This window comes from Nocardioides sp. P5_E3 (assembly GCF_054049275.1).
This window is the reverse complement of the sequence record NZ_JBFUMR010000026.1, coordinates 55,872-113,210: the sequence shown is the minus strand read 5'-3', so window position 1 is coordinate 113,210 and position 57,339 is coordinate 55,872. Positions and strand designations below refer to the sequence as shown.

General features: G+C 71.7%; 45 protein-coding genes (1 of these 45 cut by a window edge). 25 read left to right on the top strand and 20 right to left on the bottom strand.

Features of this window, described 5'->3' with window-relative positions:
• Positions 1-148: 148 nt before the first annotated feature.
• Entirely contained in the window at positions 149-559 is a 411-nt protein-coding gene (locus tag ACXJKB_RS16820; protein WP_457190346.1) for an NUDIX hydrolase, read from the top strand.
• Between the two features lie 8 nt (positions 560-567).
• Here the strand turns inward: ACXJKB_RS16820 and ACXJKB_RS16815 are convergent, their stop codons facing one another.
• On the bottom strand, positions 568-1,371 hold the full coding sequence (locus ACXJKB_RS16815) for a nucleotidyltransferase domain-containing protein (protein ID WP_457190344.1): 804 nt from the start codon (positions 1,369-1,371) through the stop codon (positions 568-570).
• Positions 1,368-1,700, bottom strand: coding sequence for a TfoX/Sxy family protein (locus ACXJKB_RS16810; RefSeq protein WP_457190342.1), 333 nt, complete (start codon positions 1,698-1,700; stop codon positions 1,368-1,370). The genes ACXJKB_RS16815 and ACXJKB_RS16810 overlap by 4 nt, the downstream gene beginning before the upstream one ends.
• Before the next feature lie 82 nt (positions 1,701-1,782).
• Here ACXJKB_RS16810 and dapA point away from each other — a divergent pair, with 82 nt between their 5' ends.
• The 3 genes from dapA to ACXJKB_RS16795 all read left to right on the top strand — a co-directional run bounded on the left by dapA (position 1,783) and on the right by ACXJKB_RS16795 (position 6,246).
• Positions 1,783-2,673: a 4-hydroxy-tetrahydrodipicolinate synthase gene (gene dapA, locus ACXJKB_RS16805; RefSeq protein WP_457190340.1), complete on the top strand. Its 891-nt coding sequence runs from the start codon at positions 1,783-1,785 to the stop codon at positions 2,671-2,673.
• 28 nt (positions 2,674-2,701) lie between these two features.
• Positions 2,702-4,387 (top strand): ribonuclease J, encoded by a 1,686-nt coding sequence (locus tag ACXJKB_RS16800; protein WP_457190338.1) that lies wholly within the window; start codon positions 2,702-2,704, stop codon positions 4,385-4,387.
• A 77-nt stretch (positions 4,388-4,464) separates the two neighbouring features.
• Complete coding sequence (locus ACXJKB_RS16795; RefSeq protein WP_457190336.1) at positions 4,465-6,246, top strand: ATP-binding protein; 1,782 nt, start codon at positions 4,465-4,467, stop codon at positions 6,244-6,246.
• On the opposite strand, the gene cydD is transcribed toward ACXJKB_RS16795, so the two are convergent.
• From cydD to ACXJKB_RS16780, 3 genes are read right to left on the bottom strand one after another with little or no spacing between them, the layout of a single operon-like run.
• On the bottom strand, positions 6,206-9,556 hold the full coding sequence (gene cydD, locus ACXJKB_RS16790; protein WP_457190334.1) for a thiol reductant ABC exporter subunit CydD: 3,351 nt from the start codon (positions 9,554-9,556) through the stop codon (positions 6,206-6,208). The two genes, ACXJKB_RS16795 and cydD, sit on opposite strands and share 41 nt — an antisense overlap.
• Entirely contained in the window at positions 9,553-10,572 is a 1,020-nt protein-coding gene (cydB, locus tag ACXJKB_RS16785) for a cytochrome d ubiquinol oxidase subunit II (protein WP_457190332.1), read from the bottom strand. Before cydB ends, cydD begins: the two co-directional genes overlap by 4 nt.
• Positions 10,573-10,611: 39 nt before the next feature.
• Positions 10,612-12,060, bottom strand: a complete 1,449-nt coding sequence (locus ACXJKB_RS16780; RefSeq protein ID WP_457190330.1) for a cytochrome ubiquinol oxidase subunit I — start codon at positions 12,058-12,060, stop codon at positions 10,612-10,614.
• A gap of 91 nt (positions 12,061-12,151) precedes the next feature.
• Between ACXJKB_RS16780 and ACXJKB_RS16775 the strand changes: the two genes are divergently transcribed.
• Positions 12,152-12,541, top strand: a complete 390-nt coding sequence (locus ACXJKB_RS16775; RefSeq protein WP_300052650.1) for a BlaI/MecI/CopY family transcriptional regulator — start codon at positions 12,152-12,154, stop codon at positions 12,539-12,541.
• Positions 12,542-12,555: 14 nt separating this feature from the next.
• Positions 12,556-13,422 (top strand): M56 family metallopeptidase, encoded by an 867-nt coding sequence (locus ACXJKB_RS16770; protein ID WP_457190328.1) that lies wholly within the window; start codon positions 12,556-12,558, stop codon positions 13,420-13,422.
• Between the two features lie 83 nt (positions 13,423-13,505).
• Here ACXJKB_RS16770 and ACXJKB_RS16765 read toward each other — a convergent pair whose 3' ends face one another.
• Positions 13,506-16,895, bottom strand: a complete 3,390-nt coding sequence (locus ACXJKB_RS16765; protein ID WP_457190326.1) for a M4 family metallopeptidase — start codon at positions 16,893-16,895, stop codon at positions 13,506-13,508.
• A 222-nt stretch (positions 16,896-17,117) separates the two neighbouring features.
• On the opposite strand from ACXJKB_RS16765, the gene ACXJKB_RS16760 reads away from it, so the two are divergent.
• The 6 genes from ACXJKB_RS16760 (at position 17,118) to ACXJKB_RS16735 (ending at position 31,751) form a co-directional block, all read left to right on the top strand.
• Entirely contained in the window at positions 17,118-19,757 is a 2,640-nt protein-coding gene (locus ACXJKB_RS16760; protein WP_457190324.1) for a DNA translocase FtsK 4TM domain-containing protein, read from the top strand.
• Positions 19,757-21,457, top strand: coding sequence for a helix-turn-helix domain-containing protein (locus tag ACXJKB_RS16755; protein WP_457190322.1), 1,701 nt, complete (start codon positions 19,757-19,759; stop codon positions 21,455-21,457). The genes ACXJKB_RS16760 and ACXJKB_RS16755 overlap by 1 nt, the downstream gene beginning before the upstream one ends.
• A 190-nt stretch (positions 21,458-21,647) precedes the next feature.
• On the top strand, positions 21,648-23,108 hold the full coding sequence (rimO, locus tag ACXJKB_RS16750; protein ID WP_457190373.1) for a 30S ribosomal protein S12 methylthiotransferase RimO: 1,461 nt from the start codon (positions 21,648-21,650) through the stop codon (positions 23,106-23,108).
• On the top strand, positions 23,105-23,719 hold the full coding sequence (pgsA, locus tag ACXJKB_RS16745) for a CDP-diacylglycerol--glycerol-3-phosphate 3-phosphatidyltransferase (RefSeq protein WP_457190320.1): 615 nt from the start codon (positions 23,105-23,107) through the stop codon (positions 23,717-23,719). The genes rimO and pgsA overlap by 4 nt, the downstream gene beginning before the upstream one ends.
• A 144-nt stretch (positions 23,720-23,863) precedes the next feature.
• Positions 23,864-29,272: an ExeM/NucH family extracellular endonuclease gene (locus tag ACXJKB_RS16740; protein WP_457190318.1), complete on the top strand. Its 5,409-nt coding sequence runs from the start codon at positions 23,864-23,866 to the stop codon at positions 29,270-29,272.
• 145 nt (positions 29,273-29,417) lie between these two features.
• Positions 29,418-31,751 (top strand): bifunctional metallophosphatase/5'-nucleotidase, encoded by a 2,334-nt coding sequence (locus ACXJKB_RS16735; RefSeq protein ID WP_457190317.1) that lies wholly within the window; start codon positions 29,418-29,420, stop codon positions 31,749-31,751.
• Between the two features lie 34 nt (positions 31,752-31,785).
• Here ACXJKB_RS16735 and ACXJKB_RS16730 read toward each other — a convergent pair whose 3' ends face one another.
• On the bottom strand, positions 31,786-33,552 hold the full coding sequence (locus tag ACXJKB_RS16730; RefSeq protein WP_457190315.1) for a glycoside hydrolase family 15 protein: 1,767 nt from the start codon (positions 33,550-33,552) through the stop codon (positions 31,786-31,788).
• An 18-nt stretch (positions 33,553-33,570) separates the two neighbouring features.
• Between ACXJKB_RS16730 and ACXJKB_RS16725 the strand changes: the two genes are divergently transcribed.
• Positions 33,571-34,059, top strand: coding sequence for a CinA family protein (locus tag ACXJKB_RS16725; RefSeq protein ID WP_457190313.1), 489 nt, complete (start codon positions 33,571-33,573; stop codon positions 34,057-34,059).
• A 121-nt stretch (positions 34,060-34,180) separates the two neighbouring features.
• Positions 34,181-34,492, top strand: a complete 312-nt coding sequence (locus ACXJKB_RS16720; protein ID WP_457190311.1) for a helix-turn-helix domain-containing protein — start codon at positions 34,181-34,183, stop codon at positions 34,490-34,492.
• Between the two features lie 19 nt (positions 34,493-34,511).
• On the opposite strand, the gene ACXJKB_RS16715 is transcribed toward ACXJKB_RS16720, so the two are convergent.
• Together ACXJKB_RS16715 and ACXJKB_RS16710 are read right to left on the bottom strand one after the other, a co-directional pair.
• Positions 34,512-35,303 carry a DNA-formamidopyrimidine glycosylase family protein gene (locus tag ACXJKB_RS16715; RefSeq protein WP_457190309.1) on the bottom strand — a complete coding sequence of 264 codons (792 nt, stop codon included), beginning with the start codon at positions 35,301-35,303 and terminating at the stop codon, positions 34,512-34,514.
• Entirely contained in the window at positions 35,296-39,843 is a 4,548-nt protein-coding gene (locus ACXJKB_RS16710; RefSeq protein ID WP_457190307.1) for an ATP-dependent helicase, read from the bottom strand. Before ACXJKB_RS16710 ends, ACXJKB_RS16715 begins: the two co-directional genes overlap by 8 nt.
• 155 nt (positions 39,844-39,998) lie before the next feature.
• Here ACXJKB_RS16710 and ACXJKB_RS16705 point away from each other — a divergent pair, with 155 nt between their 5' ends.
• Entirely contained in the window at positions 39,999-40,223 is a 225-nt protein-coding gene (locus ACXJKB_RS16705; protein WP_457190305.1) for a hypothetical protein, read from the top strand.
• Positions 40,224-40,284: 61 nt separating this feature from the next.
• On the opposite strand, the gene ACXJKB_RS16700 is transcribed toward ACXJKB_RS16705, so the two are convergent.
• On the bottom strand, positions 40,285-40,638 hold the full coding sequence (locus ACXJKB_RS16700) for a YciI family protein (RefSeq protein WP_457190303.1): 354 nt from the start codon (positions 40,636-40,638) through the stop codon (positions 40,285-40,287).
• Between the two features lie 90 nt (positions 40,639-40,728).
• Positions 40,729-41,400: a 2'-5' RNA ligase family protein gene (locus ACXJKB_RS16695; RefSeq protein WP_457190301.1), complete on the bottom strand. Its 672-nt coding sequence runs from the start codon at positions 41,398-41,400 to the stop codon at positions 40,729-40,731.
• Positions 41,401-41,579: 179 nt separating this feature from the next.
• Here ACXJKB_RS16695 and ACXJKB_RS16690 point away from each other — a divergent pair, with 179 nt between their 5' ends.
• Entirely contained in the window at positions 41,580-41,855 is a 276-nt protein-coding gene (locus tag ACXJKB_RS16690; RefSeq protein ID WP_457190299.1) for a Fe-S cluster assembly protein HesB, read from the top strand.
• Between the two features lie 107 nt (positions 41,856-41,962).
• Complete coding sequence (locus tag ACXJKB_RS16685; RefSeq protein ID WP_457190297.1) at positions 41,963-42,760, top strand: aldo/keto reductase; 798 nt, start codon at positions 41,963-41,965, stop codon at positions 42,758-42,760.
• A 3-nt stretch (positions 42,761-42,763) separates the two neighbouring features.
• On the opposite strand, the gene ACXJKB_RS16680 is transcribed toward ACXJKB_RS16685, so the two are convergent.
• The 3 genes from ACXJKB_RS16680 to ACXJKB_RS16670 all read right to left on the bottom strand — a co-directional run bounded on the left by ACXJKB_RS16680 (position 42,764) and on the right by ACXJKB_RS16670 (position 45,524).
• Positions 42,764-43,651 (bottom strand): NAD-dependent epimerase/dehydratase family protein, encoded by an 888-nt coding sequence (locus ACXJKB_RS16680; protein ID WP_457190295.1) that lies wholly within the window; start codon positions 43,649-43,651, stop codon positions 42,764-42,766.
• A 194-nt stretch (positions 43,652-43,845) separates the two neighbouring features.
• Entirely contained in the window at positions 43,846-45,138 is a 1,293-nt protein-coding gene (locus ACXJKB_RS16675) for an RNA polymerase sigma factor (protein WP_457190293.1), read from the bottom strand.
• Positions 45,139-45,161: 23 nt separating this feature from the next.
• Positions 45,162-45,524 carry a YciI family protein gene (locus ACXJKB_RS16670; protein ID WP_300052708.1) on the bottom strand — a complete coding sequence of 121 codons (363 nt, stop codon included), beginning with the start codon at positions 45,522-45,524 and terminating at the stop codon, positions 45,162-45,164.
• A gap of 170 nt (positions 45,525-45,694) precedes the next feature.
• Here ACXJKB_RS16670 and ACXJKB_RS16665 point away from each other — a divergent pair, with 170 nt between their 5' ends.
• From ACXJKB_RS16665 to ACXJKB_RS16640, 6 genes are all read left to right on the top strand, one after another.
• Positions 45,695-46,855: a PQQ-dependent sugar dehydrogenase gene (locus ACXJKB_RS16665; RefSeq protein ID WP_457190291.1), complete on the top strand. Its 1,161-nt coding sequence runs from the start codon at positions 45,695-45,697 to the stop codon at positions 46,853-46,855.
• A gap of 109 nt (positions 46,856-46,964) precedes the next feature.
• Complete coding sequence (locus ACXJKB_RS16660) at positions 46,965-47,390, top strand: SdpI family protein (RefSeq protein ID WP_457190289.1); 426 nt, start codon at positions 46,965-46,967, stop codon at positions 47,388-47,390.
• Between the two features lie 16 nt (positions 47,391-47,406).
• The gene (locus ACXJKB_RS16655; RefSeq protein ID WP_457190287.1) at positions 47,407-48,333 is read left to right on the top strand and encodes an ABC transporter ATP-binding protein; all 927 of its coding nucleotides are present in this window, start codon (positions 47,407-47,409) and stop codon (positions 48,331-48,333) included.
• 11 nt (positions 48,334-48,344) lie between these two features.
• Positions 48,345-49,187, top strand: a complete 843-nt coding sequence (locus tag ACXJKB_RS16650; RefSeq protein WP_457190285.1) for an ABC transporter permease — start codon at positions 48,345-48,347, stop codon at positions 49,185-49,187.
• A 1-nt stretch (position 49,188) separates the two neighbouring features.
• A complete protein-coding gene (locus ACXJKB_RS16645) occupies positions 49,189-49,989 on the top strand; it encodes an ABC transporter permease (protein ID WP_457190283.1) in 801 nt (266 codons plus the stop codon).
• A 27-nt stretch (positions 49,990-50,016) separates the two neighbouring features.
• The gene (locus tag ACXJKB_RS16640; protein WP_457190281.1) at positions 50,017-51,645 is read left to right on the top strand and encodes an AMP-binding protein; all 1,629 of its coding nucleotides are present in this window, start codon (positions 50,017-50,019) and stop codon (positions 51,643-51,645) included.
• A 9-nt stretch (positions 51,646-51,654) separates the two neighbouring features.
• Here ACXJKB_RS16640 and ACXJKB_RS16635 read toward each other — a convergent pair whose 3' ends face one another.
• From ACXJKB_RS16635 to ACXJKB_RS16610, 6 genes are read right to left on the bottom strand one after another with little or no spacing between them, the layout of a single operon-like run.
• Positions 51,655-52,632: a nucleoside hydrolase gene (locus tag ACXJKB_RS16635; protein ID WP_457190279.1), complete on the bottom strand. Its 978-nt coding sequence runs from the start codon at positions 52,630-52,632 to the stop codon at positions 51,655-51,657.
• Positions 52,629-53,531, bottom strand: coding sequence for a hypothetical protein (locus tag ACXJKB_RS16630; RefSeq protein ID WP_457190277.1), 903 nt, complete (start codon positions 53,529-53,531; stop codon positions 52,629-52,631). The genes ACXJKB_RS16635 and ACXJKB_RS16630 overlap by 4 nt, the downstream gene beginning before the upstream one ends.
• Positions 53,528-54,076, bottom strand: coding sequence for a hypothetical protein (locus ACXJKB_RS16625; RefSeq protein ID WP_457190275.1), 549 nt, complete (start codon positions 54,074-54,076; stop codon positions 53,528-53,530). Before ACXJKB_RS16625 ends, ACXJKB_RS16630 begins: the two co-directional genes overlap by 4 nt.
• A complete protein-coding gene (locus ACXJKB_RS16620; RefSeq protein WP_457190273.1) occupies positions 54,073-54,951 on the bottom strand; it encodes an ABC transporter ATP-binding protein in 879 nt (292 codons plus the stop codon). The genes ACXJKB_RS16625 and ACXJKB_RS16620 overlap by 4 nt, the downstream gene beginning before the upstream one ends.
• Complete coding sequence (locus tag ACXJKB_RS16615) at positions 54,948-55,754, bottom strand: hypothetical protein (protein ID WP_457190271.1); 807 nt, start codon at positions 55,752-55,754, stop codon at positions 54,948-54,950. The genes ACXJKB_RS16620 and ACXJKB_RS16615 overlap by 4 nt, the downstream gene beginning before the upstream one ends.
• Positions 55,751-56,317: an RNA polymerase sigma factor gene (locus ACXJKB_RS16610; RefSeq protein WP_457190269.1), complete on the bottom strand. Its 567-nt coding sequence runs from the start codon at positions 56,315-56,317 to the stop codon at positions 55,751-55,753. Before ACXJKB_RS16610 ends, ACXJKB_RS16615 begins: the two co-directional genes overlap by 4 nt.
• A gap of 161 nt (positions 56,318-56,478) precedes the next feature.
• Here ACXJKB_RS16610 and ACXJKB_RS16605 point away from each other — a divergent pair, with 161 nt between their 5' ends.
• On the top strand, positions 56,479-56,976 hold the full coding sequence (locus ACXJKB_RS16605; protein ID WP_457190267.1) for a superoxide dismutase family protein: 498 nt from the start codon (positions 56,479-56,481) through the stop codon (positions 56,974-56,976).
• Positions 56,977-57,004: 28 nt separating this feature from the next.
• Positions 57,005-57,339, top strand: the 5' portion of a protein-coding gene (locus ACXJKB_RS16600) for a DinB family protein (RefSeq protein ID WP_457190265.1). The gene runs 205 nt beyond the window's last position; 335 of the gene's 540 nt are visible here — the first part of the coding sequence; the start codon lies at positions 57,005-57,007; its stop codon lies off the right edge, out of view.

The following is a 57,339-nucleotide window of genomic DNA, read 5'->3' as shown; positions in this document are numbered from 1 at the left end:
CCCCCGGGCCTCACCACTTGCCGCTACGAGCGGCCCTTCGCCGAGAGGCGGCTGACGGACCAGCGAGCAGCATCACTCAGCCACCCGCCGGGTAAGCCCCGGTCAGGGTGGCTGCGTGCTGTCCGGGCGCACCTGCGATCCTCGGCCCATGGAGGTCGACCGGGACAGGCACATCGTCGTCGCGGCCGTCGCGCTCGTGCGCGACGGGCACGTGCTGACGGTCCGCAAGCGGGGGACCGAGCGGTTCATGCTGGTCGGCGGCAAGCTCGAGCCCGGCGAGTCGGCCCGGGAGGCCGCGCTGCGGGAGACCTACGAAGAGGTCGGCCTGGAGATCGAGTCGGCCACCCTGCTCGGCGAGTTCCTCTCCGAGGCGGCCAACGAGCCCGGACACTCGCTGCACTCGACGGTGTTCTGGGTGGAGTCCGACGCCGACCCGGTGGCGTCCGCCGAGATCGCGGAGGTGCGTTGGACCCCGCTGCACGACCACCCCGACGACCTCGCGCCGATGCTCGAGCACCACGTGCTGCCCGTCATCCGGGCGACCGCCGACAAGGCCTGAGCGGGCCCTCAGCCGGCGCGCACCTCGAACAGCCGCAGCTCCTCGCCCCAGCCCTCGACCATGTCGGTCGTGAGGGTGTGGCCGCGGGCGGCGTCGTAGGACGAACAGGCCGGGCGAACCCGGGCGAAGGTCTCGCGGATCGCGTCCACGTCGCCCTCCAGCGTGCGCTCGACCAGCCCGAGCAGGTCGTCGGCCGGCCACCCGGTGAGCGGGTGGGTGCGGAGCTCCCAGGGGAGGTACTTGTTGTAGGGGCGCACCCGGCCGGCCATCGCGAAGACGACGTCGAGCAGCCACGGCACCGACTCGGCCGCGTCGAGGCGCGTCTCGAGCGGGCGGCCGTCGCGGTCGTCCTTGAGGGCGCGGTAGGCGAAGTTGAGCCAGCCGTCGAGCCGGTCGTGGTCGATCAGCACGCCGTCGGCCTCCTCCAGTGACAGCGTCGCCTGGCGGCGTACGGCATCGACCAACGCACCGTCCGTGCGGTCGAGGAGCACGGGCGCCCAGGCGTAGGACCAGCGCTGCCACCAGTCCTCGGTGCCGAACATCGGGACGTCCTGCAGCTCGGACCAGGAGTCCACCGCCTCGTCGACCTCGCGGGACTTGGCGGTCGAGCGTCCGGCGGCGGCCTCGTCGGTCAGCACGACGATCACGTCGAGGTCGGAGCGCTCGGTGGCGAGGTCACGGGCCGCCGACCCGCTCAGCACGAGCCCGAGCAGGTCGTCGCCGTGCGCCGCCTCGTTGCGCTCGGCGAGGGACACGATGGTGGCCCGCTGGGCCGGGGTGAGCCACCCAGGGAGGACGAGGTCGGCGCTCACTTGGGCGGCAGCGTCCGGACGAAGGCGACGCCACGGTCGACCCACAGCTGGAGCTGGTCGTCGTCGGCCAGCCCCTCGGAGGCAACCAGCAGCCACCCGGCCATCGGCCGGCCACGCATCTCCATCGGCGTCACCGACGAGCCGTCGACCCACTCCTCGCCGTCGGCCGGGTCGGCCCGCACCATGAGGGAGCCCTGGCTCCCGGCCGCGACCGCCATGTGCCCGTCGACCATGAAGCCGAGCCCGCCGAACATCTTCTTCGACGTCACGCCGGGCTCCCCGTCGAGCAGGTCGTGGATGCGCTGCGCCAGCTCCTCGTCGTACGCCATGTCGCGAGCGTAGGGCAGACCTCCGACAGGCACCCGGCTCGGCGCTGGAGGTCATCCCGGACCGGGGCGATAACCTTCGACCATGAGCTCCTCCGTCCCGTTCGGCCGCCTCCTCACCGCGATGGCCACCGCGTTCCACGAGGACGGCAGTGTCGACCTCGAGGGCACCGCGCGGATCGCGACGCACCTCGTCGACCACGGCAACGACGGGGTCGTCGTCAGCGGGACGACGGGGGAGAGCCCCACCACCTCGGTGGCCGAGGACGGCGAGATCCTCCGAGCCGTCCAGGACGCGGTCGGCGACCGCGCCAGCGTCATCGCGGGCGTCGGCACCAACGCCACCGCCCACTCGGTCGAGCTGGCCCGCCAGGCGGAGAAGATCGGCGTCGACGGGGTGCTGCTCGTCAGCCCCTACTACAACAAGCCCGGCCAGGTCGGCCTGCAGCACCACTTCACCTCCGTGGCCGAGGCGACCGACCTCCCGGTCATGCTCTACGACGTGCCGGGCCGCACGGCGAGCCTCATCGAGCTCGAGACCTACGAGGCGATGCGCCGCTACGACCACGTCACCTCGGTCAAGGAGGCCTCCGGCCTGCTGCCGCGCACGGCCCAGCTGGTGGAGATGGGCTACTCCGTCTACTCCGGCGACGACGTCGCCACCCTGGGCTACCTCGCCTACGGCGGCGTGGGCCTGGTCTCGGTCGTCGCGCACGCCGCGGGCGACCAGCTGGCGTCGATGATCGACGCCTGGGTCAGCGGCGACCACGCCGAGGCCCTCCGCATCCACACGTCGCTCCTCCCGGCCTTCGACGCCGTGATGGGCGTCCCCAACTACGGCGCCACCACCGCCAAGGCAGCCCTCGAGCTGCTCGGCGTGCTCGACAACCGCCGCGTCCGCGGCCCGCTCGTCGCGCTCGACGACCACGAGGTCGTGGCGCTCCGCACGGGCCTGGCTGCCGCCGGCCTCATCTGAACCACTGACAACGAACCCGAGGAATACCTTGAGCCATCCCCACCCCGACCTGAGCGCGCCCGCCCCCCTCCCGGCAGGAGGCCTCCGGGTCATCCCGCTCGGTGGGCTGGGCGAGGTGGGCCGCAACATGACCGCCTTCGAGTACGACGGTCGACTGCTGCTCGTCGACTGCGGCGTGCTGTTCCCCGAGGACCACCACCCCGGCGTGGACCTGATCCTCCCCGACTTCGAGCCCATCAGGGACCGCCTCGACGCCGTCGAGGCGCTGGTGCTGACCCACGGCCACGAGGACCACATCGGCGCCACGCCGTACCTCCTGCGCGAGCGCGGCGACATCCCGCTCGTCGGCTCCAAGCTGACCCTGGCCCTGCTCGGCTCGAAGCTGCGCGAGCACCGCCTCAAGGAGACGGCGCAGTACGAGGTCGCCGAGGGCCAGACGATCACCTTCGGCCCGTTCGTGCTGGAGTTCGTCGCGGTCAACCACTCGATCCCCGACGCGCTCGCGGTCGTCATCCGCACCGGTGCCGGCGTCGTGCTCCACACCGGCGACTTCAAGATGGACCAGCTCCCGCTCGACGGTCGGATCACCGACCTCAACGAGTTCGCGCGCCTCGGCGACGAGGGCGTCGACCTGTTCCTCACCGACTCCACCAACGCCGAGGTGCCGGGGTTCACCACCTCCGAGAAGGACATCGCGCCGGTGCTCGACCGCGTCTTCGCCAAGAGCGAGAAGCGCATCATCGTGGCCTGCTTCGCGTCGCACGTGCACCGCGTGCAGCAGGTGCTGGACGCGGCCGTGGCGCACGGCCGCAAGGTCGGCTACGTCGGCCGCTCGATGGTGCGCAACATGGCCATCGCGCAGGAGCTCGGCTACCTGACCGTCCCGCCCGGCGTGATGGTCGAGGCCAAGGAGCTCGCCGACCTCCCGCCCCACAAGCAGGTCCTCATCTCGACAGGCTCGCAGGGCGAGCCGCTGGCGGCGCTGAGCCGGATGTCCCAGAGCAACCACCACTTCGTGCACCTCGAGCCGGGCGACACGGTGGTCCTCGCCAGCTCGCTCATCCCGGGCAACGAGAACGCGGTCTACCGCGTGATCAATGGCCTGTCCCGACTGGGCGCCAACGTCGTGCACAAGGGCAACTCGCTCGTGCACGTCTCCGGCCACGCCAGCGCCGGCGAGCTGCTCTACTGCTACAACATCGTCAAGCCGCGCAACGTGATGCCGGTCCACGGCGAGGTCCGCCACATGCGCGCCAACGCCGACCTCGCCCGGGCGACCGGTGTGGAGAACGTCGTGCTGGCCGAGGACGGCGTGGTCGTCGACCTGGTCGACGGTGTCGCCAAGATCTCCGGCAAGGTCGAGGTCGGCTACGTCTTCGTCGACGGCACGACCATCGGTGACGTCTCCGAGGCCTCGATGAAGGACCGCCGGATCCTCGGCGAGGAGGGCTTCCTGTCGGTCATCGTCGTCGTCGACTCCGTGACCGGCAAGGTGGTCTCCGGCCCGGAGATCCACGCCCGCGGGTTCGCCGAGGACGAGACCACGTTCGACGAGATCCGGCAGCCGATCATCGACGCGATCGCCGCGGCGGTGCAGGAGGGCGTCACCGACTCCCACCAGCTCCAGCAGACCATCCGCCGCGTGGTCGGTCGCTGGGTCAACCGCGCGCACCGCCGGCGTCCGATGATCATTCCTGTGGTGATCGAGGCCTGACGGCCCTAGCATCGACGCGGGAGCGTACGGCGGTACCAGCAGCTGCGGGCCGTCGGACCTGGGTGGGGAGGTGGGGCATGCCGCGCAGCCAGGGTGCGTTGAGCCGGTTGGCGGAGCTGATGCGGCGCGTCAACTCCTCCACCGACACCGAGGTGATCCTCGAGGAGATCGCCCACGGGGTCGTCGACGTGCTGGGCTACGGCGTCGCCGCCATCGCCCGGCTCGAGGGCGACGTGCTGGTGATGACCAACGTCGCCGGCCCGTCCGAGGTGGTCGCGCAGATCCTCTACCGCCGCACCCCGGCCGAGCAGATCCTCGACGAGTTCCGCGAGGCCGACAAGTGGGGCATCCTCCGCTTCGTCCCGGCCGGGCGGATGTCGGCGGCGCGGCTGCAGGCGGCGTGGGTCCCCGAGTTCCAGCCGACCGGTGACCCGGACGCGTGGCACCCAGAGCACGCCCTCTACGCACCGCTCTACTCGGCGGGCGGCGAGCTGCTCGGCAACATGGCGGTCGACCTCCCGGCCGACGGCCGGGTGCCCGACGAGGCCGACCGCGAGCTCCTCGAGATGTTCGCCGTGCAGGCGGGCGTCGCACTGTCCAACGCACGCGAGCGCGAGCGCCTCACCGACCGGGTGCGCCTGGACCGGATGCTGACCACGGTGGCCGGCGCCTCGACCGCCCAGAACCTGTCCCAGGCGCTCGGCGCAGCCGTGGTGGCCGTCGCCGAGTCCCTCGGCACGGTGCAGACCGTGGTCCGCACCTTCCCCTCCGACGCGCAGGGCAGCCAGCTCGGCGTCGGGACGCCGTACGCCTTCACCTCCGAGCACGACGTGCCCGAGATCCGCGAGGACCTCACCCGCCTCGAGGACCTCCCCGTGCTCATCGAGCTCGGCGTCGACGACCCGTCGTCACCTCAGCTGCCCCGCAGCGCGGCCCGGATGCAAGAGCTGATGCGGGGCATGCGCGTCGACCGTGCGCTCGTGTCGCCGCTCGTGTCGCAGGACGACCTGGTCGGCTACCTCGTGCTCGGCTTCGCCCGCCACGCCCGCGCCGTGACCGCCAACGAGGCCGACGCCGTGCTCGAGGTGGGCCGCCTCCTCGCCCAGACCGTCCGCGCCTCCCGCGTCCTGGAGACCGAGCAGCGCCTCGTCCAGGAGCTGCGCGAGCTCGCCCGCTACCGCAGCGAGCTGATCGCGACGATCTCCCACGAGCTCAAGACGCCGCTCACCGCGATCCTCGGCCACGCCGAGCTCCTCGCCGACCGGCACCCCGAGCTCTCCTCGATCGACGCGATCATCCGCAACGCCGGCCGGCTCAACAACCTCGTCGCCAACCTGCTCCACTACTCGCGGATCCAGGGCAGGCGCGAGACGGTGCGCCGGGCCGTCGACATCGCCGAGCTGTGCGAGGCCAGCGTCGACCTGCTCAGCATCCGCGCCAAGCAGGCCGGCGTCGGGCTCCACTTCGACCGACCGGGGACGACACCGGTGGTGGTCTTCGGCGACCCCGAGGAGCTGGCCAGGGTGATCGACAACATGGTCGACAACGCCGTGAAGTACACGCCCGAGGACGGGTCGGTGTCAGTCGCGATGACGGTCGGCGACGACCAGGTGAGCGTCGACGTCACCGACACCGGCCTGGGCATCTCGATGGCCGACCAGCAGCACGTGTTCTCCGCGTTCCACCGCTCCACCAACCCCAACGCGCTCTCCGTGCCGGGCACCGGGCTCGGGCTCCCGATCGCGCAGCGGATCGCGGAGTCGCACGGCGGGACCCTGTCGGTCTCCTCCGAGCTGGGTCAGGGGAGCACGTTCACCTTCACGCTCCCGTTGCGCTCGCCGCGAGAGCAGGCCGACTGACCGAGGCGTCCGTCCCCGCCTCGAGGTGCACCACCCGGTCCATCGCGTCCAGCCCGACCGTGCCGTGGGTGATCCACAGGATCGACCGTCCGACCCGGGCCGCCGAGTCGAGCATCTCCTCGGCGACGGCCCGCGCGGTGGGCCCGTCGAGGTGGGCGGTCGGCTCGTCGAGCACGAGGACTGGCGGGTCCGCCAGCAGCGAGCGTGCCAGCGCCAGGCGCGCGCGCTCGCCTCCGGACACCTCGCGTCGGCCCGCACCGACGTGGGTGTGGATGCCGGCGGGCAGGCCGTCCACCCACGGGCCGAGGCACGCCCGGTCCAGCGCCGCGCGGACCTCGTCGTCGTCGGCGTCCGGTCGGGCGAGCCGGACGTTCTCGGCGACCGTCGAGGCGAAGACGTGGGGGTCGTCGTCGACCAGCCCGACCCGGCGGCGTACGTCGTCGAGGGCCAGCCGCCGCAGGTCGGTCCCCTCGAGCAGCACCTCACCTCTGACCGGGTCGATGAAGCGGACGAGGGTGGCGGCGAGGGTGGACTTCCCGCACCCGGAAGGCCCGGTGATCCCGAGGTGCTCACCCGGACGGAGGACGAGGTGGTCGAGCGCCAGTGCCGGACGGTCGGTCCACCCCAGCTCGGCACCGTGCACCACGACGCCGTGGCCGTCGGGCAGGGGCAGGGGAGCGGCGGGGTCGCTGACCGCTGGCGCGGTGACGGCGAGCCGGTCGAGGCGCTCGCGGGCCGCAGGTGCACGCACCGAGAGCGCGCCTGCGTCGGCCAGCCCGCCGACGGCATCTGCCAGGGCGAGGGGCACGAGCAGCAGCAGGGCCAGGCGGGCGGGGGAGGTGGCCGCCGGGTCGACGAGGGCGGCCACGGCGACCACGCCCAGCCCGGCTGCCGCGCTGGTGAGGGCCGTGCCGGTCGCGACGGCGCGGGAGGAGCGTCGTACGGCCCGGGCGACCCCCGCCGCCTCCTGGCGGACGGCGTCGAGGGCCCGGTCCGTCGCGCCCCACTGCTCGAGCTCGCGCAGTCCGTGCGCGAGCTCCTCGACCCGGGTCCCGAGCAGTGCGCGGTGCGAGACCACGAGCGGCTCCGCGGCGGCGGTTCCGCGGCGGGCGAGCACGAACGCGAGCGCCCCCGATCCGGCGACCAGCAGCACGACCGCGCCCGCCGCCGGGGCGACGAGGGCGGTGAGCACGGCGGCGCCGACGCCGACCAGCGCCGCGGTGACGAGCGGCTGGCGCACCCGCAGCCGGTCGTCGAGCAGGGCGTCGACGTCGTCGACGACACCGGTGAGCAGGTCACCGCGGCGCGGGCCGAGGCGACCGGGGACCAGCGGGACGAGGTCGGCGAAGACCCTGGCTCGGCGCTCGGCCAGCTCGCGGAGGACGACGTCGTGGCTGAGCACGCGCTCGGCGTGACGGAGCACCGGGCGGGCGAGCCCGAAGAGGCGGACCCCGACGATCGCCACCATCAGGTAGAGCACTGGCGGCTGCTCGCTGGCGCGGGTGATGAGCCAGCCCGCGGTCGCAGTGAGCGCGACGCCGGACGCGGTGGACAGGGCACCGAGCAGCGTGGCCGTCCGGATGCCCCACCGCGGCTGACGCTCGTCGTCCTCGTCCGGGACCACCGCAGGGGCCGCCGGACGGCGAGGGCGTACGACGTCCGCAGCGGCCGGTCGGGTGTCGCGGGCGGCCACCGTGGCGGTCGCCGGCACCAGCTCGACCACCCGGTCGGCGGCCGCGAGCACGGCCGGCCGGTGGGCCACCACGACCACCAGGCTGCGCTGCGCGAGGAGGGCGAGGGTCTCGAGGAGGACCTGCTCGGTCTCCTCGTCGAGGTGGGCGCTCGGCTCGTCGAGGAGCACGACCGGGCGTCCGGCGAGCACGACGCGGGCGAGCGCGACGCGGGCCCGCTGGCCGGCGGACAGGCCGGCACCGTCCTCACCGAGCGGCGTCTCCAGGCCGTGGGGGAGGGCGCGTACGACGTCGGCGAGGCCGACGCTGCGCAGGGCCTCCCAGACCTCGTCGTCGCCGGCCGAGGGGCGGCCGATCCGCACGTTGGCGCCGACGGTGTCGGCCAGCAGCCACGGTCGCTGCGGTGCCCACCCGACCAGGCTGCGCCACCAGCCCGGGTCGAGGTCCGCGAGAGGGGTGCCGCCGAGCCGGACGTCGCCGGCCACGGGCGCCAGCTCGCCGCGGATCGTCGCCAGGAGCGTCGACTTGCCGCAGCCGGACGGCCCGGCGATGGCGACCAGGCCCCGTTCGGGCAGCTCGAGGTCGAGCGGACGGGTCAGGGCAGCGCCGGGGGAGTAGCCGATCTCGAGGTCGCGCAGCACGAGCCCGGTCGCGGTGGGCAGCGCCGTGCCGGTCTCGACCAGGCCGGCCCGCGCCAGGAGGCCGTCGGCGTCGGCGAGGGCGGCGGTGCCCTCGGCTGCCGCGTGGAACTCCGCGCCCACGCGGCGCAGCGGCCAGTAGGCCTCGGGGGCGAGCAGCAGGACGGTGAGGGCGACCTGGAAACCGACGCTCCCCGACGCGAGCCGCAGGCCCACCGTCACCGCCACCAGCGCGACGGACAGGGTGGCGATCAGCTCCAGCACCGACGAGGAGGCGAAGGCGACCTTGAGGGTGTCGACGGTCGCGCGGCGGTAGCGGTGCGTGACGGACCGGATCGTGGCGACCTGCGCCTCGGCGCGGCGGTGGGCGACGAGGGTCGGCAGCCCGCGCACCACGTCGAGGAAGTGCCCCGAGAGCGCCTCGAGCGCGCGCCACTGCGTGCGGGCGCGGTCGCGGGTCGTGAGCCCGACCAGCACGGCGAAGACCGGGACCAGCGGCAGCGTCAGCGCGACCACCAGGCCCGAGAGCGGGTCGAGCCAGGTGATCGCGGCGAGCGCGACGAGGGGGAGGACGACGGCCGGCACGAGCGCGGGGAGGTAGCGCGTGACGTAGGGCTCGACGCCGGCGACGCCGCGGGTGGCCAGCACGACGAGGCGGGCGGGCGACAGGTCGTCGCTGCGGCGTGCGGCGTCCAGGAGCCGTTGCCGCAGCGCCCCGGAGACCTCGCCCGCCGCACGGGCCGCCGCCCGCTGGCCGACGTACGCCGCACCGGTCCGCAGCAGCACCAGACCGGTGAACGCCCACGCGGCACCCGTCCAGCCGCCGGCCGGCGGGGTGACGGCTGCGACCACGAGCGCACCCAGCGCGAAGGCCTGCGCCACCGTGGCCAGCCCCCCGACGACCCCGCTCGCGACGACCAGCGCCAGGGCGCCGCGGGCCGGACGGAGGTGGCGGAGGACCGCCGGGCCGACCGGCTTCACTTCGCGGCGTCCGCGAGGACCGGCGTGGGGATGTGGTGCACGGCGATCCGCTTGCGGAACACCCAGTAGGTCCACGCCTGGTAGCCGAGGACGATCGGGGTGAAGACGACCGCGACCCACGTCATCACCTTCAGCGTGTACGCCGTCGCCGCCGCGTTGGTGGTGGTGAGCGAGAAGGCGGGATCGGTCGTCGACGGCATCACGTCGGGGAACAGCGCCACGAACAGGCCGGCGACGGCGAGGCCGATCGTGAGGAAGGTGCCGACGAACGCCCAGCCCTCCCGGCCGCGCACCGCCGCGAGCAGGCCGCCGACGAGCGACAGCGCGGCGACCACGAAGACGACCGCCGAGACGCCGGTGCCCGTCTTCAGCTGCGTCCACGTCAGGAAGACCACGGCCAGCACGGCGGYGACCGCGCCGATCCGTACCGCCAGGTCGCGGGCGCGGTGGCGGATGTCGCCGTCGGTCTTGAGCGCGACGAACATCGCGCCGTGCGTGGCGAAGAGCGTCAGCGTGACGAGCCCGCCCAGCAGGCCGAAGGGGTTGAGCAGGGTGAGGAGCGTGCCGGTGAACTCCTTGTCGGCGTCGATCGGCACGCCCGCGACGATGTTGGCGAAGGCGACGCCCCACAGCACGGCCGGCACGAGCGACCCCCAGATGATGGCGAGGTCCCAGCGGCCCTTCCAGCTGTCGGCCTCACGCTTGTGGCGGTACTCGAAGGAGAGCCCGCGCACGATGAGTGCGACCAGGATGATCAGCAGCGGCAGGTAGAACCCGCTGAAGAGGGTGGCGTACCACTCGGGGAAGGCGGCGAAGGTCGCGCCGCCCGCCACGAGCACCCAGACCTCGTTGCCGTCCCACACCGGCCCGATGGTGTTGATCATGACGCGTCGCTCGGTCTCGTTGCGGGACAGCACGGGCAGCAGCATCCCCACTCCGAAGTCGAAGCCCTCGAGGCAGAAGTACCCGACCCACAGGACGGCGATCAGGGCGAACCAGACGGTGGTCAGTTCCATGGTGTCTCTCTGGTGTCTCTCTCGTGGTCCGGCGGGCGGTCAGTAGGCGAAGGTGAGCGGGGCGTCCTCGTCGTCGGAGCCGCCGATCTTGACGCGGGGTGGTTCCAGATAGGGATCCGCGCCCTTGTTGACGTAGGTGACGAGGAGCTTGACCTCGATCACCGCGAGCACGGCGTAGAGCGAGGTGAGCACGACGAGCGACGTGGCGGCCTCGAAGACCGAGACGCCGGGCGAGACGCCGGACTCGGTGGTCATCAGCCCGAAGACGACCCACGGCTGGCGGCCCATCTCGGTGAAGATCCATCCCCACGACGACGCGAGCGTGGTCGCGATCGGCAGGCTGAGCCCGAGCACGCCGAGCCAGCGGACGCCAGGCGTACGCCCCTTGCGCGTCAGCCACAGGATGAGTGCCGCGCCGGCCGCGGCGAACATGCCGAGGCCCATCATGAAGCGGAACGACCAGTAGGTCACCGGGATCACCGGGGTGTAGTCACCCTCGGTGAAGGCCGTCGAGGACGGGTCCGAGCCGTAGGTCTCGGCGTACTGCTCGCGCAGCGGGTTGATGCCCTCGACCTTCCCGTCGAAGGATCCGGTGCCGAGGAAGGACAACAGGCAGGGGACCGTGACGGCGAACTTCTCCTCCTTCCCGTCGGGGGTGCCGAGGGTGAAGACGGAGAACGGCGCGCAGCTCTCGCTGGTCTCGTAGAGGCCCTCCGCGGCCGCCATCTTCATCGGCTGCACCTCGGTCATCACCTTGCCCTGCAGGTCGCCGGTGACGGCCACGCCGATGCCGGCGAGCAGCGTGATGACCGCGCCGATGCGGATGGCGCGGTGGTACATCGGACGGTCGGCCTCGTGCTTCTTCTTCATGTAGAGGTAGGCCGAGACCCCGAGCAGGAAGGCGCCCGCGGTCATGTACGCCGCGAAGATCACGTGCGGGAACGTCACGACCTGGACCTTGTTGAACATCACCGCCCAGAAGTCGGTCAGCTCGGCGCGGCCGGCCTCGGCGTTGTAGCGGTAGCCCACCGGGTGCTGCATCCAGGAGTTGGCGGCGAGGATGAACCACGACGAGGCGAGGGTGCCGAGGTGCACCAGCCACATGCAGGCGGCGTGCAGGCCGCGGGGGAGCTTGTCCCAGCCGAAGATCCAGAGGCCGAGGAAGGTCGACTCGAGGAAGAAGGCCAGCAGTCCCTCGATCGCGAGCGGCGCCCCGAAGACGTCGCCGACGAAGCGCGAGTAGTCCGACCAGTTCATCCCGAACTGGAACTCCTGGACGATCCCGGTCACGACGCCGATGGCGAAGTTGATGAGGAAGAGCTTGGCGAAGAACTTCGTCAGCCGGAGGTAGTCCTCCTTGCCGGTGCGCAGCCACGCGGTCTCCAGCCCCGCGATGACCGCGGTGAGTCCGATCGTCAACGGTACGAACAGGAAGTGGTAGACGGTGATGATCCCGAACTGCCACCGGGCGATGTCGAGGACGTCCATGGGACCCTTTCGGCGAAGGAGTTACTACAAAGTGTAGTAGATACTACGCCGTGTCGTAATTCGCGGGTCAGGGCCCCTAGACTCCTGTTCCATGAGTCCAAGGTCCCGGATGGGAGAGCTCGAGCAGGCCGTCCTCGAGACGCTGTGGGACCTCGACGGCACCGATGCCGAGCGCCCGGGGGCCAGTGGTCGCGCCGTGCACGACCGGCTCCAGGGGCGTGACGGCCGCGACCTGGCCTACACGACCGTGATGACCGTGCTCGACCGCCTGGCCCGCAAGGACGTCGTGGTCCGCGAGCGCGACGGACGAGCGTTCCGCTACGCACCACGACTCACCCGGGCCGCGATGACCGCCGAGGTCATGCACGAGGCGCTCGAGGGCACGCGCGACGACCGCGAGCAGGCCCTGGTGTCGTTCGTGGGGGAGGCCAGCGCCGAGGACCTCGCGGCCCTGCGACGCGCCCTCGACGACCTGGCCTGACCGGGGTGCCGGCGATGCCGACCCCTGTCGTGCTCGGCGTGCTCGCCGTGCTCCTGGCCGGCCCACTGCCGTGGGTGCTCTCCCGCTGGGCCGGGCTCCGTCGTACGCCGGCCGCCGCGATGCTGCTCTGGCAGAGCGCCGCGCTGGCCGCCGTCCTCGCCGCGCTCGGTGCAGGGCTGTCGCTGGTGACCGCGCACCTCTGGGAGGACCCGGTCGGCCCCGCCGACGTCGTCGTGGCCGGTCTCGCGGGAGCGGTCACCGTGGTCGTGCTGGCGCGGCTCCTGCTGAGCGGGCACCGCACCGGCACCTCGCTGCGCCGGATGCGACGTCTGCACCGCGAGCGGGTCGACCTGGTCGCCCGGGTGGACGGGGGAGTCTCGGTCCTCGACCACGACGTGCCGGTGGCCTACTGCGTGCCCGGCATGAGCCGCTCGCGCATCGTCGTGTCCCGCTCGACCCTGACCCGCCTCGCGCCGGCCGAGCTCGGCGCCGTCCTCGAGCACGAGCGCTCGCACCTGCGGTCGCGCCACGACCTGGTGCTGGAGGCCTTCACGGTCCTGCACCTGGCGTTCCCGCGATGGGTCGCCAGCGCGTCGGCCCGCCGCGAGGTCGAGGTGCTCGTCGAGGTGCTCGCCGACCGTGCGGCGTGCCGGACGGGCGGTCGCCGGGACCTGGTCTCCGCGCTGGTCACCCTGGCGGGGTCGCCGGCGCCCGCCGGGTCGCTCGGGTCGGCCGGGTCGAGCCTCGCCGCCCGGGTCGAGGTGCTGCGCGACACCCGCCCGCACCCGTGGCAGTCGGCAGCGGTGTCCGTGCTCGCGGCGGCCATCCTGGCCCTGCCTACGCTCCTGGTGGTGCTGCCCTGGCTGGACCGCCTGGTCTGAGCCGGGCCGGACAGCACCGAGGGCCCCGGCGGAGATCCGCCGAGGCCCTCGGGTGTGTCAGGTGGTGCGGTCGGTGACCGGGGTCAGCGACGCTTGATGCGGAAGGTCAGCTTGTCCTTGCTGCCCTCGACCAGCTTGGAGCCCTTGTAGATGACCACGAGCGTGTGCTTGCCGGGCCGGTAGTTCTTGCGGACCGTCATCACCGCCCGTCCGTCATCGAGCTTCCGGGTGCCGACCTTCTTGCCGTCGATCCGGAAGACGACCTTGCTCCTGGGGACGAGGTCGCCCTTGGTCCGGACCTTGCCGATCACCGTGAAGTCGCTCTTGAAGCGCGGCTTCTTCGGCGACACCTTGGCGATCGTGCGCGAGGACTCCGTGCCCGGCGTGGAGTCCGCGACGACCGTGGCGGTGAACGCCGCGGTGGAGGTCGCCAGCGAGTCGCTGCCGCTGTAGGTGGCAGTGAGCTTGTTGGCACCCACCGGCAGGTCGGCCGGCAGTGCGACCGAGGCCTTGCCACCCGCGAGGGTGGCCGAGCCCAGCTCCTTGCCCTTGGCGTCGGTGATGCTCACCGTGCCCTCGGGCGAGCCGCCGACGGAACCGACCCGGCCCACGGTGACCTCGGCGGTCGAGGCGGTGCCGTAGGTGGACGGCTCGGGACGGTGCACGGCCTTGGTCTCGCTGATCAGCTTGCAGTCGACGATCTGGACGTTGTCGACGTACCAGCCCTCGTTGCCACCACAGCCGTCGCGCCCGATGTCGAAGCGCAGCTGCACGGTGTCGCCCGGCTCGGCGCCGGCCGCGGCGATGTCGACCTGCGACTCGCCCCAGCTGCCCTTGGTCTGGCCACCATCGGTGCCCGTGAAGCCGGGCTGGCCCGCGAGCGGGTTGGTGTTGGTGGCCGGGCCGGTGAGCGTGGTCGGCTCGTTGTAGAGGTAGGCCGCGGCGGGGATGGCCGTGAACGCGCCACCGTTGATGCTCATCTTGACGTTGCCGCCGTCGTAGCCGATCTCCGTGGCGACGTAGTGCTCGAAGGTGAGCTTGGCCGAGCGCAGGCTGTCGGGCAGCTGCACGACCGGGCTCGCGATCGAGTCACGGCTGGAGAAGTCGCCGGCGCCGTTGGTGCACTGACCCTCGTCCGGGGCGGGACCGAAGGCCACCTTGCTGGCGTGCGGGTCACCGGTGCCGGCCGGGGCCGAGGCCACCGACTGCCACGGCTCGTGGATGCCGCCATCGAAGACCACCTCGTTGCTGGTGGTCCAGCCGGCCAGGCCGTCCTCGAAGTCCTCGCTCCACAGCACGTCCTCGGTGAAGCCCTCACCGCAGGTGGCGGGGGCGTCCTTGTCGAGCAGCGCGGTGAAGTTGCACTTCACCGGCTCGGTGCGCATCTCGGTCGCGGCCGTGGCGGCCTGGACCGACGCGCAGTCGCCCGCGGCGATCGGCGTCGCCGCGACCGGGGTGGCGTTGGGCGCGGTCGTGAGCTTGTTGATCGGCTGTCCGACCAGGTCGGCGCAGGACTGCTCGAACGCGGTGGCCGCGTCCATGAAGTTGGACTGCGGCGTCAGGTAGGCGGTCTGGGCGCGCCACCAGATGGCGGCGGCCTTGTCGAGACCGAGCCCGGTCACGGCCTGGCCGTTGAACTCGCCGCCGTCGACGACGAGCGCGTAGGCGTGGTTGGGCACACCCGAGTTGCTGTGCACGCCGCCGGCGTCGGCACCGGTCGGGTCGCACTTGTACTCGGCGTCGGTCACCTTGCCCGGGTCTCCGTAGCACGTGGGGTTCCACATGTCGCGGATCGCGCCGCCGAAGGCCGTGGACTTCTCGCCCATGAGCCAGCGGGTGGTGTCGGGTCGCGTCGTGACGTCGTCGGCCGTGACGGAGACGGTCTTGGCGCCCGCGCCCGTCTTGAAGCGCGAGCCGTCCGCCTGCGAGACCATCACGCCGTAGAGCGCGGGGTCCCCGGTGAAGCCGGCCGGCGGGTCGACGTTGTTGTTGCCGATCACGATGCCGGTGGCGCCGGCGGCCTTGGCGGTGGCCACCTTCGTGGCGAAGGGGCACGTGCCGCGGTCGACGTAGGCCCACTTGCCGGCGACGGCGCTCGCGTTGGTGAACGCCGAGCAGCCGTCGGTGGTGGTGGGGCCGGCGGCGTTGGCGGCGTCGGTGCCGACGAGGACGTCAGCCGTCACGGCGGTGGTGGTGAAGGGCTTCGCACCCGTGGCTGCCACCGCCACGCACGGTCCGGCGAGGTTGGCCGGGGCCGTGATGCGCATGTCGAGGCCGGGAGGCGCCGTCTTGTCGCAGTCGCCCACGGCGCGCTTGGCGGCGAAGTTCTCACCCTCGTCCTCGCGACCGTTGACCATGTCGAGCGTCTCGCCCCACACGTCGGAGTAGGACTCGTTGAGGGCACCGGACTGGTACTGGTAGATCAGGCCGGAGGTGTACTCGGTGTAGGCGTGGCCCCACTCGTGCGAGACGACGTCGTCGGACGTGACGCCGTCGCAGTAGTTCGTCGTCACGCCGTTCCAGTTGGCGTTGGGGCAGCTGATGCGCGGGTCGTTGTTGACCGTGCGCATGATGGCGCCGTTGCCGTCGTAGGAGTCGCGACCGAACGCGTTCTCGTAGAGCCAGTAGGACTCACCGGCGGAGTTGACGAGGTTCTGCTGGTCGGCGTTGAGGGTGCCCGGGAACGGGTCGCCCTCCTTCCACACCCGGTTGGCCGGCGCGGGGCTCTTCTCGTAGAGCTCGCGGCTGAGGGCGTCGTGCACCATCGACCAGCGGTTGAGCGACTTGCCGGTCTGCGCGTCGATGAAGACGGCGTCGCGGACGTTGTCGTCGTTGGTGACCTCGACCTGGTAGGCGAGCACGGCCGTGCCGGCCTCGCCCCGGGTCGCGCCCATGCGGTAGACGACGAGCTCGCTGTTCTTCGGCGCGATGCCGGTGAGGTCGGCCGTCTCGCCGTCGTGGGCGGGCGGGTCCTCGCGGACCAGGCCGACCGCGCGCTTGCCGGCGTCGTCCGCGCTGATGCGCGGGTCGACGGACAGCGACAGGTCAGGCGCGGCGTAGCCGTTGACCGCGGTCAGGTCGCCCTCGTGGTCGACCTGCACCCGCAGCATGGAGCCGAAGACGTCGACGCCCTTGTAGGACTGGGTGTAGGTGGCGGTCCAGCCGGCCGCGGACTCCGCGACGCCGGTCCGGACCAGCTCGTCCGGTCGCGCGCCGAAGTTGGCGGCGTACTGGTCGAGGTAGGCGTCGGCCTTGTCCCTCGCCGCGTCGAGGGAGTTGCCCTCGACGGACGGGAGTAGGTCTCCGTCGCCCTTGACGCGGATGAAGCCGACCTTCTTGGTCGCCTCCTCCCGCGTGACGGCGACCTCGCCACTGGCCCGGTCGGCCATGGCTGCGACGCCGTTGGGGTCGGCCTGTGCGGCCGGTGCTGCTTGCACGCCGATCGTCGGGAGCGCGGCAAGGCCAGCCCCCATGACGGCGAGTGCAAGTCCTCTGTTGAGGAGCTTCACTCTGGTTCCTCCGATTTCCGAGTAGCACCCGGAAGCAGAGTCGCCCGAGTGACCGGGATCACCATAGGTAGGACGTCCGACAATGGGAAGGGAGGGTGCTCGATCCGCCCCCCCAAGGGGTGCGGTCGCACGACACGCACTCGTGTGGTCCGTGTGACGGGTGTGACGTGGCCGTAGGGTCTGACCATGGCGACCCGTACGTCTTCCCCGCCGGGGTCGCGGAGCTCGAGCACGTCTGGATCCAAGCGCACCACCAAGGGTTCGAGCACCCGATCACGGAGTACCAGCAAGCGCCCCGCCCCTCGCTCTTCAGCGAAGGGCCGGAGCGGCTCGAGCGCGCGCCCGGCACCTCGTGCCGTCAGGAGCGGACCCGGTCCGGTAGCGCGCAGCTTCGGCATGCTCGGGCGAGGTGTCGCAGCGGTGTGGCTCGGCATCGCCCACGCCGTCGGCTCGGTCGCGCGGTCGATCGGGCAGTCCGCCCGCGACCTCGACCCCGAGCACCGCCGCGACGGCGTCGGCCTGTTCCTCTTCGGCCTCGCCATGGTCGTGGCCGCAGCCGTGTGGTGGCAGCTGCCCGGCGGAGTGATGGACTTCGCCCGGTCGGTGACGTCGGGCGCGGTCGGCAAGGTCGGCTGGTTCGTGCCGCTGTTCCTCGTCTACGCCGGCTGGCGCACCCTGCGCGACCCCGAGCGCAACGGTCCCGCCGGTCGACAGGTCATCGGGTGGGCCGCCTTCACGCTCGGGCTGCTCGGCATCGTGCACATCGCCAACGGCAACCCGCAGCCGGTGCTCGGCGACGCCACCAACCTCCAGGAGGCCGGCGGCGCCGTCGGCTACGTCACCTCGAGCCTGCTGCTCGACCTGATGCAGACGACGTACGTCGTCGTGCCGCTGCTGACGCTGCTGGCCGTCTTCGGCGTCCTGATCATCACCGCGACGCCCGTCTACCAGGTGCCGGTCCGGCTCGCCGAGCTGCGCGACAAGGCCCTCGGCCGCACCCCGGCCGTCGAGGCCGAGGGCGACGAGCCCACCAAGCCGGTGCGCACGCGCCGCCGCTCGATGCTGGACGACGACATCGACCCCGAGATGGGCGACCCCGCCTACGACAGCCCGGTCCTCAGCGACCGCGAGCTGCGCAAGCGTCGCAAGAAGAAGGAGGTCGAGCCCCAGGAGGACTACGGGATCGACCTGTTCGCCGACCCGATCGACTCGGGTGACTCCTCGGCCGACGCCCCCACCGCGGTCACCCCGGCCGTGGCCCCCGCCGCAGCGGGCGGCAAGGACGACACGGGTCCGGTCGAGCCGCCGCCGCACACACCGCTGCCGGCCCGCGTGGAGCAGCTCGCGCTGTCGGGCGACATCACTTACTCGCTGCCCGACAACTCCTCGCTCAAGCCCGGCTCGCCGCACAAGGCGCGCTCCAAGGCCAGCGACGCGGTCGTCGAGCGGCTGATGCAGGTGATGGACGAGTTCGGGATCGACGCCACCGTCACCGGCTACACCCGCGGTCCGACGGTCACCCGCTACGAGGTCGAGCTCGGCCCCGCGGTGAAGGTCGAGAAGGTCACCGCGCTGTCGAAGAACATCGCCTACGCCGTGGCCTCCGCCGACGTGCGGATCCTGAGCCCGATCCCCGGCAAGTCGGCGATCGGCATCGAGATCCCCAACGTCGACAAGGAGATCGTCTCCCTCGGCGACGTGCTGCGGTCCACCACGGCCCGCTCGGACCACCACCCGATGGTGGCCGGGCTCGGCAAGGACGTCGAGGGCGGCTTCGTGGTGGCCAACATGGCCAAGATGCCGCACCTGCTGGTCGCCGGTGCGACGGGCTCCGGAAAGTCGAGCTTCATCAACTCGCTGATCACCTCGATCCTGATGCGGTCGACGCCCGACGAGGTGCGGATGATCATGGTCGACCCGAAGCGGGTGGAGCTCAACGCCTACGAGGGCGTGCCACACCTGATCACCCCGATCATCACGAACCCCAAGAAGGCCGCCGAGGCGCTGGCGTGGGTCGTGCGCGAGATGGACATGCGCTACGACGACCTGGCCAACTTCGGCTTCCGTCACATCGACGACTTCAACAAGGCAGTGCGGGCCGGCAAGGTCGAGGTGCCCGCGGGCAGCGAGCGCACGCTGACGCCGTACCCCTACCTCCTCGTCATCGTCGACGAGCTGGCCGACCTGATGATGGTCTCGCCGCGCGACGTCGAGGACTCGGTCGTCCGCATCACCCAGCTGGCCCGCGCGGCCGGCATCCACCTGGTGCTCGCCACGCAGCGGCCCTCGGTCGACGTGGTGACCGGCCTGATCAAGGCCAACGTGCCGTCCCGACTCGCGTTCGCGACGAGCTCGCTCGGCGACAGCCGCGTGATCCTCGACCAGCCGGGCGCGGAGAAGCTGGTCGGCCAGGGTGACGGTCTCTTCCTGCCGATGGGCGCGTCCAAGCCGGTGCGTGTCCAGGGCGCGTGGGTCACCGAGGCGGAGATCCACCAGGTCGTCAAGCACTGCAAGGACCAGCTCGAGCCGACCTACGTCGAGGAGGTGACGGCGCCGAAGGAGTCCAAGCGCGAGCTCGACGACGACATCGGCGACGACATGGAGCTCGTGGTGCAGGCCATCGAGCTGATCGTCTCCACGCAGTTCGGCTCGACCTCGATGCTCCAGCGCAAGCTGCGCGTCGGCTTCGCCAAGGCGGGCCGGCTGATGGACATCCTCGAGAGCCGCGGGGTCGTCGGCCCCAGTGAGGGCTCCAAGGCCCGTGACGTCCTGGTCAAGCCGGACGAGCTCGATTCCGTGATCGCCACGTTGGAGGGGGGAGCCTGATGGGCGCCGCAGCAGTGCACGAGGACGACACCACCTGGAACGAGACCGGGGAGCACGAGTCGCTCACCGTCGCTCCCGACGCGGTGGAGGTACGCCGCAGCGCCGCCGTCGCGGGCGGCGTCGGGCTGACCGCCTCCGCGGTCGCCATCGCCTACCTCGGTCGCGCCACCCAGACCGGGTCGGTGCTCGACTGGGCCTTCGTGCTCGCGATGGGCCTCCTGGGCGCCTACTGGCTCGTCAGCCTCGTCGACGCCCGCACCCCGCTGCTCGTCGCCGACGCGCAGGGGATCCGGATCCGGCTGGGCCGGACCTGGCGTGGGCTGCCCTGGACGGCGGTGCACCACGTGGAGCACACGCCGCGGCAGGGCCTGCTGCGCGACGGCCGTCTGGTCGTCGTACCCCACAACCTCGAGCTGATCGAGGCCGAGCTCACCGGCGCCGGCAAGCGCCACACGAGCATCTCCCGCCTGTTGCACGGCGCCCCGTTCGCCGTCCCGCTCGGGCTCTCGACGCGCGTCATCGGCGCCGACGGCGACCTGACGGAGGCCCTCGGCCGCGTGGCTCGTGACGCCAGCCAGATCGTCGTCCTCGAGCCGGCCGCCGCGGAGGTCGAGGACTCCGAGAACGTCGAGGCTCCCGTCGAGGACGCAGGGTCCGTCGACGCTCCCGAGGCCACAGAGGCGTCCGAGGCGCTCGCAGTCCCCGCGGCATCCGTGTCCGCGGAGCCCGAGGTCGTCGTGCCGGTCGTCGTCGCCAGCCCGACGCCGGCCGCGCTCCGCGAGACCGGCGCTGCCCGACGCTCCGAGGTGCGGCGCGACGTCGTCGTCGACGAGGACGAGCCGGAGGGTCGCGAGCTGCGCCGCCCCGGTCGGGTCAGCCTCGTGGAGGAGACCCAGTCCTGGGGCGACCGCGTCCGCGCGATCGCCCGGCCGGGGGAGCCGGTGGAGCCGCTGGTGCTCGACGACTTCGAGGTCGAGCCTGCCGAGGACCCGGTCATCGGTCCCGAGCTCGCCGCGGCCCGCACCCGCCTCGGCCTGACCGTCGACCAGCTGGCCGACCGCACCCGCATTCGTCCGCACGTGATCGAGGCCGTTGAGGTCGACGACTTCGAGCCCTGCGGTGGCGACTTCTACGCGCGTGGCCACCTGCGCACGCTCGCCCGCGTCCTCGGCATCGACGTCGCGCCGCTGCTGGCGTCGTACGACGAGCGCTACGCCCGCGCGCCGATCAACCCGCGTCGCGTCTTCGAGGCCGAGCTCGCCACCGGCGCCCACGGCTCCATCCGCGGCACGCGTGGCGGTCCCAACTGGTCGGTGCTCGTCGCCGTCGTCATGGCCCTCGTGCTCGCCTGGTCGATCGCCCGGCTGGTCATGGACACCCCGCCCGAGCTGCGCGGCGCCACCCCGGTCCTCAACGGCTCCGGCGGCCCGCAGGGCGCCGGCACGGCCCCTCTGGCCGAGCCGGTGGCGGTCGTCGTCAGCGCCGCGTCGGGCGGCGCCCAGGTCGTCGTTCGCGACGGCGCGGGGGAGCAGGTCTTCAAGGGCAACCTCGCCGTGGGCCAGACCCGCGAGCTCAAGGCCTCGCCCCCGGTGCGCGTGATGTCCTCCGACGGTGCCGTCACCGTCTCGCTGGCCGGCGGCGACGCCCGCCCGGTCGGCGAGCCCGGCGTCGCCGGTCAGGGCACCTTCGTCACCGACTGATGCCCGCCTGCTCTCCAGCGATCCCCGGTCAGCCGGGGATCGCTGAGGTTGTCGGCCCGTGCACGGCCTGACAAGCTCAGGAAGTGCCGGTCAGCCGGGGATCACGTGGGCCCGGGATGGCAGTCCGCACGGCCGGAACGGGCATACTCACGGTGCGATGACGATTGATACAGACCTTCCCCTGACCCCGCTGAACGTTGCTGTGGTCACCCTCGGCTGCGCCCGCAACGAGGTCGACTCCGAGGAGCTCGCCGGACGGCTCGAGGCGGGCGGCTTCGTGCTGGTCGACGACGCGGAGGACGCCGACACCGTCGTGGTCAACACCTGCGGCTTCGTCGAGGCCGCGAAGAAGGACTCGGTCGACACGCTGCTCGAGGCGGCCGACCTCAAGGCGTCCGCCGGCCACGGCGGCCGCGCGCAGGCCGTCGTCGCGGTGGGCTGCCTGGCCGAGAGGTACGGCAAGGACCTCGCCGAGTCGCTCCCCGAGGCCGACGCGGTCCTCGGCTTCGACGACTACCCCGACATCGCGGCCCGCCTGCGGGCGATCGTGGCGGGGGAGACCCACCACCCGCACACGCCGTCCGACCGCCGGCGGCTGCTGCCGATCTCGCCGGTCGACCGCGACGCCTCCGGGATCTCCGTGCCGGGGCACCAGGACCAGCCCGCGGTCGGTGACGTCGCCGAGATCGGTGCCGGTGCTCCCGCGACGGGCCCTCGCGCCGTACGCCGTCGCCTCGACGCCGGCCCGATGGCGCCCCTCAAGCTCGCCAGCGGTTGCGACCGGCGCTGCACCTTCTGCGCCATCCCGAGCTTCCGCGGCTCGTTCGTGAGCCGTCGTCCGAGCGACGTCCTGCAGGAGGGCCAGTGGCTGGCCACGCAGGGCGTCAAGGAGCTCTTCCTCGTCAGCGAGAACTCCACGTCCTACGGCAAGGACCTGGGCGACCTCCGCCTGCTGGAGACGCTGCTGCCCGAGCTGAGCGGCATCGACGGCATCGAGCGGGTGCGGGTGTCCTACCTGCAGCCCGCCGAGACGCGCCCCGGCCTGATCGAGGCGATCGCGTCGACGCCCGGCGTGGTGCCCTACTTCGACCTGTCCTTCCAGCACGCCAGCGCCTCGGTGCTGCGGCGGATGCGCCGGTTCGGTGATCCTGACAGCTTCCTCGGCCTGCTCGAGCAGATCCGCTCGCTGGCCCCGCTGGCCGGCGTACGGTCCAACGTCATCGTCGGCTTCCCGGGCGAGACCGAGGACGACCTGCAGACCCTGTGCGACTTCCTGGTCGAGGCCCGGATGGACGTCACGGGCGTGTTCGGCTACTCCGACGAGGACGGCACCGAGGCCGCGGGCTTCGCCGACGACGTCAAGCTCGACGAGGACGAGATCCGCGCCCGCACCGAGCACGTCACCACTCTCGTCGAGGAGCTCAACGCCCAGCGCGCCGAGGAGCGCGTCGGCGAGCAGGTGGTCGTGCTGGTCGAGTCCGTCGACGACGACGTCGTGGAGGGCCGGGCGGCCCACCAGGGACCGGAGGTCGACGGTACGACGATGCTGACCGACGCCGCTCGCGCGGGCGTCGGCGACCTGGTGACGGCCACTGTCACGGGCACCGACGGCGTCGACCTGATCGCTCGCACGGACGGAGTCCCGGCATGACCACCGACCACCAGGTCTCCAACTTCAACATCGCCAACGTGCTGACAGTGCTGCGCATCGCCATGGTGCCGCTCTTCGGCTGGGCGCTGCTCTACGACGGCGGCAACGACCCGACGTGGCGCTGGATCGCGTTCGGGCTGTTCGCGGTCGCGATGATCACCGACAAGATCGACGGCGACCTCGCGCGCAAGCACAACCTGATCACCGACTTCGGCAAGATCGCCGACCCGATCGCCGACAAGGCCATCACGGGCATGGCCTTCATCGGCCTCTCGATCGTCGGCGACATCTGGTGGTGGGTGACGATCATCGTGCTGCTGCGCGAGTGGAGCGTGACCCTGCTGCGCCTGTCGATCCTCAAGGACGTCGTCATCGCCGCCGCGCAGAGCGGCAAGATCAAGACCGTCCTGCAGGCCGTCGCGCTCGCCGGTCTCATCATGCCGTTGCCCCACGGCGATGCGCACGGAGGGGCCTTCGACTTCTGGCCCGGAATGCTGGGCGAGGCCCTCTTCTACCTCGCGCAGGCCATGCTCGCGGCGGCCGTCGCGATGACGATGTGGTCCGGCTACGAGTTCCTCCGCGACGTCCGCAGGCAGCGAATCCGCCCCTAAGGGGGTGGAATATCAGCACTCGCCAACTCGCGCAGTGACATTTCGTCACCACTTGGCCAGCATTCGTTTGGCCGGTACTGCCGCAAATGTCGGCTGAGTGGGTGAGGATGCGACGGTCACATCACCCGAACACCCGGAGCACACATGCGCACACCCGCGCTCCCCTCGTCGCGTCACATCGCGGTAGGAGCCGGTCTGGCCGTCCTGGCCGCCGGACTCACCCCGATAGCAGCAGCATCCGCGAATCCAGCCGGCACCAACTTGGTCATCAGTGAGGCCTATGGGGGTGGTGGCAACACCGGCGCCACCCTGAAGAACGACTTCATCGAACTCTTCAACCCCACCGGCAGCGCGATCAGCGTGTCGGGAATGTCCGTTCAGTACCGCTCCTCCGGAGGGACGGGAACGGGGTTCACCAATCTCACCGGTTCGGTTCCGGCACACGGTCACTATCTGATTCAGCAGGCCGCAGGCACGGGAGGAACCGAAGACCTCCCGGCCCCGGACGCCACGGGATCGCTCACCATGAGCGGGACCGCGGGGTCCGTTGCGCTGGTGACGGGGACCGGAACAGTCGCGCCGACCGCCGGCAACACGATCGACCTCGTCGGTTTCGGCGGGGCGACGCTACGGGAGGGCACGGCTGCTCCTGCTCCGAGCAACACCACCTCGGTGTCCCGCGACGGTGCGCGCAAGGACACCGACGACAACTCAGTTGACTTCACCGTCCAGACCCCTGCGCCGCAGAACAGCTCGGTGATCAACACGCCCCAGACCGTCTCGGTCAGCGCCACGGACCAGAGCTTCGTGGTCGACCAGGCAATCACGCCGTTCACCGTCACTGCGACGGGCGGCAACGAGCCCTACGCGTGGTCCGCCACCGGTCTGCCGGCCGGCCTGTCGATCGACGCGACCAGCGGTCAGGTGACTGGCACGCCGACCACGGTCGGCACTTCCCCCGTGACGGTCACCGCGACCGACGCTGACGATGCGACGGGGTCCACGACGTTCACCATCGCCGTCACGCCGGCCGCTGGCGCCGTCACCCCGATCGCGGAGATCCAGGGCACGGGTGCGACCACCCCGCTCGACGGTCAGACCCTCACCACGCAGGGCGTCGTCACGGCGTCGTACCCGACCGGTGGCCTCAACGGCTTCTACATCCAGACCCCTGGCGCCGACACGGCCAACGCCTCGGACGCCATCTTCGTCTACGGCGGCACCACGGGCTTCTCGAGCTACCCGGCAGTGGGTGACTCGGTCAAGGTGACCGGTGACGCGGCCGAGTTCTCGGGCGCCACCCAGATCGTCTCCACCAACTCGGGAGTCACGTCGATCCCCGCACTGGGCGATGTCACCCCGAAGACCGACATCCCCGGCACGGACTGCGCGCTGCCCGGCACCACCTGCCTGACCGGTGCTGCGCTCGATGACGCGCGCGAGGTCGCCGAGGGCGAGCTCTTCCAGCCCACGGCACCGTGGACCGCGACCGACGTCTACGACGGCGGTCCCTTCTACAGCGACGGCACCAACTCGTCCGCCTTCCGCGGTGAGCTCGGCGTGGTGGCCAACAGCACCAAGCCCCTCGTCGCCCCCACCGAGGTCATCGACGCGCAGGCGACCGCACTGGTCGCTGAGCGGAAGAAGTACAACGACGCGCACCGGATCATCCTCGACGACGCGTCGAGCCTGACGTACTCCACGACGCAGAACAGCGACAAGCCCTTCCCGTGGTTCACCGCGACCCACACGGTTCGTGTGGGCTCGGCCATCACGTTCCCGAAGCCGGTCGTCTTCACCTTCGGCTTCAACGCGTGGCGGATCCTGCCGCAAGCGCAGGTCGTCGGCGACTCCACCGGCACGATCGACTTCTCGCAGACCCGCCCCGCGGCTCCGGAGAATGTCGGTGGCGACCTCAAGCTGGCGACCTTCAACGTGCTCAACTTCTTCCCGACCACGGGTGAGGAGTTCGTCACGTCGGGTGCCGGCACCTGCACCTACTTCCGTGACCGCGACGGCAACAACATCTCCAACAACTCCTGCAACCCCAACGGCCCGCGCGGCGCCGCCAACGCGGCCAACCTCCAGCGCCAGCAGGACAAGATCGTCGCGGCCATCACCACGGCCGACGCCGACATCGTGTCCCTCGAGGAGCTCGAGAACTCGGTGAAGTTCGGCAAGAACCGCGACTTCGCGATCAACCAGCTCGTCAGCGCCCTCAACGCCTCCTCGGGAGCGGGCACGTGGGCCGCGGTTCCGTCGCCCTCGACCCTGCCCGCCACCGCGGACCAGGACGTCATCCGCAACGGCTTCATCTACCAGCCCGCCAACGTGGCGCTGGTGGGTGAGTCGGTGGTGCTGAGCACCCAGTCGTCCACGGGTGGTGCCTTCGAGGACGCCCGCGAGCCGCTGGCACAGGCCTTCAAGAAGGTCGGTACGCCGGACAGCCGGGCCTTCGCGGTCATCGTGAACCACTTCAAGTCCAAGGGCTCCGGCACCCCGGACCCCGACGGCCAGGGCAACGCCAACGACCGTCGCAAGATCCAGGCCAACGCCCTCGTGACGTTCGCCAACGACTTCAAGAACGTGCGCGGCATCTCACGCGTCTTCCTCGCGGGCGACTTCAATGCCTACACGGAGGAGGACCCGATCCAGATCCTCGAGGCCGCCGGCTACACCAGCCTGGACTCGAGCAGCGCGCCCGACGAGGAGACCTACAACTTCGACGGCCAGGTCGGTTCGCTCGACCACGTGCTGGCCAACGGCCCTGCGCTGGCGGACGTCAACGCGGTCGACGTGTGGGACATCAACGGCTACGAGTCGGTCTACTACGAGTACTCCCGCTTCAACTCCAACATCACCAACCTCTACACCGCCAACCAGTTCCGGTCGTCCGACCACAGCCCGGAGATCGTGGGCATCAACACGGCCGTCGACCCCAACGCACCGGTCGACGTCCAGATCCTGGCGACCAACGACTTCCACGGTCGTATCGCCAACGACCCGGCCTCTGCTGCAGCTGGTGCTGCGGCGATGGCCGGGGCGGTCAAGTCGCTGCGCCAGACCAACCCCAACACGGTGTTCGCTGCCGCGGGTGACCTCATCGGCGCCTCGACGTTCGAGTCCTTCATCGACAACGACAAGCCGACCATCGACGCGCTGAACTCGGCGGGCCTTGAGGTCTCGGCAGCGGGCAACCACGAGTTCGACCAGGGCTACAACGACCTGGTCAACCGCGTGATGGCTCCGTACGACGCAACGACCAACCCGCAGGGTGGTGCCAACTGGGAGTACATCGCGGCGAACGTCAAGCTGAAGGCCGACGGTGCCGACGCCCTGACGCCGTCGTGGACCAAGACGATGAACGGCGTCGAGGTCGGCTTCGTGGGTGCGGTCACCGAGCACCTGCCCGAGCTGGTCACGCCGGGCGGCATCGCGCAGATCGAGGTGACGGACATCGTCACCGCCGTCAACGCGGAGGCCACCGAGCTGAAGGCCCAGGGTGCCGACGTCGTCGTCATGCTGGTGCACGAGGGCTCGGACACCACGACCTGCGCCCAGATGGCAGCCAACCCGTCGTCCGACTTCGGCAGCATCATCACCGGTGTCAACGACAACGTCGACGCGATCGTCTCCGGCCACACCCACCTGGAGTACAACTGCTCCTTCGTGGTCCCCGGATGGTCCAGCCGTCCGGTCAAGGAGCGTCCGGTCGTCTCCGCGGGCCAGTACGGCGCCGCGCTCAACCGGATCGTGTTCACGGTCGACCCCAGCACGGGCGCGATCCAGGACAAGACGCAGGCGGTGATCAAGCTGAAGACCGCCAACGCGGGCCCCTTCACCTACACCCCTGACGCTGCGACGCAGACCATCGTGGACGCAGCGGTCGCCAAGGCCGCGGTCCTGGGAGCACGTCCGCTGGGCAAGATCAGCGCGCCGTTCAACCGGGCCAAGTTCGCCGACGGAATCACGGAGAACCGCGGTGGCGAGTCCACCCTCGGCAACCTGGTCGCCGAGATCCAGCGGTGGGCCACGCGGGGTCAAGAGTCCGGGGCGGCGCAGATCGCGTTCATGAACCCGGGCGGTCTGCGGACGGACCTGCCCGGCGGCATCGCCGGCGAGTCGGCGTACCCCAAGACGGTGACCTACAAGCAGGCTGCCAACGTCCAGCCGTTCGCCAACACCCTGGTGAACATGGACCTGACGGGTGCTCAGATCAAGGCGACCCTGGAGCAGCAGTGGCAGGCGCCAGGCGCAGCCCGACCGTTCCTGAAGCTGGGCATGTCCAAGGGTTTCAGGTACACCTACGACCCGTCCAAGACCCAGGGCGACCGCATCCAGAAGATGTGGCTCAACGGCACCGAGATCAACCCGGCGACCGTCTACTCGGTCACGGTCAACTCGTTCCTGGCCACGGGTGGCGACGGCTTCGCGGCGCTCAACGGCGGCGCCGGCAAGCAGGACACCGGCAAGTCGGACCTGCAGGCCCAGGTGGACTACTTCAGCGAGTTCGCCAACGCCGCCGAGGGCGACGACCCGCTCCCGATCGACTACAAGCAGCAGGCCGTGGGCGTCAAGCTCCCTGCCGGTGCCCCGGCGAGCTACGCGATCGGCGACCACGTCGCCTTCGACCTCTCGTCGCTGTCGATGACCGACCCGCTGGACCTCCGCGACTCCGAGGTCTCGGTGGAGCTGGGAGACTTCGACCTCGGGTCGTTCCCGGTCACCACGACGCTGAGCGCTCCGGGCAACGCCAACAGCAACGACGAGGCCGGCACCGCGTCGGTCGACGTGACGCTGCCGCCGTGCAGCCCGATCGGTGCGGCGACGCTCACCGTGACGGGCACGGCGACTGGTACGGAGATCGAGGTGCCGATCACCATCACCGGCACTGGCGACGAGTGCATCGACACCACCGTGTCGGGCACCGACGTCACGATCGAGGAGGGTTCCTCCGGGGCCGTCCAGGTCAAGGTCACCCCGTCCGCTGCGACGGGTGAGGTCGTTCTCGGCCTCGGCCAGATGACGCTCGAGACCACGCTGGTCAACGGTGAGGGCTCCATCGAGCTCGCCGCCGGCGCACTGCCGGTCGGCGTGCACACGCTGCCCATCACCTACACCGGTGACGACCGCTACGCCTCCTCGAGGGGCACGGTCGTGGTCACGGTGACCGCCAAGCCGACGACGCCTCCGACCACGCCTCCGACCACCCCGCCGACGACCCCGCCGACGACCCCGCCGACGACGACTCCCACCCCGGAGCCGGAGAAGGTGGAGCCGAAGCTCAAGGCGGTCAATGCCAAGGGCAAGGTGGGCGAGAAGGTCCGCTTCAAGGTCAAGGTGAAGGCCGGCGACGAGACCGCCACCGGCTGGATCAAGGTCCGGGTCAAGGGCGCCGACAAGGTGTACCGGTTCAAGGTGAAGAACGGTGTGGCGATCGTGAAGCTGCCCGCCTTCAACCGTGCTGGCACCAAGAAGCTGGTCGTGCGTTACCTCGGTGACGACGCCGTCAAGCGCGACAAGATGGTGGTGAAGCTGAAGATCAGGCGCTGACCTGACACACCACCAGCCGCGCGGCCCTCGTCCTGCTCAGCAGGACGGGGGCCGTCGGCGATTTCTGCGGCGTTCTGCCGGGAAAAATCGTGCGCATGCGCGGTTAATGTGATTCTGTCCCGTCCCCCTGTCGAGAGGCATCGTCGTGTCAGCATCACGATCCGGTCGCAAGCTCGCTCTTGCCGCCACCCTCACGGGGCTCGTCGCTGCCCCGCTCGCTGTCGTTGCCACGTCGGCGCCCGCGCACGCCGCCCCAGTCACCATCCAGGTCCTGGCGACCAACGACTTCCACGGCCGCCTGATCAACGAGGACGGCACGGGAGGGACGACCAACGGCGTCACTGCTGGCGCCGCGATCCTCTCCGGTGCTGTCAAGCAGCTGCGAGCCGCCAATCCGAACACCGTGTTCGCCGCGGCCGGCGACCTGATCGGGGCGTCGACCTTCGAGTCGTTCATCCAGCACGACAAACCGACCCTGGACGCCCTCAACGAGGCGGGCCTCGAGGTCTCGGCCGCCGGGAACCACGAGTTCGATGCCGGCTACAACGACCTGATCAACCGGGTCATGAAGCCCGCCAGTGCGTCCAACCCCGAGGGCGGCGCCAACTGGCAGTACCTCGCGGCCAACGTCCGCAAGAGGTCCGACAACTCGTACGCCCTTCCGGACGTCGCGGCCTCGCCCGGCACCTCCGACGGCGCCACCTGGTACAAGGACTTCGGCAGCGTCCGGGTGGGCTTCGTCGGTGCGGTCACCGAGGACCTGCCCAGCCTCGTCTCGCCCGCCGGCATCGCGGACGTCAAGGTGTCCAGCATCGTCACCGAGGTGAACGCCGGCGCCGCCGCACTGAGGTCCGCCGGGGCCGACGTCGTCGTGATGCTGGTGCACGAAGGTTCTGCGACGACCAGCTGCTCCGGGGTCTCCGACGACAGCGCGTTCGGGCGGATCGTCAAGGGCGTCGGCACGAACGTCAACGCGATCGTGTCCGGCCACACGCACCTTGCCTACAACTGCTCCTACAGCGGAGTACCGGTGGTCTCGGCCGGGCAGTACGGCATGGCGCTGAACCAGCTGCAGTTCACGGTCGAGGACACGACGGGCGCGGTCACCGCGGTCACCTCCGACATCAGGTACCTCAAGGCGCAGACGACCCCGTTCGCGGCGAACTTCCCGGCCGACCCGGCCGTCACCACCATCGTCAACAACGCGAAGGCTCGGGCAGACGTCCTGGGAGCGGTCGAGCTGGGCAAGCTCGCAGGTCCGTTCAACCGGGCCAGGCTCGCGGACGGCACCACCGAGAACCGCGGCGGCGAGTCCACCCTCGGCAACCTCGTCGCGGAGGTGCAGCGGTGGGCGACGCAGACGCCGGAGGCCGGCGGCGCCCAGATCGCCTTCATGAATCCGGGCGGTCTGCGGCAGGACATGGTGGGCAACCCCGGCGGGTTCCCCGCCTCGCTGACCTACAAGCAGGCCGCCGTCGTCCAGCCGTTCGCCAACACGCTCGTCAACATGAAGCTCACCGGTGCCCAGATCAAGACGGTGCTCGAGCAGCAGTGGCAGCGTGACGACAAGGGCGCGGTGCCGAGTCGGCCGTTCCTGCGCCTGGGAACGTCCGCGGGCTTCTTCGCCACCTACGACCCCGCAAAGGCCGAGGGCAACCGCGTCACCGGCATGTGGCTCAACGGCAAGGCCATCGGGACGGCGACGCAGTACTCGGTCACGGTCAACTCGTTCCTCGCCTCGGGCGGTGACAACTTCCGCGGCTTGATCGCCGGCACCAGCAAGCGCGACACGGGCAAGGTCGACCTGCAGGCGATGGTCGACTACCTGGCGACCTTCGCCAAGACCCCGCTGGGCGTCAAGCTCGACCAGCGCCAGGTGGGCGTCAGCCTGCCCGCCGGTGCCCCGCGCTTCTACCGGATCGGCCAGGACTTCAAGGTCAACCTGTCCTCGCTCGCCATGACGGGCCCGGGCGACGCCAAGGACGCCACGCTCGACATCAAGCTGGGCGACGTCAAGCGGGGCCCGGCCAAGGTCGACAACGCCATCGGCACCACCCCGTTCGACGAGAGCGGCAAGAGCGCGGTGTCGTTCGGGCTGAACGGAAAGGTCAAGAAGGGCAAGCAGGTCCTGACCTTCACCGGACCGACGACCGGCACGACGTTCTCGCTGCCGATCGACGTCCGCAAGGCCAAGCCCGAGGTCAAGGTCCGCACCAAGYCCGGCCGGATCGTCGCAGGGGAGACCCGCACCCGCGTGAAGATCAAGGTCACGGCCCTCGGACTGTCCGAGGTGAGCGGCAAGATCGTCGTGAAGATCGGCGGCAAGAAGTACAAGGCCACGCTGAAGGACGGCAAGGCGTTCGTCCGCCTCGACCGCTTCGCCAACACCGGCAAGAAGTCGGTCAAGGTGAAGTACGCCGGTAATCGCAAGGTGCAGGACTCGACGGAGTTCATCAACATCAAGGTGCGTCGCGGCTGACCCCGTGACCTGAGCCTTGCGGCCCTTGTCCTGCTCAGCGCAGGGCGAGGGCCGCTTGCACGAGCGCGAGGTGGCTGAACGCCTGCGGGAAGTTGCCCGCCATCCGGCCATGCCCGGCGTCGTACTCCTCCGACAGCAGGCCGACGTCGTTGGCCAGGCCGCAGAGGCGGTCCATCAGCTCCGTCGCCTGGTCGCGCCGCCCGGCCTTCGCGAGGGCGGACACGAGCCAGAAGGAGCAGGCGAGGAACGGGTGCTCGTCGCCCGAGATCCCGTCGACCCCCGTCTCGGTGCGGTAGCGCAGCAGCAGGCCGTCGACGTCGAGGTCGGCGATCACGGCGTCGATCGTGCCCAGCACCCGCGGGTCGTCGCCGGGAAGGAACCCGACCAGCGGGATGGTCAGCAGCGAGGCGTCGACGGCGGTCGTGTCGTAGTGCTGGGTGAAGGTGCCGCGCTCGTGGTCGAAGCCCTTGTCGAGGATCTCCTCGCGCACCCGGTCACGCAGCTCGCGCCACCTCTCGACCGTGCCGTCGAGCCCGTGGAGCTCGACCGCCTTAACGGCGCGGTCGAAGGCCACCCACACCATCACCCGGGAGTGGGTGAAGTGTCGCTGCGGCCCGCGGATCTCCCACAGGCCGTTGTCCGGCTCGTCCCAGTGCTCGGCGAGCTCGTCGACCAGCGCGCGCTGCAGGGACCAGGAGTTGTGCGTCTCCTCGAGGCCGGCCTCCCGGGCGAGCTCGAGCGCGATCATCACCTCGCCCAGCACGTCGTTCTGGCGCTGTGACACCGCGCCGTTGCCGATCCGCACCGGGCGGCTGTCCGCGTAGCCGGGGAGGTGCGGCACCTCGCGCTCGGGCAGCTGGCGTCCACCGTCGACGGTGTACATGATCTGCAGGTCGGCGGGGTCGCCGGCGACGGCCCTCAGCAGCCAGCTACGCCAGTGCAGCGCTTCCTGCGCGTAGCCGGCGCCGAGCAGCGACTCGAGCGTCAGAGCCGCGTCGCGCAGCCAGCAGAAGCGGTAGTCCCAGTTGCGCTCGCCACCGAAGTCCTCCGGCAGCGACGTGGTCGGCGCCGCGACGATGCCGCCGGTCTCGGCGTGCGTCATCAGCAGGAGGGTGAGCAGGCTGCGTCGCACCATGTCGGCGTGCGGCACGTCCTCCGGCGACCGCGCGGACCACTCGCGCTGGCGCGCGGTCGTGGCGTCGATCCGCTCGTCGAAGCCGAGCGGCCGGGGGATGTCGCGCCACGAACGCACCCAGGTCGTGGAGAAGGTGACCTCGTCGCCGGCGGTCAGCTCGAACTCGTCGCTGTGGTGGCCGTCGTGACCGTGGGGCAGGTGCGGCCCGCGCAGCACGAGCTTGTCCGGACCGGCGACCGCCACGACCACCTCGTTGCCGTGCGCATTCTCCCGGCTCACCCACGGCCGCACGCGACCGTAGTCGGTGCGCACCACCCAGTCGTGCCGGATCCGTACCGTGCCGCGCGTGCACGTCAGACGGCGTACGACGTCCGCGCGGTCGTCGCCGACGGGCATCACGTCGAGCAGCACCACCTCGCCGTCGGCGACAGTGAACGTGGTCTCGAGGCACGCGGTCCCGTCGAGGTACTGCCGCGAGGTGGCGAGCACCTCGTCGGCCGGGGCGAGCAGCCAGCGGCCGTTCTCCTCCGTTCCGAGCAGCGCGGCGAAGCAGGCGGGGGAGTCGAAGCGCGGCAGGCACAGCCAGTCGATCGACCCGTCCTTGCCGACCAGGGCGGCTGTGCCCCGGTCACCGATCAGTGCGTAGTCCTCGATGGGGAGTGCCATGCGGCTAGTGTCGCCGACATGTGGTCAGCCGAGCCGGACGGCAGCGTGGCCGCGCGCGTCCTGGAGACCCTGGCGGGTCGCGGCGAGACGCTCGCGACGGCCGAGTCGCTGACCGGAGGCCTGTTGTCGTCGCGGCTCACCGACGTGCCCGGCGCCTCGCGCAGCTTCGTCGGAGGCGTGGTGTCGTACGCCACCCGCGTGAAGGTGTCGCTGCTCGGCGTGCCGGACGACGTGGTGCAGGAGCACGGCGTGGTCTCGCAGGAGTGCGCGCTCGCGATGGCCCAGGGCGTGTGTGACCGGCTCGACGCGACGTGGGGCCTGGCCACCACTGGCGTCGCCGGACCCGACGAGCAGGAAGGTCGCGCGGTCGGGACGGTGTGGGTCGCGATCGCCGGTCCCGCAGGGGCGACCGCCCGGTTGCTGGAGCTCGGCGGCGACCGGGCCGCGATCCGGCAGGCATCGTGCGACGCGGTCCTCGAGATCCTCGCCCGCGAGGTGGGGGACTGAGCCCATGGCGACGCCCGGTCTGCTCAAACCGAGGTAACCCCGCGGGAAGAAGGAGGCCTCGGGTAGCGTTGGGGGCAGAGACTTCCCTCATCCGGACATCCCAGAGAGTAAGGACTCGCGCATGGTGCTCTTCCGACGACTGCTCGGTGACGTGCTGCGCAGTGCCCGGATGCAGCGTGGGATGACCCTGCGGGAGCTCTCTGCGGAGGCCCGGGTGAGCCTGGGCTACATCTCCGAGATCGAGCGGGGCCAGAAGGAAGCGTCCTCCGAGCTCCTGGCTTCCCTGTGCCAAGCGATGGACCTGCCGCTGTCCGACGTGCTGCGCGACGTCGCCGACGCGGTGTCGATCGAGGAGGCTGCCATGGGCGTGGTCGTCAGCACCCCGATCGATGTCGGCCGCCGCGCCGGCGACGTGGTCGCCTCCGCCGCCTGACCCGACCGCTGGCTCGGGCTCAGCGCTCGGGCTGGCAGCTGGGACACCAGTAGGCCGCGCGCTCGCGACCGAGCTCGCCCAGCATCGTGACCGCGATCGGGGTGCGGCACCGGCGGCACGGGGAGCCGTCGCGACGGTAGACCCACATCCGCTCGCGCTCGCGGAGGTCGCCGGTCGTCGTCTGGATCGCCCGTTCCTTGTTGACCTCGAGCATCTGCTTCCCGCGCCGCACGAGCCGGGGGAGCTGGTCGACGGTGGCGACGGCGCTGGCCGGGTGGACGCCCATGGTGAAGCACAGCTCGGCCATGTACATGTTGCCGATGCCGGCGAGGTTGCGCTGGTCGAGCAGCGCCTGTCCGATCGGCCGGGCCGGCTCGTCGCGGAGGTTGGCGAGGGCGCGCTCCTCGTCCCAGTCGGGGCCGAGCAGGTCGGGACCGAGGTGGGCCACCAGGTCGGCCTCCTGCTCCCGCGGCACGAGCTCGACGATGCCGAGCTGGAAGCCGACGGCCTTGCGCCCCTCGATGCCGAGCACGAGTCGTACCTGGGTGTCGGGACGACGCCACCGCTCGCCGTCGGGGTAGACGTGCCACGAGCCCTCCATCTTGAGGTGGGTGTGGATCGTCCAGGCGCGCTGGTGGTCGACGCGGGTCAGGAGGTGCTTGCCGCGGGACAGCGTGCGGATGACGGTGCCCTCGCGGAGGTCGACGGTGGCGAAGGAGGGCACGCGGAAGTCGGAGAGGGTCAGGCGGTGACCGGTGAGGGCGCGGTCGAGCTTGGCTGCCGCGCGGTAGACGGTGTCTCCCTCAGGCACGCAGCCTCAACCCCTTGGGTGTCGCCAGGAAGCCCGCCGCCGTGAGCGCGAGCCTGATGGGTGTCTCGCCGCCGCTTCCGATCAGCGCCTGGCCGTCGGCCTTCTCGACGGTGAGCCGACCGAGCGCCCCACGGCGGGCGGCGTCGGCCAGCGCCCCCATCGCCGGGGTGAGCACGTCGAGGTCGTCGTTCCAGGTAAGGAGCGTGCGACCGCCGCGCTCGACGTAGACGGTGAGCGCCCCGTCGACCAGGACGACCAGCGCCCCCGCCTTGCGGCCCGGCCGGTGGCCGGTGCGCTCGGGGTCGCCCGCGTCGGGCCACGGGAGGGCGGCGCCGAAGACGTTGGCGGGATCGGTCGCGGCGAGCGCGACGACCGACGGCTTGGTGCCGGGCTTGACGCTGTCGGGCTCCGCGAAGGTGCGCAGCCGGTCGATCGCACCGGCGCTGCCGAACTGCGCGGCCCCGAGACCCTCGATGAAGTAGCCACGGCGGCAGCGCCCCGTGTCCTCGAAGGCGCTGAGCACCTTGTAGACCCCGGCGAACCCGCCCACGATGCGTTCGCTGACGACGGCGCCGCGGGTGACGACGCCGTGCCGCTCGAGGAGGTGCTCGGCGCGGGCGTGGGCACGCCGCGTCGGGTCACCGTCGCGGTCGGGCAGCAGCGCCCACCGGCCCGCCGTCTCCGGGGGACCGGTGCGCACGGGCATCCGGCCGCCGGTCGTGCGGCCGAGCCGCGGCGGCGTACGACGGGTGCGGTGGGACGGGGTGCCGCTGCGGACGAGCGCGCGCAGCGGCGCCAGGGTGTCGTTGGTGACCAGGCCTTTCCACGTCAGCTCCCACAGCGCGCTGCTGAGGTCGGCGTCGGACGTCGACCCCACGCGGTCGGCGAGCTGGCGGAAGAACCACGCCCCGCCCGGGTCGAGCGCGTCGAGGACGGCCCGCTGGAGGCCGTCGGGCTCGTCGCCCTCGACCTCGGGCAGGGTCAGGTGGGCCTGGTCGGCGAGGTGGAGGCTCACCCAGCCGTCGCTGCCGGGCAGCGGGGCGTGACCGGTCCAGATCACCTCGCCGGACGCGGTGAGCTCGTCGAGCATCGACGGCTCGTAGTCGCGCACGCGGGCGGCGAGCACCAGGGGCTCGAGGGCGCTCGCGGGGACTGGGCACCCGGCGAGCTGGTCGATGGCGGCGACCACCCCGTCGACGCCGCGCAGGGAACCGCCGACGCGCTGCCAGGTGGGGAGGAAGCGGGCGACCGCGTCGTGGCTGACCGGCTCGATCTCCTGCCGCAGCCGCGCGAGGGAACGGCGGCGCAGCTTGCGCAGCACCTCGGCGTCGCACCACTCGGTGCCCGACCCCGAGGGACGGAACTCCCCGTCGAGCACCCGGCCGCGGTGGGCGAGGCGCTGCAGGGTCTGGCGTGCGACGGCCTCCCCGAGGCCCAGCCGGGCGGCCACCTCGGCGGTGGTGAAGGGGCCGTGGCTGCGGGCATAGCGGGACACGAGGTCGCCGAGCGGGTCCTCGGGGAGCTGGAGGAACGCGTCGGGGGTGCCGACCGGGACGGGTACGCCGAGCCCGTCGCGCAGGCGGCCGATGTCCTCGATCGCGGTCCACCGGTCGTCGCCGGCCATCCGGACGACGGCCACGCGACGGTCGAGCGAGGCGAGCCAGCCCTCCACGTCGGCGCCGTCGACCGACCGCGCCCGGATCTCCTCCACCGACAGCGGGCCGACGAGGCGCAGCAGGTCGGCGACCGCCTCGGCGTTGCGGGCGCGACGATCGGTGGCGAGCCACTGCAGCTCGGCCTCGACCTCGGTCAGCACCTCCGGGTCGAGCAGCTCGCGGAGCTCGGCGCGGCCGAGCAGCTCGGCGAGCAGGCCCTGGTCGAGGGAGAGCGCCGCGGCTCGCCGCTCGGCGATGGGGGAGTCGCCCTCGTAGACGAACTGGGCGACGTAGCCGAAGAGCAGGCTGCGGGCGAACGGGCTGGGCTGGGTGGTGGCGACGTCGAGGACGTTGACCTCGCGCCGCTGCACACGACCGAGGAGGGTGACGAGCGCCGGCAGGTCGTAGACGTCCTGCAGGCACTCGCGGACCGCCTCGAGCACGATCGGGAACGCTGGATATTGCGACGCGACCTCGAGGAGCTGGGCGCTGCGCTGACGTTGCTGCCACAGCGGGCTGCGACGGCCCGGATCGCGGCGGGGGAGCAGCAGGGCGCGGGCGGCGCACTCGCGGAAGCGGCTGGCGAACAACGCGGACCCGCCGACCTCCTGGGTGACGAGCTGCTCGATCTCCTCGGGCTCGAAGACGATGACCTCGCCGGTCGGCGGCTCGGCGTCGGTGTCGGGGATGCGGATGACGATGCCGTCGTCGGAGGCGACGGCCTGCCCGTCGACGTCGAAGCGCTCGCGCAGCCGGGCGTTGATCGCCAGCGCCCACGGGGCGTGGACCGGCGTGCCGTAGGGGGAGTGGACGACGAGGCGCCAGTCGCCCAGCTCGTCACGGAACCGCTCGACGACGATCTGGGTGTCGTTGGGGACGACCTGGGTGGCCTCACGCTGCTCGCCGAGGTAGGTGACCAGGTTGGTCGCGGCGTTGACGTCGAGGCCGCGCTCGCGGACGCTGTCGATCGCCTTGGCCGCTGGCTTGGCGGCGAGCTCGCGGGTGAACGCACCGACGGCCGCTCCGAGCTCGGCGGGTCTGCCGAGCGCGTCGCCCTTCCAGAACGGCAGGCGGCCGGGGATGCCCGGCGCGGGGGTGACGAGCACCCGGTCGTGGGTGATGTCCTCGATCCGCCAGCTGGTGGCGCCGAGGGCGAAGATGTCGCCCACGCGGGACTCGTAGACCATCTCCTCGTCGAGCTCGCCGACGCGGCTGGCCTTCTCGCCGACGAGGAAGACGCCGAAGAGGCCGCGGTCGGGGATGGTGCCGCCGCTGGTGACGGCGAGCCGCTGGGCGCCGGGGCGGCCGCTGAGCTGGCCGGTCACCCGGTCCCAGACGATGCGCGGGCGCAGCTCGGCGAACTCGTCGCTCGGGTAGCGGCCGCTGAGCAGGTCGAGGGTGGCGTCGTAGGCGCTGCGGGGGAGCTGGGTGTAGGACGCGGCGCGGGTCATGAGCGAGAACAGCTCGTCGACCTGCCACTCCTCCATGGCGAGCGCCGCCACGACCTGCTGGGCCAGGACGTCGAGCGGGTTGGTGGGCACCGCCATCTTCTCGATGGCCCCCGAGCGCATCCGCTCGACCGACACGGCCGTCTGCGCGAGGTCGCCGCGGTGCTTGGGGAACAGCACGCCCCGGCTCACCTCGCCGACCTGGTGGCCGGCGCGACCGACGCGCTGGAGCGCACTGGCGACGCTCGGCGGCGACTCGATCTGGATGACGAGGTCGACCGAGCCCATGTCGATGCCGAGCTCGAGGCTGCTGGTCGCGACGACGCAGGGGAGGCGACCGCGCTTGAGGTCGTCCTCGATGATGGCGCGCTGCTCCTTGGAGACCGAGCCGTGGTGGGCCTTGGCGATGACGGCCTCGGCGCCGCTGCTCTGGCCCGACTGCGCCATCACCTGGGCGGGCGGCTTGCCTGCCTCCGCTGGTCGCTCCGCGCCCGTCGCGCCGGGGTCCTGCTCGCGGACGGCGGCGCGCTCGGCCGCGATCTCGTTGAGGCGTGCGGTGAGCCGCTCGGCCAGTCGGCGCGAGTTGGCGAAGACGATCGTGGAGCGGTGCTGCTCGACGAGGTCGACGACGTGCTCCTCCACGTGGGGCCAGATGCTCGTCGATCGGCCGGGGTCGCCGGACTCCTCGTCGTACTCCTCGGGCATGGTCATGTCCTCGACGGGCACGACGACGCGCAGGTCCCACTCCTTGGTGCTGGGCGGGGAGACGATCTCGACGGGCTGGGTGCCGCCGAGGAAGCGGGCGACCTCCTCGAGGGGACGGACGGTCGCGCTGAGACCGATGCGCTGGGCCGGCCGCTCGAGCAGGTGGTCGAGGCGCTCGAGGCTGATGCCGAGGTGGGCGCCGCGCTTGGTGCCGGCGACCGCATGGACCTCGTCGATGATGACGGTGTCGACGCCGCGGAGCGTCTCGCGCGCCTGGCTGGTCAGCATGAGGAACAGCGACTCGGGGGTCGTGATGAGGATGTCGGGCGGGGTCGTGCCGAGCTTGCGCCGATCGGCGGGGCTGGTGTCGCCCGAGCGCAGGCCGACGGTGATGTCGGGGACGGCGGTCTCGAGCCGCTCGGCGGTGTTGCGGATGCCGATCAGCGGGGCACGGAGGTTGCGCTCGACGTCGACGCCGAGCGCCTTGAGCGGGGAGATGTAGAGCACGCGCGTGCGGCGGGTCTTGTCGTCGGGGCGCTCGGTGCAGAGGAGCCGGTCGATCGCGTGGAGGAAGGCACTGAGGGTCTTGCCGCTGCCGGTGGGCGCGACGACCAGCGCGTTCTTGCCGGCGGCGATCGCATCCCAGGCGCCTTCCTGCGCCGGAGTCGGGCTCGCGAAGGACGCTTCGAACCACTCGCGCGTGGGTGCGCTGAAGCGGTCGAGGGCGGTCATGCCCTGCAGTCTTGCACCGGGGGCTGACAGTGGTCCCCGTCCTTGGGGGGCTGTTCTGCACGTTCGGCCGCTGATTCTTCGGCGCCGGGCCACCAAATCGGGCATGTTGGCGCGCGGCGGCCGACCCCGGCCGGACGAGCGTGCAGGCTGTCGTCATGACAGCGGTGATGCTCGACGAGACGGCCACGGTGATCCGTGAGCTGGCTCGCGCCGCCGAGGCCTTCGCGCAGCGCGCGCAGGAGCAGGAGGCCTGCCGAGACCGTGCGCGTCCCGGCACCGCCGTGCAGCACCGCCACGCACACTCCGCCACGCTGTGGCGGCTGGCCGAGTCGAGCCTGCGGGCCCGGATCAGCGAGCTGGAGACCGCGCCGGCCGCGTGACCGGCGTGTACGTCGACCTCGCAGGTGGGTCGCACCAACCGGTCGGGCCCGCCCGGACGCCTCAGTCGTCCGCGACCGGCCGGATCTCCACGACGGGGTGCGCGCGGGTGAGCACCTGCGCGGCCTCGACGAGGGCGTCGTGGTCGTCGCACGTGACGAGGAAGAACCCGGACATCTGCTCCGCCGTCTCGGCGTACGGGCCGTCGGTGACCAGGGGGCCGTCCGGGCCGCGTCGCACCGTCCGCGTCTCGCTGCTGTGGCCCAGCGCGGCGCCGCCCGTGATGGCGCCTCCACTCTCGCGCAGCAGCCGGGCGAACTCGGCGTCGGTGTCGAACGTGACCTGGTGGTCGGCGTCGGTGCCGCGCTGCCACGCGGCCTCGTCGTCGGCCGGGAACAGCAGGACGTACTCGGTCATGGGTTCTTCCTCTCGGGTGTCGTCACCACGATGACGGGTACGCCGAGCCGGGATCGACAACGAGACCGGAGGTCGCACACGTGCGCCGGATCAGTCGCCGCTGTCGGCGCTGGGCTCCGCGAGGTCGGGCGCGAGATCGACCTGCGCGAGCTCCGAGTACGTCGCCCCGGACGCACCGAACGATGCGCGGACGAGAGTGACGTGGGCCGGCGACCAGGAAGGGCCGGCGTGGGGGGCCTCGGCGCCCAGGAGGGTGGGGGGCACCGGGGCGCCGTCCTGACCCTCGGCTGAGCCGACGACGAGCTCGCTGCGGAAGCTGCGGCGGTCGAGGAAGAACCGCTGCTGGCGGGCGACCTCGTTGACGTTGCGGTAGATGTCGCGCAGCGCGTCGACGTCGCCGCCGAGCTGGGCCGTCACGGTGTGGGGCTCGGACTCCGTGACGCTCACGCCGGTGGTGCGGAGCACGGGTGCCGGCCAGGTCCCGGCCACCGCTGCGAGGGCTCGGGCGAGACCCTCGACGTCGTCGCCGGCGACGTTGCCGAACTTGGCCAGGCGTACGAACACGGCGTCGGACGACAACGGATGCAGGGCGACGGACGGCGCGGTGCGCGACGCACCCCCGCGGCGACCGCGGATGCGGTCCAGGAGGCCGCGGCCACGTCCGTCCTCCGTAGCCGGCTCGGGCGAGCACAGCGCCTGCGCAGCCTCGAGAGCGTCTCGGACCACCTCCGGTGGCGGGACGATCACGGCGAGCAGCTGCATGCGTTGGCCTCCTTCGGCCGCGACCGTCGTCGCGACCCGGTCCGTCGGAACGGGGTCACCCTAGCCACACCCGCATCGCGCGACGGGGATCCACAAAAGCTTCTTGCGCCCGCGGTTTGCGTGTGCGCCGGGTCCGAGCAATGGTGAGGGAGACACATTCTCCATTCGGAAGGAGAGCCATGCTTGCTCTCACCGAGAACGTGACCGACATCGTGAAGCAGCTCGCCGACGAGGTGCCCGAGATCACCGCACTCCGTATCGCCACCGAGGCGGACGGGGAGTCCCTGTCCGTGAGCCCGGCCGACCACGCCGAGAGCGACGACCAGGTCATCGAGCAGGACGGCGCGACCGTCTACGTCGACGGACCGGCGTCGGAGTTCCTCTCCGACAAGGTGCTGGACGGCGCCGTGGACGAGGACGGCACCATCCAGTTCGCGCTGGGCCAGCAGGCCTGATTCGCGCGACTGACACCGACTGACGGAGTCCCGGGCCCATGGGGGTCCGGGACTCCGCTCATGTCCGGGGTCCCCCCGTCCTTGGCGACGGTGACAGCATCGGACGGGTGACCGACCTCGACCTGCAGCTGCCCGACCAGACCCTGACGTTGACGAACGGGACGAGCATCCCGCTGCTGGGCTTCGGCACCTGGCAGATCACCGGGGACGACGCAGTCCGCGCGACGACTGCCGCGCTCGAGGCCGGTTACCGGCACCTCGACACCGCGACGGTGTACGGCAACGAGGCCGAGGTGGGCCGCGCACTCGCCGAGAGCGGTGTCGCGCGCAAGGACGTGTTCGTGACGACCAAGTGCCCGCCGGGCCGCGCCGGCCGCGAGCTCGAGACCCTGCGCGAGAGCCTCGACCTGCTGCGCACCGACCACGTCGACCTGTGGCTCGTCCACTGGTCGGGCAAGGGCTCGACGAACGTCGACATGTGGCGCGCGTTCGTGGAGGCTCGCGAGCTGGGCCTGGCCCGCGAGATCGGCGTGAGCAACTTCGACGCCGCCCTCATCGACGAGGTCACCGACGCGACCGGCGTGCGGCCGGCGATCGACCAGATCGAGTGGAGCCCGCTCCTCTTCGACGCCGGGACGCTGCGGGAGCACCGCGAGCGCGACGTGGCCGTCGAGGGCTACAGCGCCCTGCGGGGCGGTACCCTCGACCACCCCGCGATCGTCGCGATCGCCGAGCGGCTCGACCGCACCCCCGCCCAGATCATCATCCGGTGGCACCTCCAGCACGACGTCGTCGTGATCCCGAAGTCGACGCACCCGGAGCGGATCCGGTCGAACGCCGACGTCGGCGGGTTCACCCTGGCCGATGAGGACATGGCGACGCTCGACGCCCTGGGTGGGCGCTGACGGCTACGCGTCCAGCACGTCGCGCCACGAGTGCTGCGGCTCGAAGCCCACCAGCTCACGCGCCTTGTCGATGGCGTAGAAGGTCTCGTCGCGGCCCATCTCCCGCCGCACCTCCACACCGTCGTAGAACCGCTCGACGACCTCGTCGGTCGTGGCGGCCACGGACATGTCCGCGTTGGCGACGTTGAAGACCTCGTAGCCGAGGCCGTCGGTCTCCAAGCAGCGCTGCACCATCTGGCCGAGGTCGCGCACGTCGATGTAGGCGAAGATGTTGCGCCGTCGCAGCGCCGGGTCGTCGAGGAAGTCCGGGAACAGCTCGGCGTACTCGTGCGGCTCGATGACGTTGTTGATCCGCAGGCCGTAGACGTCGGCGCCGGTGCGTGCCTGGAACGAGCGCGCGGTCACCTCGTTGGCGACCTTCGACATCGCGTAGGAGTCCTCCGGGACTGTCGGGTGCTCCTCGTCGACCGGGACGTACAGCGGTCGCCGCTCGCCCTGCGCGAAGCAGACGCCGTACGTCGTCTCGGACGAGGCGAACACGACCTTGCGGATGCCGAGCCGGGTCGCCGCCTCGAGCACGTGGTAGGTGCTGAGCACGTTGGTGGCGTACGTCGCCGAGTCGGCGGTGCGCAGGATCGCGGGCACGGCGGCGAAGTGCACCACGGCGTCGTACGACGGCTTCTCCGGCAGGTCGAGCTCGTCGAACGTCGCCAGCCCGGCGAGCGCCGAGTAGACCTGGCCGGCGTCGGTCAGGTCGACCTGGAGGTCGTGGACGTCGGGGTGCCCGAGCGGCACGAGGTCGGCGTTGGTGACCTGGTGGCCCTGCTCGGCGAGGAACGGAGCGACATGCCGGCCAGCCTTGCCGCTGCCACCGGTGAAGAAGATGCGCATGGGACCTTCCTACTGGGAGGGGCAAGGGGACTGACCCCGGAGAAGGCGAGGCGGTGTCGCCGGTGGTCGGACGGACCGAACGCGCCGGAGGGGCCGGCGCCCACGCGGACGTGGTGCCTGCCGTCCCCTGTTTGGTCCGTACGACGGTCGGCTGCAGGACGGCCGCGCGCTGTGTGCCTCTGTCTCAGGGCGGATCACCCGCCGGACCACCGCTGGTTCTCGTCCGCGCGCCGCCGCAGCACGCGGCGCTCGCCCTCGTTGCGGGTGAGGGCGACCGCCTCGTCGAAGGCCGACGCGGCGTCGGCGTGGCGCCCGGCGCGCTCCAGGAGGTCGCCGCGCACGCTGGGCAGCAGCGGAGAGTCACCGAGCCGGGACGGGTCCACGGCGTCGAGCACGGCGAGCCCGGCGGCGGCGCCGTGCGCTCGGCCGTGGGCCACGGCCCGGTTGACCTCGACGACCGCGCCGGGTGCGGCCTCGGCGAGGACGTCGTACAGCGCGGCGATGCGGCCCCAGTCCGTGTCCTCGGCGCGGGACGCGGTCGCGTGCTCGGCGGCGATGGAGGCCTGGAGGAAGTAGCGACCGACGGGCGCGCCGGCGGCAGCGAGGCGGGAGGCGGCCCGGAGCGCCGCGAGGCCGCGTCGGATCATCAGCTCGTCCCACAAGGAGCGGTCCTGCGCCTCGAGCAGGACGGGCGTGCCGTCCGGGGAGAGGCGCGCGGCGGTCCGCGATCCCTGCAGCTCGAGCAGCGCCTGCAGGCCGAGCACCTCGGGCTCGTCGGGCGCGAGGTCGGCGAGCATCCGGGCCAGCCGGGTCGCCTCGGCGGCGAGGTCGGGGCGCATCCAGTCGTCTCCGGCGGTGGCGGCGTAGCCCTCGTTGAAGATCAGGTAGACCACGGCCATCACGTCGTCGAGACGCGCCGTCCGCGCCTCGCCCGTCGGCAGCTCGAGCTCCGCCCGGGCGGCCGTCAACGTCTTCTTCGCCCGGGAGATGCGCTGGCCCATCGTCGTCTCGCTGGTGAGGAAGCCGCGGGCGATCTCGGCGGTGGTGAGGCCCCCGACGAGCCGCAGCGTGAGCGCGGCGCGGGACTCGGGGGTCAGCGAGGGGTGGCAGGACAGGAAGACCAGCCGCAGGACGTCGTCCTCGATGTGGTCGACCTGGTCGTCGAGGTCGGGCATCCGTGCCTCCTCCCCGCCCCCGGCGTGCTCGAGCTCGGCCACCTTGCGGCGCAGCGTGTCGGCGCGCCGGAAGTGGTCGACACCGCGGCGCTTGGCCGTCGTCATCAGCCAGGCCGACGGGTTGTCGGGGATCCCCGACACCGGCCACTGCTCCAGCGCGGCGACGAGCGCGTCCTGCGCGAGGTCCTCGGCCAGGTCGACGTCACGCGTCATCCGGGCGAGAGCGCCGACGAGGCGGGCCGACTCGGCCCGCCACGTGGCGATCACGACCCCTGAAGGCCCCGAGGGGTCGTCGTACGTCCCTGCCGGCACGCGGCCAGCGTAGTGAGCCGGCGTCAGTCCCCGGGAGCCTCCGGGCCCTCGGACACCTGGCGCAGCGTGGAGACCACGGTGACCTCCGGCCAGTGCTTGGCGTGCAGCTCGGCGAAGAGCCGCTGGTCGGCCACGGCCTCCTCGAGGCTGGCGTACTCCATCAGCGACCAGCCGCCGACGACCTCCTTGCCCTCGGCGTAGGGCCCGTCGACTCGGGTGACCTCGCCCCGGCGGACCACGAAGTTGACGGCGTCCTCGGTGCCGAAGAGTCCGCCGCCGTCGACGAACGAGCCGTTGGCGGCGCGCTCCCCGATGAAGACGTCCATCGCGTCGAACAGCGACTGCGGCGGCACCCCGATGCCCTCTTCCATCCTGACGAATCCCATGAAACGCGGCATTGTGATCGTTCCTCCTGTGGTGCGGTGGGTGTGTTCTCGCACGTACGTCGAACGGGCGCGGCACGGCTCGACATCGGCGCCGACGATTTTTTCGACATCTTTCGCGACATCCTTCTCCGACCGGTGCCGCGCTTGCCACCCCTGCGCACCATGGACCCATGAAGCCCCTCGCACCGGCGCTGGCCGGACTGCTGACCGTGCTGGCCACCGCCTGCTCCGGGGACACCGCGGCCTCCGGCTCGCTCGGACCGGCATCGGGGGAGGGGGACGACGGCTGGCCCTTCGCCGTCGAGGAGCTCGACCGGCTCGACGAGCCCTGGGCGATGGCGTTCCTGCCCGACACCGGCGACCTGCTCATCACCGAGCGCAGCGGCACCCTCCACCTGCGCGACGCCGGGACCGGGGACCGGTTCGCGGTCGCGGGCGCGCCCGAGGTGGTCGACGCCGGGCAGGGCGGGCTGGGCGACGTGTTGCCGGCGCCGTCGTACGAGGAGGACGGGCAGGTCTACCTCAGCTGGGTCGAGGCGGGCGACGGCGGCACGGGCGCTGTCGTGGGTCGCGCGGTGCTCGAGACCGACGGGGACGAGCCCCGCCTCGACGACCTCGAGGTGGTGTGGCGACAGACGCCGAAGGTCGACGGGGACGGTCACTTCAGCCACCGCCTCGCGCTGTCTCCCGACGGCGAGCACCTCTTCGTCTCCTCCGGCGAGCGCCAGCTCGGCGACCCAGCCCAGGACACCACGAACAACCTCGGCACGATCGTGCGCCTCACCCTCGACGGCGAGCCGGCCCCGGGCAACCCGCTCGCCGACCGGGGCGGGGTGAGCGCCGAGATCTGGAGCTGGGGACACCGCAACCCGTTGGGCCTCGAGCACGCCCCCGACGGCACCCTGTGGTCCTCGGAGATGGGGCCCGAGGGCGGCGACGAGCTCAACCTGATCGAGCCCGGCTCGAACTACGGCTGGCCCGAGGTGTCCGACGGCAGCGACTACGGCGGCGGGGAGATCCCCGACCACGCCGAGGGTGACGGGTACGCCGCCCCCGCGCGGTCGTGGAACCCGAGCATCTCGCCGGGGAGCCTGATGGTCTACGACGGCGAGCTGTTCGAGGGCTGGAGCGGCGATGCGTTCCTGGGCGCCCTGTCGGGGGAGGCGCTGGTGCGCGTGGACCTCGACGGCCGGACCGCGGGGGAGACGGAGGTCTTCGACATGGGTGCTCGGATCCGCGCCGTGGAGGAGGGTCCCGACGGGGCGATCTGGGTGCTCGAGGACGAGGGCGCGGGACGGCTGCTGCGCCTGACGCCGATCGAGGCCGAGTGAGCTCGTGACCCTCCTGCCTCGGTGCGTCGTCCTTGTGAGCCGTGCCCTCCGTCGGTAGCGTCCGGCCCGACATCCAGTTCTGGGGGAAATTGGCATGGATTCTGCCTACGTGCCGCTGCTCGTCCTGACGGCAGCACTCTCGGCGGTCTGCCTGCTGCAGTTCGTCATGACGCGGCTCGGCGCGACCCAGGGCATGGGCCCCAACCGGCTCGACGGCTTCAAGACCAAGGCGACGCTCGCCTCCGACGGCGCGTGGCGGGCGGGGCACGCTGCCGCGCAGCCAGCACTCCTGACGGCGGCCGTCACGGGCCTCGGTGTCGCCATTCCGCTGGCGCTCCGGCAGGCCTCGTCGGACGCCGACCCGACACCGGCGTTCACGGTCGTGTGTGCCCTGGCGGCAGTTGCCGTAGCCGTCCTCTTCGGACTCGCCGTCCACCGCGCCAACCGCGCCGCACGTCAGGTCACCAACAACGGGGGAGAAAAGGAGATGCCCGCTGGTGATCCGACCTGTGGCCCTCGAAGCCCGACCGAATGATCTAGGGTCGACGCCTGTGACAGAAGCCATGATCTCGGCACGGGGACTGCGCAAGTCGTTCGGCGACTTCGAGGCCGTCAAGGGCATCGACGTGGAGGTGCGCCGTGGCGAGGCGTTCGGCTTCCTCGGCCCCAACGGCGCCGGCAAGTCGAGCACGATGCGGATGATCGCGTCGGTGAGCCCCGTGAGCTCCGGCGAGCTGCGGATCCTCGGCATGGACCCCGCCACCGACGGCCCGGCGATCCGTGGCCGGCTCGGCGTGTGCCCGCAGGAGGACACGCTCGACAACGAGCTCAACGTGTTCGACAACCTCTACATCTACGGCCGCTACTTCGGCATCGACCGTGCCACCTGCCGCGAGCGCGCGCATGAGCTGCTGGAGTTCGCGCAGATCACCGAGAAGGCGAAGGCCAAGGTCGAGGACCTGTCCGGCGGCATGAAGCGTCGGCTGACGATCGCCCGCAGCCTGATCAACAACCCCGACCTGCTGCTGCTCGACGAGCCGACCACCGGCCTCGACCCGCAGGCCCGCCACGTCCTGTGGGACCAGCTGTTCCGGCTGAAGCAGGCAGGGGTGACGCTCGTCATCACCACTCACTACATGGATGAGGCGGAGCAGCTCTGTGATCGCCTCGTCGTGATGGACAAGGGCCGCATCGCCGCCGAGGGGTCGCCGCGCCAGCTGATCGACGCGCATTCCACCCGCGAGGTCGCCGAGCTCCGCTTCGGCGTGGGCGAGCACGAGGCGCTCGCGGAGAAGATCGAGGACCTGGGGGAGCGGATCGAGGTGCTGCCCGACCGGCTCCTCGTCTACAGCGACCACGGCGAGGACGTCGTCACTGCGGTCCTCGACCGCGGGCTGCACCCGATCGCGACCCTCGTGCGCCGCTCCACCCTCGAGGACGTCTTCCTGCGCCTCACCGGCCGGAGCCTGGCGGACTGATGGGATCCGACATGGCCTCCGACACGACCTCTCCGACCCCGTCGGCCGCCCCTGCCCGCCCCACCGGCTCGCTGTCGGCGTGGGAGGGCATGGTCCGGCAGTACGACTACTGGCTCACGGTCCTCAAGCGCACGTGGCGCGGGGGAGTGGTGAGCAGCTTCCTCACGCCGCTGCTCTACGTCGTGGCGATGGGCGTCCTGCTCGGCGGGTTCATCGAGGCCGACCCCGACAAGCTCGAGGGTGCGACCTCCTACCTCGCCTTCGTGGTCCCCGGCCTCGTCGCCTCGCACGCCATGACGCTCGCGGTCAGCGAGTCGACGTACCCCGTCATGGGGTCCATCAAGTGGCACAAGACGTTCTTCGCGCAGCTGGCGACGCCGCTGGCCGTGCGCGACCTGGTCAACGCCTACGTCGCGTTCGTGATGTTCCGGGTGGCCTCGGCGTGTGCGGTGTTCATGCTGGTGATGGCGCCGTTCGGCGTCTTCGCCACGTGGTGGGGGCCGATCCTGGCGTGGCTCTCGCAGGTGCTCGTCGGCTTCGCGTTCACCACGCTGGTCTTCGCCTACAGCGCGTGGCTGAAGTCGGAGGAGGGTTTCGGCCTGCTGTTCCGCCTCGGCGTCATTCCCCTGACCCTCTTCTCCGGTGCCTTCTTCCCGATCAGCAACCTCGGGCCGGTGCTGGAGTGGATCGCCCGGCTGACCCCGCTGTGGCACGGCGTCTCGCTCTCCCGGATGTTCTGCGTCGACCAGATCGACTGGTCGCTCGTCGTGCTGAACGTCGTCGTCCTCGTGACCCTCACCGTCATCGGCTGGTTCCTCGCCGTGCGCAACCTCGACCGCCGGCTGGAGGTCTGACATGGCGCTCCTCGAGGGGATCCCGGCCCCGCTCACGCCGGCCGCCGCCACCAAGGTGCTGGTGCTGCGCAACTACGTCGTCTACAAGGGCGCGTGGAAGCTCTTCATCACCGGCTTCCTGGAGCCGGTCTTCTACCTGTTCTCGATCGGCATCGGCGTCGGCCAGCTGATCGACACCTTCGAGTTCCACGGCGAGGCGATCCCGTACGCCGAGTTCGTCGCGCCGGCCATGCTCGCGACGTCCGCCTTCAACGGCGCGCTGCTCGACTCGACCTACAACGTCTTCTTCAAGATGAAGTACGAGAAGCTCTACGACCAGATGCTCGCCACGCCGCTGTCCACCGGTGACATCGCGCGCGGTGAGATCACCTGGGGCCTGATGCGGGGCTCGGTGTACTCCGCTGCCTTCCTCGTCGTCATGGCGCTGATGGGTCTGACCCAGTCGTGGTGGGCCGTGCTCGCCCTGCCGGCCGCGATCCTCATCGCCTTCGCGTTCTCCGCCGTGTGCATGGCCGTGACGACGTGGATGACGAGCTGGCAGGACTTCGACAAGATCACGCTCGCCCAGATGCCGCTGTTCCTCTTCTCGGCCACCTTCTTCCCGGTCGAGGCGTTCGGTGACGGGGTGCTGCGCTGGGTCGTCGAGGCCACCCCGCTCTACCGCGGGGTCGTGCTGTGCCGCGAGCTGACCACCGGCGTCATCACCTGGGAGTCGGCGGTCTCGGTGGTCTACCTCGTCGTGATGGGCGTGGTCGGCCTGCTCGTCGTACGACGCCGGCTCGACAAGCTGCTGCTGACGTGAGGCCCGCTCAGGGCTAGGTTCGGGAGCATGGCGAGCAGCACGGACTCCTGGACGAAGGGCGAGTCGACCCCGGCACTGCTGGAGGAGACGATCGGGGACAACCTGGCGCGCACCGTCGCCTCGTACGCCGACCGCGAGGCGCTGGTCGAGTGCGCGAGCGGGCGGCGCTGGACCTGGGCGGAGCTGCAGGCCGACGTCGACGCCGTCGCGCGCGGCCTGGTCGGTGCGGGCATCCGCAAGGGCGACCGCGTGGGCATCTGGGGGCCGAACAGCGCCGAGTGGACCCTGGTGCAGTTCGCCACCGCGAGGGTCGGCGCCATCCTGGTCAACGTCAACCCGGCCTACCGCACCCACGAGTTCTCCTACGTCGCCAACCAGTCGGGCATGCGGCTGCTGGTCGCCGCGACGTTGTTCCGGACCAGCGACTACCGCGCGATGGTGGACGAGACGGCTGCGGAGAACCGGGCCCTGGAGCGCGTGGTCTACCTCGACGACGAGGAGAGCTGGGCCGGCCTGCTGGCCGACGGCGAGGGTGTCGCCGCCGACGACCTGGCCGCGCGGGCCGCGAGCCTCGCGCCCGGCGACCCGATCAACATCCAGTACACCTCCGGCACCACCGGCTTCCCCAAGGGCGCGACCCTGAGCCACCGCAACATCCTCAACAACGGCTACCTCGTCGGCGAGGTGTGCCGCTACACCGAGGCGGACCGGGTCTGCATCCCCGTGCCCTTCTACCACTGCTTCGGCATGGTCATGGGCAACCTCGCGTGCTCCACGCACGGCGCCGCGATGGTGATCCCGGCGCCCGGCTTCGATCCCGCGCTCACGCTGAAGGCGGTGGCCGACGAGCGCTGCACCTCGCTCTACGGCGTACCGACGATGTTCATCGCCGAGTGGGCGCTGCCCGACGTCGACTCCTACGACCTGTCCTCGGTGCGCACCGGGATCATGGCGGGCTCGCCCTGCCCCGCGGAGATGATGAAGAAGCTCATCGCCGCCGGCATCGAGGAGATGACGATCGCCTACGGCATGACCGAGACGTCGCCGGTCTCGATGCAGACCCGCACGGACGACTCGTTCGAGCACAAGGTCGGCACGGTCGGCCGGGTCTGCGCGCACCTCGAGGTCAAGATCGCCGACCCGCTCACGGGCGAGGCCCTCCCGCGCGGCGAGGCGGGGGAGTTCTGCACCCGCGGCTACTCGGTGATGCTGGGCTACTGGGACGACGAGGAGAAGACCCGCGAGGCGATCGACGCCGACGGCTGGATGCACACCGGCGACCTCGGCGTGATGGACGAGGACGGGTTCGTGCAGATCACCGGACGCATCAAGGACATGGTCATCCGCGGCGGCGAGAACATCTACCCGCGCGAGATCGAGGAGTTCCTCTACACCCACCCCGACATCGAGGACGTCCAGGTGGTCGGTGTCCCGGACGAGAAGTACGGCGAGGAGCTGTGCGCGTGGGTGCGGATGCGCCCGGGCAGCGAGCCGCTCGACGCCGACGGGGTGCGCGCCTTCGCGACCGGAAAGCTCGCCCACTACAAGATCCCGCGCTACGTGATGGTCGTCGAGGAGTTCCCGATGACCGTCACCGGCAAGGTGCGCAAGGTCGAGATGCGCGAGGTGTCCACCGCTCGCCTCGGGCTGGCCTGACCCGGCCCGTCACCGGAAGACGCTGCGGTAGACCTCGTCGAGGGCCGCGGTGTCGAGGGCGGTCACGACGCGCACCGGTCCGTCGCCCGTACGCCGGAGCCGTCCCCGGTCCTCGCTCGTGTCGACGGTCCAGGTGCCCGACTCGGTGGTCGCGACCGAGCCGTCCACGAACGTGCCCGCGGTCGCGAGGTCCCAGTACTTCGGCGACTCGAACCCGGGGACGCGGCCGAGCCCACCGACGACGGGACCGGCCAGCCCGTCCGGGGCGCCGAGCGGCACCGGGTCGTCCGGCAGCACCGTCACCGGCACGGGGCCGGCCAGCACCTCCGCGAACGGCACCGGGTCGGCCCCTACGTTCCACTCGCCCACGCCGTCGGCGTGCGACTCGCTGTCGACCGTGCCCGCCATCGTGGTGACCCCRCCCAGCCGGGCGTACGCCGCCGGGTGCTCGCGCAGGACGGCGGCCACCTCGGTCAGGGGCGCCAGGGCGACCACCTGCAGCCCGGGGTGGCGCCGGGCGAGGCGGGCGATGAGCTCGGCGGCCGGCGTACGCACGGGGGTGAGCTCGCCGCCGCCGTCGCGTGGCAGCCCGCTGTTCATCAGTGCGCCGGCGCCCCACTCGGGCGGGAACATCACCCCGTCCTCGCCGCGCGGCGTGGAGCCGCAGGCGACCGGCGGCGGGGCCGTCTCGAGCGCGTGGAAGAAGTCGCCCAGCAGCCCGGTGCCACGGCAGTCCAGCTCCCCGGTCTGCGGGACCGTCACGGCGACGACACGGACGCGGGGGTGGCGCAGGAGCAGGGCGAGCGCGGCGAGGTCGTCGGGCGCGAGGTCGGTGTCGACGACGACCGGCACGGCGTCCGGCTGCTTGGCGGCGGCCGGGCTCATCGGACCGCGGGCGAACACCTCGCCGTCGACGTCGGAGGCCGCGGGGCTGCAGGCGGCCAGCACCGCGACGGTCAGCGGCACGAGGAGCACACGCAGTCTCACGGGATCACCACGTGCTGGCCGACGAGGCCTGCGACGGCGAGGACCGTCCCGACGGCGAGCAGGGCCCGACGCCCCGACCGGGGCCACGCGACGCCGAGCAGCAGCGCGGCGACCCCGAGCAGCCACACGTCGTGCCACCACGCGAGCGCCTCGGAGACCCACTGCCGCTGCCAGCCCTCGCTCGTGTGGGGGTTGCCGACGAGGAGCCAGTCGGACGGGAAGGACAGCGGGTCGGCGGAGGACGGGCCCACCGTGATGTTGAGAGGCTGGACCTGGATCATCGAGTATGGCGTCAGCGCCGCCTGGCCGAAGAGCCAGTAGACGCTCACGACGAACCACAGCACGAAGAGCGCGGGGACCAGGGCCACGAGCCGCGACATCCGCCGCCCCAGGGCGGCGCCGAGCGCGACCGCCACCAGCGCCAGGGCGACCAGCTGAGCCAGCTCGGCCGTGGTGTGGAGGGCCTCGGTCGTGCGGCCCGGCTCCATGCCGATCCACAGGCCGCCAAGGTCCCGCTCGCGCCAGGCGACCAGGACGGCGTACGCCAGAGCTACCACCACGAACGGCAGCGCAGCCAGCAGCCGGGCGAGCGTCCTGCGGGCCTCCGAGACCGGCGCGGCAGGGGCGACGTCGTGGCGTGCGCGGTGGAAGGGCAGCGAGGCGGCGACCGAGATGCCGAACAGGAAGGGCGCGACGGCGGGGATGATCCCCTCGTAGGACGCGCCCGGCCACTCGCCCGGCTCGGGCGTCACGGTCCACATCGCCCAGATCGTCAGCGCCAGGCAGGCCCAGGGCACCGGGTTGCGCAGCATCCGGCGCGCCTCGGTGACGACCAGCGCGCGGGACACCATCGCGGGCGCCGACGCGGCGGTCGCGGGCCTGACCGTCGTCATGCTCATCGCCGCCGCCCCGCGACGCAGAGGAGGGTCGCGGCCGCGAGCACCCACCACGGCTCCGTCAGCCACCAGCCGACGACGTCCGAGACGGTCCCGCTCGGCAGGAACCGCTGGAGCGCGAACAGGGCCACGGGGGTGGACGCGCCCATGACCACGGCCCGTCGCGGGGGTGCCCACAGCGCGACGGCCACACCGCACGCCGTCAGGGCGAGCAGTGGACCCGGCCCCGACACCTGCGCGGCAGTAAGCGAGTCGAGCAGGAACCACACCGCCATGGCCGGCAGCCCGAGCAGGGCGAGCCGGAGGACCCGACGCTGCATGACCGACACCGGCACCGCCGAGAGCATCGCAGCGGCCGGGTCGTGCAGGCCGGAGACGACGGTCGCGGCGAGTCCGGCCGCGGCGATCGCCAGGACGACGTCCGCGGGCCCACCGGCGGACCGGGCGAGCACGGTCGCAGCGACGAGCACGCCCGCGAGGCAGACCGCGGGCGTCCAGCGGATGGCTCGTGCGGTGGGCAGGGCGGCCTGGGCAAGCGCGGTGTTCATCGCGTCAGCCTCGTCACGAGCAGGTACCCGTCGTCCACGGTGGGAACGGCCGGTGCGGCCCCGTCCGGCAGGGTGCCCACGTGGCGGCGCGTGCCGGGGCCGGTCAGCCACGATCGCAGCGCGGTGGGCTCCTCGACGTCGGACTCCCAGACCCGGCCCTCGGCCTCGCCCGCCAGCTCGGCGGGCGTGCCGGACCAGCAGATCCTGCCGCGGTCCATGACGAGGACCTGCTGGCACAGGGCCGCGACCTCGGCGGTGTTGTGCGTCGACAGCACGACGCAGCCGCGGTGCGCGGTCTCGGCGAGGACGGACCTCAGCGCGATGCGCTGCTCCGGGTCCAGGCCGGTGGCCGGCTCGTCGAGGACGAGGAGGTCGGGGGCGCCGACGAGCGCGGACGCCAGCGCGACCCGCTGCTGCATGCCACCCGACAGCGTGCGGATGCGCTTGTGCATCGCGTCACCGAGGCCGACGGCCTCGAGCATCGTCACTGCTTCTCGCCGCCGCTGGCTCGCGTCCGTGTGCTCCTTGAGGATCGCGACGTAGTCGACCATCTCGAGCGGCGTGAACCCGCCGTAGAGCCGGGGCGACTGCGGGAGGTAGCCGAGGCGGCGTCGCACCTCGGTGCGAGCCGTCGGGTGGGCCGGGTCGAGGCCCAGCAGGGACAGGGTCCCGCGGTCGGGAGCGAGGACGGTGGCCAGCATGCGCAGCAGCGTCGTCTTGCCGGCGCCGTTGGGGCCGAGCACCCCCACGATGCCGCGCCCGAGCGTCAGGTCGACCTGGTCGACGGCGGTCTGGGAGCCGTACGCCTTGGTGATGCCGGCCGCGCTCAGCAGCGTGCCGGTGGGCGTGTGGGTGGCGGTGTCGGTGGTGCTCATGCGGTCCTCCGGTAGGCGACGGTGTCGCGACGGGCGAGGGTGAGGGCGATCGCCGCGAGCGCGACGACCAGGGCGGTGAGCTGGCTCGGAGCCGAGGCGACCAGGTGGGTGACGACGTCGGCGGGCACCCTGCGCGAGGCGGCGGGCCACGAGACGGCGACGACCCAGAGCGACCCCAGGGACGCAGCGACGACCGAGGGATCCAGCCGGGTCGTGCCGGCCAGGACCACCAGTGACGCCAGAGCGGCACCCGGCAGAAGCCAGCCGAGGGCCACCGGGGTGGGGAGCCCGAGCAGCAGGGCCACGCCGACGCCGACGGGCACGGCCGAGAGGGCGACCAGCACGGCCCGCGCCGCCACCACGCGCAGGCCGGCCGTCGGGGTGGCGAGGGCGAGCTCGCCGGCCGGCTCGGCGTGACGTCCGTAGGTGAGGGCCACCGCCGCGAGCGGGGCGACCGGTGCCAGCGCCATGAAGACGGGCAGGCGGAGGTCGAGGACGGACACCACGACCGGCAGGCTGAGCAGCAGCAGGACCGAGGCGAGCCAGGCGGTGCGCAGCCCGGGGGTGGCCAGGCCGAGGCGCAGCAGCGGGTTGGCGCGCGGCCGGTCGATCCGGTCGGTCAGCGCGTCCCAGCGTCGTACGACGTCGCTGCCGGAGGCGGACGGTGCGAGCGTGGCCATGCGACGGCGGCACTCGTCGCAGCGGAGCAGGTGGGCCTCGAGCGAGGCGGCGGGGACGGGTGCCGCGGAGCCATCGGCCCACGCGCGCAGCGTCTCCTCGTCGGCGTGCCAGGTCTGCGTCACAGCAGGGCCTCCCTCAGCTCGGTGCGAGCGCGGCTCATCCGGCTCTTGACGGTGCCGCTCGGGATGCCGAGCAGCGCGGCGGCCTCACGCGTGGTGAGCCCGTCGAGGACGGTCGCCTGGACGACCGCCTGGAGGTCGGGGGAGAGGTGCGCGAAGGCGACCCCCACGTCGCTGTGCTCGACGCGGGCCAGCACCTCCTCCTCGGCCGACGTCGCCGGGTGGCTGCGGAGGTTGCGCAGTCTCTCCAGGACGTTGGCGCGCGGGCGGAGCTGGTGCAGCAGGGACCGCACGGCGATCCCCCAGAGCCACGCCGCCACGTCGCCCTCGCCGCGCCACCCCTGGGGCTTGCGCCAGACAGCGAGGAACGTGTCCTGCACGGCCGTGTCGACCAGCGCGCGGTCGGCGCAGCGCCGGGCCAGGCGGGTCGCCAGCCACGGCTCGTGGCGCACGAAGAGCTCGCGCAGCGCACCACGGTCGGACGCCTTCACGGCGTCGACCAGCTGCGCGTCGCTCCAGGCGGCGTACCCCTCTACGGGGCTCCACCCGTCGTGCACCTCTCCCATCACGTCTCCTTGTAGCGCCGACGCCCATGATCGGTTCGCCCGCGCCGCCACGTCGTGCACCGGTCCAGACCAGCCGTGAACCGAACACCGATCGCGGAGGCACCTCCTGGTGGCGGCCCGATCGGTCCGCCGGACGAGCTCAGTCATGGAGGAGGACCCAGATGTCGAGGATCAGGACAGGAGTGGCGGCAGCAGCCGTCCTTGCCGCAGTGCCCACCGCCGCGGTGGCCGCAGGGGTGCTGGTGGACCACGGGCACGGGCCCACGGTCGTGCACGACACGGCGTACGACCAGGTCAAGACGCAGGTGCACGCCTGGTCCAGCGACGGGATCACCCGCGTTCGGCTCATGGTGACCGGGCTACCGGCCGGACGGACGTTCGGGGCGCACGTGCACACGGGTGCCTGCGGCGCCGACCCGCTCGCGTCCGGGGGCCACTACCAGCACTCGAGCGACGCGACGGTCCCACTCGCCGATCGGGAGGTCTGGCTCGACGTCACCTCGGACGAACGCGGTCGAGGCGTCGCCACGACCACGGTGCCGTGGGCGTTCGAGCCAGGCACCGCGGGGTCGGTGGTGATCCACGCGCTGCCGACCAACACGACCACCGGGGCTGCCGGCGCCCGGTTGGCCTGCACCAGCGTCGCGTTCGGAGGCTGACCGGTCGGCTGACTGGTTGGATGGGGCCATGGGCTCCACTCCCGACGCGATCACCCCCGACACGAAGGACTGGACCTGGGTGCTCGAGCGACCGTGCCCCGAGTGCGGCTTCGAGGCCGCCGTGCACGACGTGTCGGACCTCCCTGGGCTCCTCGAGACCACCGCGTCTTCGTGGTCGCAGGTGCTGGGCCGCGGTGACGCGACCGACCGCCCGCGACCCGGGGTCTGGTCGGCGCTGGAGTACGGCTGCCACGTCCGCGACGTGCACGTGCTCTTCGCCGAGCGAGTGCGGCTGATGCTCGCCGAGGACGTCCCCACGTTCGCGAACTGGGACCAGGACGTCACCGCGGTCGAACGCGACTA

Excerpts from the sequence above, each read along its gene's own strand:
- ACXJKB_RS16820 (WP_457190346.1), top strand. The coding sequence starts at position 149 with ATGGAGGTCGACCGGGACAGGCACATCGTCGTCGCGGCCGTCGCGCTC.
- ACXJKB_RS16810 (WP_457190342.1), bottom strand. The coding sequence starts at position 1,700 with ATGGCGTACGACGAGGAGCTGGCGCAGCGCATCCACGACCTGCTCGAC.
- dapA (WP_457190340.1), top strand. The coding sequence starts at position 1,783 with ATGAGCTCCTCCGTCCCGTTCGGCCGCCTCCTCACCGCGATGGCCACC.
- ACXJKB_RS16795 (WP_457190336.1), top strand. The coding sequence starts at position 4,465 with ATGCCGCGCAGCCAGGGTGCGTTGAGCCGGTTGGCGGAGCTGATGCGG.
- ACXJKB_RS16780 (WP_457190330.1), bottom strand. The coding sequence starts at position 12,060 with ATGGACGTCCTCGACATCGCCCGGTGGCAGTTCGGGATCATCACCGTC.
- ACXJKB_RS16775 (WP_300052650.1), top strand. The coding sequence starts at position 12,152 with ATGAGTCCAAGGTCCCGGATGGGAGAGCTCGAGCAGGCCGTCCTCGAG.
- ACXJKB_RS16770 (WP_457190328.1), top strand. The coding sequence starts at position 12,556 with ATGCCGACCCCTGTCGTGCTCGGCGTGCTCGCCGTGCTCCTGGCCGGC.
- ACXJKB_RS16765 (WP_457190326.1), bottom strand. The coding sequence starts at position 16,895 with ATGGGGGCTGGCCTTGCCGCGCTCCCGACGATCGGCGTGCAAGCAGCA.
- ACXJKB_RS16760 (WP_457190324.1), top strand. The coding sequence starts at position 17,118 with ATGGCGACCCGTACGTCTTCCCCGCCGGGGTCGCGGAGCTCGAGCACG.
- ACXJKB_RS16755 (WP_457190322.1), top strand. The coding sequence starts at position 19,757 with ATGGGCGCCGCAGCAGTGCACGAGGACGACACCACCTGGAACGAGACC.
- pgsA (WP_457190320.1), top strand. The coding sequence starts at position 23,105 with ATGACCACCGACCACCAGGTCTCCAACTTCAACATCGCCAACGTGCTG.
- ACXJKB_RS16740 (WP_457190318.1), top strand. The coding sequence starts at position 23,864 with ATGCGCACACCCGCGCTCCCCTCGTCGCGTCACATCGCGGTAGGAGCC.
- ACXJKB_RS16730 (WP_457190315.1), bottom strand. The coding sequence starts at position 33,552 with ATGGCACTCCCCATCGAGGACTACGCACTGATCGGTGACCGGGGCACA.
- ACXJKB_RS16725 (WP_457190313.1), top strand. The coding sequence starts at position 33,571 with ATGTGGTCAGCCGAGCCGGACGGCAGCGTGGCCGCGCGCGTCCTGGAG.
- ACXJKB_RS16720 (WP_457190311.1), top strand. The coding sequence starts at position 34,181 with ATGGTGCTCTTCCGACGACTGCTCGGTGACGTGCTGCGCAGTGCCCGG.
- ACXJKB_RS16710 (WP_457190307.1), bottom strand. The coding sequence starts at position 39,843 with ATGACCGCCCTCGACCGCTTCAGCGCACCCACGCGCGAGTGGTTCGAA.
- ACXJKB_RS16705 (WP_457190305.1), top strand. The coding sequence starts at position 39,999 with ATGACAGCGGTGATGCTCGACGAGACGGCCACGGTGATCCGTGAGCTG.
- ACXJKB_RS16700 (WP_457190303.1), bottom strand. The coding sequence starts at position 40,638 with ATGACCGAGTACGTCCTGCTGTTCCCGGCCGACGACGAGGCCGCGTGG.
- ACXJKB_RS16695 (WP_457190301.1), bottom strand. The coding sequence starts at position 41,400 with ATGCAGCTGCTCGCCGTGATCGTCCCGCCACCGGAGGTGGTCCGAGAC.
- ACXJKB_RS16690 (WP_457190299.1), top strand. The coding sequence starts at position 41,580 with ATGCTTGCTCTCACCGAGAACGTGACCGACATCGTGAAGCAGCTCGCC.
- ACXJKB_RS16680 (WP_457190295.1), bottom strand. The coding sequence starts at position 43,651 with ATGCGCATCTTCTTCACCGGTGGCAGCGGCAAGGCTGGCCGGCATGTC.
- ACXJKB_RS16670 (WP_300052708.1), bottom strand. The coding sequence starts at position 45,524 with ATGGGATTCGTCAGGATGGAAGAGGGCATCGGGGTGCCGCCGCAGTCG.
- ACXJKB_RS16665 (WP_457190291.1), top strand. The coding sequence starts at position 45,695 with ATGAAGCCCCTCGCACCGGCGCTGGCCGGACTGCTGACCGTGCTGGCC.
- ACXJKB_RS16650 (WP_457190285.1), top strand. The coding sequence starts at position 48,345 with ATGGCCTCCGACACGACCTCTCCGACCCCGTCGGCCGCCCCTGCCCGC.
- ACXJKB_RS16645 (WP_457190283.1), top strand. The coding sequence starts at position 49,189 with ATGGCGCTCCTCGAGGGGATCCCGGCCCCGCTCACGCCGGCCGCCGCC.
- ACXJKB_RS16640 (WP_457190281.1), top strand. The coding sequence starts at position 50,017 with ATGGCGAGCAGCACGGACTCCTGGACGAAGGGCGAGTCGACCCCGGCA.
- ACXJKB_RS16630 (WP_457190277.1), bottom strand. The coding sequence starts at position 53,531 with ATGAGCATGACGACGGTCAGGCCCGCGACCGCCGCGTCGGCGCCCGCG.
- ACXJKB_RS16625 (WP_457190275.1), bottom strand. The coding sequence starts at position 54,076 with ATGAACACCGCGCTTGCCCAGGCCGCCCTGCCCACCGCACGAGCCATC.
- ACXJKB_RS16620 (WP_457190273.1), bottom strand. The coding sequence starts at position 54,951 with ATGAGCACCACCGACACCGCCACCCACACGCCCACCGGCACGCTGCTG.
- ACXJKB_RS16610 (WP_457190269.1), bottom strand. The coding sequence starts at position 56,317 with ATGGGAGAGGTGCACGACGGGTGGAGCCCCGTAGAGGGGTACGCCGCC.
- ACXJKB_RS16605 (WP_457190267.1), top strand. The coding sequence starts at position 56,479 with ATGTCGAGGATCAGGACAGGAGTGGCGGCAGCAGCCGTCCTTGCCGCA.